The following is a 51,363-nucleotide window of genomic DNA, read 5'->3' as shown; positions in this document are numbered from 1 at the left end:
TGTTCCAGTTGTGGCGTGAGTCGAACGGCCAGCGGGGTCTTCAGCCGACGGACACGAAGGTCGGCGATCCTTGCACGACGGGTGTGGACGGTACGTGTTCCACGGCCGGGCTGGCGCTGGGTACGTACTACTGGGAGGAGACGGCTGCTCCTGCCGGGTACCGGTTGCCGTCTCCGGCGGTGTTTGGGCCGTTGGAGCTGACTGCGGAGAACGCCGAGCGGGGTGTGTCGGTCGATGCCGACAACGAGCCGATCCTCGGCCGGGTCTCGGTGGTGAAGCGCATCGCGGGCACGGAGCGGGTGCTGTCCGGTGCGGTGTTCCAGTTGTGGCGTGAGTCGAACGGCCAGCGGGGTCTTCAGCCGACGGACACGAAGGTCGGCGATCCTTGCACGACGGGTGTGGACGGTACGTGTGCCACGGCCGGGCTGGCGCTGGGTACGTACTACTGGGAGGAGACGGCTGCTCCTGCCGGGTACCGGTTGCCGTCTCCGGCGGTGTTCGGGCCGTTGGAGCTGACTGCGGAGAACGCCGAGCGGGGTGTGGGGGTCGTGGCGGAGAACGAGCCGGTCCTCGGACGGGTCTCGGTGGTGAAGCGGATTGCGGGCACGGAGCGCCCGCTGTCCGGGGCGGTGTTCCAGTTGTGGCGTGAGTCGAATGGTCAGCGGGGTCTTCAGCCGACGGACACGAAGGTCGGCGATCCTTGCACGACGGGTGTGGACGGCACGTGTGCCACGGCCGATCTGGCGCTGGGTACGTACTACTGGGAGGAGACGGCTGCTCCGCCCGGGTACCGGTTGCCGTCTCCGGCGGTGTTCGGGCCGCTTGAGCTGACTGCGGAGAACGCCGAGCGGGGTGTGTCGGTCGATGCCGACAACGAGCCGATCCTCGGACGGGTGTCCGTCGTGAAGCACGACGCGGAGACCGGCAGGGCTCTTGCCGGGGCGGTCTTCCAGTTGTGGCGTGAGAGCAACGGGCAGCCGGGGCTTCAGCCGACGGACACCAAGGTCGGGGCTGCCTGCACGACCGGCGTGGACGGTACGTGCTCCACGGCCGGGCTGGCCCTGGGTACGTACTACTGGGAGGAGACGGCCGCGCCGGACGGGTACCGGCTGCCGGCGCCCGCCGTGTTCGGGCCGCTGGAGCTGACCGCCGAGAACGCCGATCGCGGGGTGAGCGTCACCGTGGACAACCACGTGGTCCTGGGAGGTGTGGACGTGGTCAAGCACGACTCCGCCACCGGCAGGCCGCTCGCCGGTGCGGTGTTCCAGCTGTGGCGGGAGAGCAACGGGCAGCCTGGGCTCCAGGCGGACGACACCAAGGTCGGCGAGCCGTGCACGACGGCCGGTGACGGGGTCTGCCGCACCGGCCGGCTGCCGCTCGGCTCCTACTACTGGCAGGAGACCAAGGCGCCCGGCGGCTACAAGCTGCCCGCCCCCGGGGTCTTCGGCCCGCTGGTGCTGACCGCCGAGAACGCCGACCGCGGTGTGAGCATCACGATCGACAACGACCCCGTGCTCGGGGAGATCTCGCTCCACAAGCGGGACGGGCACAGCCTGCGTCCGCTGCGCGGGGCGGTGTTCGAGCTCTGGCGGGAGACCAACGGGCAGCCGGGCCTCCAGGTGTCCGGCGGCACCCCGGACACCCGGCAGGGAGCCGCCTGCGCCACCGGGGCCGACGGCTGGTGCGTGTTCGACGGGCTGCCGCTCGGCTCGTACTACCTGCGCGAGGTCGCCGTGCCCGAGGGCTACCGGCTCCCGCGGCAGCCGGTCACCGGTCCGTACACCGTGACCGAGGAGAACGCGGCGGGTGACGGCATCGTCATCGTCCTCGACAACGAGCGCGGAGAGTCCGGCAAGGGCAAGGGAGACAAGGGAGACAAGGGAGACAAGGGCAAGGGCGGCAAGGGGAAGGGGGGTGGGCGGAAGTCGTAGGGGTGGGGGAGGGCCCCGGTCCGCGGCTGTCCGCGGGCCGGGGGCCCCCCCCCCCCCGCCCCCCCCCCCCCCCCCCCCCCCCCCCCCCCCCCCCCCCCGCGTCCGGGCCCCCGCGTCCGGGCCCCCGCGTCCGGGCCCCCGCGTCCGGGCCCCCGCGTCCGGGCCCCCGCGTCCGGGCCCCGCGTCCGGGGGTGCGCGCGTCGGCTCAGAGGGGGGCCGTGCCCGCCGCGACCGGGGCGGGCGGGACGAGGAACACCCCTGAGGCGGTGTGCTCGGCGAAGGCGTTGAGGGCGTCGTACGCGGACAGCCGCCGCTGGACGCGCGTGAACAGCCCCGGATCGTTCATGAAGGCGAGGAAGAGGAGGCCCCGCTCCTCGCCCCCGTTGTCGTACGAGTATCCGCGGCGCAGCATCCGGGCGCCCCCGTCGAAGCGGGAGTGGGCCAGGCGGGCATGGGCGTCGGCCGGGAGCACGTACCGCCCTTCGGGGGTCTTCGCGAAGAGGTCCACGTCCGTGTGCTCGGTGCCGCCGTGCAGGGGGACCCCGTCCGTCCGGCGGCGGCCGATGATCCGCTCCTGGCGGACGGGGGGGAGGGCCGCGAAGGCGGCCGTCCGCAGCCGGATCCGCCGGAACACCAGGTACGTGCCCCCCGCGTGCGGGCCGGACCCGAGCCACACCCAGCGCTCGGCGTCCGCCGGGCCGGGGTTGGCGGTGCCGTCCTTGAACCCGAGCAGGTTCCGCGGGGTCTCCCCGGCCGGGCCCGCGGGCAGGAAGCCCGCCTGCCGCCAGCGCGGCCGCAGGACGGGGCGGGCGGCCCGGTCGAGCAGGGCGCCGAGCCGGGCGCAGGCACCCGGTCCGGGGCCGCAGATCTGCACGAGCACGTCCCCGCCCCCCGCCCCGGGATCCAGCCGCTCGCCGGGGAAGGCGGGCGGCTCGCGCAGCCGGGCGGGCGGGGCCGTGCCGAGGCGCGCCGGGAGGCCGGTGCCGAAGCCGACGGTGGTGGTGGCGACGGTGGCGCTGGCGGTCCGGGACTGCTGCGGGCCCCCGCCGGGCCCCGGCGGTGACACCGCGTGCCAGCGGGCCAGGACACCGGAGAGCGCCTCCCGGGCCGCGGCGCCCGAGGGCCCGGGGGAGAGGTCGTACGCGAGGAGCAGGACGTGACGGGGCTGCGGGTCGGCGATCCCGCGCTGGCGGAGGGCGGTGGCGGCGGTCCCCGTCGCGTCGGCCGGGGAGGCGGACCCCGCGGAACCGGCGGGATTGGCGGAACCGGCGGGATCGGCGGCCGGTGCGGAACCCGCCGGGTCCGCCGATCCGGCTCCGCGTGCGGATCGGGCCGCCTCGCCCGCCGGCCGCCCGGCGCCGCCGGGACCCCGGTCGCGGGCGGCTCCGGCGAGGGCGGCGATCCCCGCGGCTCCGGCGGCGGCCCCCGCGGCCACGGCCGCCGCGGAGACGAAGGCACGGCGGCTCGGCACGGACACGAGGACACCGCCTCCCCTTGGTCGTATGAGTCGCGTACGTTGCTGTTCGCGCCGTATTGGCGTTTTCGGCAGTCGGGACGATACACCTGGCCGCATGCGCATTCCCCGATGCCCCGCGCTCCGTGCCGCGGTCCTCCTCCTGCTCTCCTCCTGCCTCCTGCTCTCCTCCTGCGCTGCCCCGGCGGACGAGGCGGACGACGCTTCCGGCCCGCACACCCCCCGCGTCCTGCGCGTCCCGGAGCAGTTCCCCGCCATCCAGCGGGCCGTGGACCGGGCGCGTCCCGGCGACCTGGTCCTGGTCGGCCCGGGGGTCTACCGGGAGAGCGTCACCATGTCCACCGCCCGGGTCGTCCTGCGCGGCACGGACCGCAACCGCACGGTCGTCGACGGGGAGTTCCGGCGGGCGAACGGCATCACCGTCACCGGCGCCGGATCCGCGGTGGAGAACCTGACTGTCCGCCATCACCTTGCCAACGGGCTGCTGTTCACCGGCGTCACGGACCCCGGCCGGCAGTCCGGCGCCGGCGGCGGCACGCAGTACGACCGGCTCGACACCCGCCGGCACCCGCCGCTGCGAGGCTTCCGCGCCTCGTACGTGACCGCCCACAACAACGCCCTGTACGGCATCTACGCCTTCGACGCGCGGGACGGCCTGATCGAGCACTCCCATGCCTCCGGCCACGCGGACTCCGGGATCTACGTGGGCCAGTGCCGGCCCTGCCGGACCGTCGTACGGGAGAACACCGTCGAGCACAACGCCGTCGGGCTCGAAGTCACCAACGCCTCCGAGCAGTTGTACTTCCTGGGCAACCGCGCCCGCCGCAACCGGGTCGGCGCCGCCGTCAACTCGGACGACCTGGAGGCCCTGGCCCCGCAGCACCGAGCCGTCTTCGCCGGCAACGCCGTCACCGACAACAACGACCCGGACAGCCCCGAGCAGGCGGACGGCGGGTTCGGGATCGGGATCGGCATCGGCGGGGGCCGGGACAACGTGCTGGAGCGCAACCTCGTCCGGGGCAACCGGCGGGCCGGGATGCTGCTCACCGACGTGCTCGGCTACCCCGTCTCCGGCAACCGGGTCCGCGGCAACCGGGTGACCGGCAACGGCACCGACCTGGTGCTGGCCGCCGCCGGCGGCGGAACCGCGGGCAACTGCTTCGAGGGCAACGGCGAGCGCAGCGCCCGCCCCGCAGGCCTCTCCGCGGTCGGGCGCTGCGGGCCGCGGGCGGCGGCACCGGTGGGGGCCGTGCCCGCGGCCCCGCCCGTACCGGCCCCCGCACCCCTGGTGGTGCCGCCCGGCCGCTCGTTCCGGCTGGTCACCGCCCCGCCCCCGCAGCCGGGGATGCCCGGCGGGGCCGGGGCGCCGGTCCGGCCCGCGCGCACCATGCCCCGCCCCGACCAGGACCGCTACCGGCTGCCGCCGGGCTGAGACCCGGGCTGAGCCCCGGCCTGCGGCCCGGCCTGAACTCCGGCCCGGGGCCCGGCCGCCCGGCCCAGCAGGTCCACGGTCACCGGCTCCGCCCCCGGCCCGATCCTGGCCTCCACCCGGCGCAGCCCGCCCGCGGGGTCCACCCAGTACGAGACCGGCGATCCGGCCCCGGCAGCGGCATCCGGCCGGACCCCGGCACCCGGCCCGGCATCCGTCCCGACCGCCCCCGCCCCCGTCCCCGTACCGGCGGCCCCGCCCGCCCCCGCCCGCCGCGGTGCGCGGGGGCCGCCGAAGACCGTGTACGCCCTCCCGTCCAGGCGCCGTTCGCCCAGCCGGGTGGCACCGTTGCGGACGAGGAGCTGGGCGTTCTCGGGCCGGTCGTGGCCGAGCCCGAGGGCGAGCAGGAGCGCCCGGTCCAGCGGGGCGCGGGTGGGGGCCCGGCGGGACCAGCGGGCGCCGCCGCCGTCCGGGTCCACGGACACCGACCGGTCGTCCCAGGCCAGGGCCCCGGACGCGGCCGGTCTCCCGGGGGCGCCGGACACCCGGTAGGTGCCGGAGGCCCGGCGGGTGCGGAAGTCGAGCACGGCGTCCACGGTGGTGGCCGGGCCCGGCCCCGGGACCCTGATCCGCAGGCTCACCGGGCTCTTCTCGTACGTGGTCAGCCGCACCAGTGCGAGCTGCTGGGCCTCGTCCGGGGTGACCGGCCGCGGCCCGTCGCGCTGCCCGCATCCGGCGAGCAGCCCGGCCGCCACCGCCGACAGCGCAGCCACCGCCGTCATCTGCAAGAACCGTCCGTACGTCCGCACCAGGGCAGCACACCACCCCGCGCCCGAATGGCCGCCCACTTCGGCGCGCAACACGGCCCGCCGTGCTCGAATGCCAGACAAAGGGCGAGGACGCACCAGGGCCCGAGGCCGACGGAAAGGACGGACCGGATGGCGCACCGCCACGTGTTCCCGCGCCTGCGCAGGGCACTGCCCGCGGCCGCGGCCGCAGCAGCCGCCGTACTCCTCGCGGGCGGGACCGCGGCCGCGACCGCGAGCAGTACGACCGGCGCGCTCACGGCGGCCCCGCCTGCACCGGCCGCCCCGCCCTGCACCGCGGACACGGGCCCGTACCAGTGGGAGCTGGAGGAGTACCTGGAGCTGCCGCCGGACGGCCGCCAGTCCGAGGCCGACTGCGCGGCCATCCGCGCCTTCCAGGAACGTACGGGCATCAGCCCGGCCGACGGCCGCGCGAGCCTGGTCACCTACCGCACCGCCCTCGTCGTGGAGGAGCGCGCCCACCCCAACCGGGCCGGCAAGTGCCCGGTGTCCGCCGGCCGCACGGTCTGCGTGGACCTGACCCGGCAGCTGCTGTGGGTGCAGCGCGAGGGCAAGCCGGTCTACCAGGCGGTGCCCGTGCGCACGGGGCGCTGGGGGCAGGAGACCCGGGAGGGCCGGCACGAGATCACCGAGCGGATCATCGACGAGACCTCGCAGCTGTACGACGACGCGCCGATGCCGTTCGCCCAGTACTTCTCGGGCGGGCAGGCCTTCCACGGGGTGTACGGGGACCTGTTCGACGGCGGCGGCTCGGCCGGGTGCATCAACATGCGGCTGGCCGACGCCGAACGGCTGTGGAACACCACCGCCCTCGGCGATCCGGTCGTGGTGTGGGGCCGGAAGCCGGGCACCTGAGACAGGCGCGGCCTCCGGCCCCGGACACGGCGAGGGGTCGGGCCGCCGGGCCGTAGGGGCCGTCGGGCGGCCCCGGGCCGCCGGCCCGTCAGCCCGCCGGCCCGCCGGCCCGCCGGCCCGTCAGGCCGTCAGGCCGGCAGTACGGCCTCGATGGCTGCGATGACCTCGGCGGCCTCCGGCTCGGTCCGCGGGCGGAAGCGGGCCACGACCTCGCCCTCGGGGGAGATCAGGAACTTCTCGAAGTTCCACTGGATGTCCCCGGCCTTGCCCTCGGCGTCGGGGTGCTTGACCAGCTCGGCGAAGAGCGGGTGCCGGTTCTCGCCGTTCACGTCGCTCTTCTCCAGCATCGGGAAGGTCACCCCGAAGCCGGCCGCGCAGAAGGTGGCGATGTCCTCGGCGGTGCCGGGCTCCTGCCCGCCGAACTGGTTGCAGGGCACGCCGATGACGGTGAAGCCCTTGGACTCGTACGCGAACTGGAGCCGGGCCAGACCGGAGTACTGCGGGGTCAGCCCGCACTGCGAGGCCGTGTTGACCAGCAGGATCGCCTTGCCCTTGAACGGCGCCAGGCTGGTCGGCTCGTCGGACAGGGTGGTCAGCGGGATGTCGTAGAGGCTCACGGCGTCTCTCCTCGGCAGGCGGGGCGGTGCGGGCGAAAAACAGGCGTCAGCCTAAAGCCCCCGTCCGGACCAGATGTTCCGCCGGGTCGTTCACCGGCTGCGGAACGCCGGTGAGGTCCATCACGAACAGCGGCAGGCCCAGGCCGTCCGCCCGGGCCCGGGCCTCTTCGGTGTAGCCGGCCAGGGCGAAGTACACCCCGGCCGCCGAGTTGGTCATCCCGGTCAGCCAGACGCACTCCACCGCCCGCAGCCCGGCCGGCGCCGTCGTGGGGTCCACCTGGGCCACCAGCCCGGGCGCCCGCAGGTCCACGGGGTGCGCGGGCATGGGCCGCACCTCCGGCTGCCGTACGTCGCGGAAGCCGAGCCAGCGCAGGTAGAGCGCGGCCGTGGTCACCGCGTCCCGGGCGGTGCGGATGGTCACCGGGCGGAAGACGGGCCGGGCAGCAGGTCCGTCCGCGGCCGGGTCCTGCGCGGGGGCGCCCGCACCGGCCGCCGGATCCTCCGTACCCGACGCGGGGGCGCGCGGAGCCGCCGCCGGGCCTCCCGTACCGGCCCCCGGGCGGCCCGCACACGCCCCCGGGGCCGTCCGTACCGGGGAGTCGGCCGGGTGCACCGGGACCCGGGCCACCGTCCCGCAGCTGCAGCCCACCTCCGGGTGCGGCCACTCGTCCCGGCGCCCGCACGCCGTGCAGCGCACGGCCACCCAGCTGTCGGACCAGTTCCGGTGGGTCAGCGGCACCGGCTCCGCCCCCGGGTCCAGCGGCGGGCTGACCGGCGCCCCGCAGGCGCACGGGAAGGCGGTCGGAACGTACGGGTTCTGCAGTCCGCACGCCGGACAGCGCACCGGAAAGGTCTCGGCCATCGTCAGCCCCCCATCGCCCCGCCGCGGCCCCCTCGGCCCGGCGCTCGCTCTGCGTGCTCCATCGTCCACCAGCTGCGACATCCGCGGGCCGCGGACGCCCGGATTCGTGCAACCGACGGGCGCGGACGCGGCATTTGGTGGGTTCCGGGGTGCCGGAGCGCCTTGACGTACGGGGAGATCGCCTCTTAGGTTGTTTCGTATAGCAGAACAAAACTTCCGGATTACGGAAACAGCCTGACCGCAGGAGTACCGATGCCTCGTATGACCGCCGCCGCCGCGGCAGTGGAGATCCTCAAGCTCGAAGGAGTCGACCAGGCGTTCGGCGTGCCCGGCGCTGCGATCAACCCCTTCTACCGAGAGCTCAAGAACGTCGGCGGCATCAGCCACACGCTGGCCCGCCACGTCGAGGGCGCCTCGCACATGGCCGAGGGGTACACCCGTGCCAAGGCCGGCAACATCGGTGTCTGCATCGGTACCTCGGGTCCCGCGGGCACCGACATGATCACCGGCCTGTACTCCGCCATCGCGGACTCGATCCCGATCCTGTGCATCACCGGTCAGGCCCCGGTCTCGAAGCTCCACAAGGAGGACTTCCAGGCCGTCGACATCGCCGCGATCGCCAAGCCGGTCACCAAGGCCGCGACCACGGTCCTGGAGGCCGCGCAGGTCCCCGGCGTCTTCCAGCAGGCCTTCCACCTGATGCGCTCCGGCCGCCCCGGCCCGGTCCTCATCGACCTGCCGATCGACGTCCAGCTGACCGAGATCGAGTTCGACCCGGCCACGTACCAGCCGCTGCCGGTCTACAAGCCGCAGGCCAGCCGCGCCCAGGCCGAGAAGGCCCTCCAGTTCCTGCTGGAGTCGGAGCGCCCGCTGATCGTCGCCGGCGGCGGCATCATCAACGCCGACGCCTCCGACCTGCTCGTCGAGTTCGCCGAGCTGACCGGCGTCCCGGTCATCTCCACCCTCATGGGCTGGGGCACCATCCCGGACGACCACGAGCTGGCGGCCGGCATGGTCGGCGTCCAGACCTCGCACCGCTACGGCAACGCGACCTTCCTGGAGTCGGACTTCGTCTTCGGCATCGGCAACCGCTGGGCCAACCGCCACACGGGCTACAACCTGGAGGCGTACACCAAGGGCCGCAAGTTCGTCCACGTCGACATCGAGCCCACCCAGCTCGGCAAGATCTTCGCCCCGGACTTCGGTATCGCCTCCGACGCCAAGGCCGCTCTGGAGCTCTTCATCGAGGTCGCCAAGGAGCTCAAGGCCGAGGGCAGGCTGCCGGACTTCAGCGCCTGGGCCGCCTCGGCGCAGGAGCGCAAGGCGACCCTGCAGCGCCGTACGCACTTCGAGAACATCCCCATGAAGCCGCAGCGCGTCTACGAGGAGATGAACAGGGCGTTCGGCCCGGAGACCCGGTACGTCACCACCATCGGCCTCTCCCAGATCGCGGCCGCGCAGTTCCTGCACGTCTACAAGCCGCGCCACTGGATCAACTGCGGCCAGGCCGGTCCGCTCGGCTGGACCATCCCGGCCGCGATCGGTGCCGCCACCGCGGACCCGGAGACGCCGATCGTCGCGCTCTCCGGCGACTACGACTTCCAGTTCATGATCGAGGAGCTGGCGGTCGCTGCCCAGCACAAGGTCCCGTACGTCCACGTCCTCGTGAACAACGCGTACCTGGGCCTGATCCGTCAGGCGCAGGGCGGCCTGGGGATCAACTTCGAGGTCAACCTCGAGTTCGAGAACATCAACACCCCGGAGATCGGCGTCTACGGCGTCGACCACGTCAAGGTCGCCGAGGGCCTGGGCGTCAAGGCCATCCGCGTGACCGACCCCGACAAGCTCGGCGAGGCCTTCGAGCAGGCCAAGAAGCTGGCCCAGGAGTTCCAGGTCCCGGTCGTCGTCGAGGCGATCCTGGAGCGGGTCACGAACATCGCGATGAGCAAGACGGTGGACATGAGCGACGTCACCGAGTTCGAGGAGCTCGCGACGGAGCCGGGGCATGCGCCGACCGCGATCAAGGCCCTGCAGGCCTGATCGGGGGCCGACCCCGCACGACGAAGGCCCCCGCCCCTCCCTCCGGAGGGGCGGGGGCCTTCCGCATGCCCGGCCCTGCACGCGGCACTTCCCCCAGCCCCCGGGGCTCCGCCCCGGACCCCGCGCCTCAAGCGCCGGCGGGGCTGGAGTGTGCGCGCCTCAAGCGCCGGCGGGGCTGGAGTGTGCGCGCCTCGAACGCGGGCGAGGCTGGTGCGCATGCGGAGTGGGACTGTGTCGGCGGCGCCGGACCGTGCTGCGAGGCCGGACTGTGCTCGCCGAGCGGGCTGTGCCGGTGGGGTTGGCAAGGGTGCGGGCGGGGCGGGGCGGGGTGGACAGGAGCGTGGAGGCGCCTCGGTGGGGCCCAACGGATCGGGGCTCCGCCCCGGACCCCGCGCCTCAAACGCCGGCGGGGCTGGAGTGCGCGCGCCTCAAGCGCCGGCGGGGCTGGAGTGCGCGCGCCTCAAGCGCCGGCGGGGCTGGAGCGTGCTGGCAGGGCCGGGGTGCGCATGTCGCCGAGCCGACCTCTTGTGCAGGCGAAGCGGACGGCTGCCCTGCCGAGGCGGCCCCCCGGTCCCGCAGGTCCGTGTCCCGGCCTGTGGAGACGGGGTTCCCGCCCCGCCGCGCATCCGGCCCTGCCGCCCGGGCATCCCAAGCGACCCCGTACATCCCAGCCCCGGCCGGCGCAATCCGGCTCCGGCAGCACCATCCAGCCCCGCCGGCGGTTGAGGCGCGGGATCCGGGGCGGAGCCCCGATCCTTTGGCCCCCACGGAGGCGCCTCCCACACTCCCGGTCGGGCGGCACCATCCAGCCCCGCCGGCGCTTGAGGCGCGGGATCCGGGGCGGAGCCCCGGGTTTGAGCCTGGTGGGTGTGTTCCCGGTCCTCGGAAGGCACCGGCCCGCCCCGCGGGCGTTCGAGGCGCCGGGTCCGGGGCGGAGGTCCGGGGACGACAAAGCGCCGGGTTGCGGGACCGTCCGCAACCCGGCGCTTTGGCCTGGGAAGTGTTACCGCCCGACGGGGCGAGGCTGGCGCGACAGGACGTTCGCACCCGCCGGGCGGGGATCGTGCTCCCCTCCTTGTACACAGGGGCTTCTGTGCGCGGCCCCTGTGCACAAGGAGAAGGGAGTGGGGAATGGCTGGGACCGCGGTGGTGCCGACAGACCCTCCGGCTTCGCCCCCCTCAGGTCAAGGGGCGGGCCTCGGAGCCTTTACCACCGCACTGGCTCGACACCACCGCGGTCCTCGTCCTGCCCATCACCGTGAACCACCCCTCATCCGGGTCCGCGGCGGCGGGCTGGCACCCGGGGCCCGACCTCCCGTCAGGCCCCCGGCGCGTTCTGTGGGCTCAGTCCTCGCGCAGGGCGCGGACGGCCTCCTCGACGCGCTTGCCGTAGTCGGCGTCGGCGGCGTGGAAGTGAGCCAGGTTCTTCTCGATGACGTCCTCGCGGGAGACCTGGGACAGGCCGCCGGCGATGTTCGCCACCAGACGCTGCTTCTCGTCCTCGGACATCAGGCGGTAGAGCTCACCGGCCTGGAAGAAGTCGTCGTCCTTCGTGTGGGCCGGGGCGGCGTGGGTGCCGGTGTAGCCGGAGACCGCCTTCGAGGCGCCGAGCGCCACGCCGGTCTCGGCCGGGCCCTGGTACGAGTTGGGCTCGTAGTTCTTGTCGTGGCGCGAGCCGTTGCGCAGCGCCATGGCGCCGTCGCGGCCGTAGTTCTGCGCCGTGGTCGCCTTGGGGGCGTTGACCGGCAGCAGGGTGTGGTTCACGCCGAGGCGGTAGCGCTGGGCGTCCGCGTAGGCGAACAGGCGGCCCTGGAGCATCTTGTCCGGCGAGGCGGTGATGCCCGGGACGAAGTTGTTCGGGGAGAACGCGGACTGCTCGACCTCGGCGAAGACGTTCTCCGGGTTGCGGTCGAGGACCAGGCGGCCCACGCGCTGCAGCGGGTAGTCGCTGTGCGGCCACACCTTGGTGAGGTCGAACGGGTTGAAGCGGTAGTCCGCGGCCTCGGCGGCGGGCATGATCTGGACGTAGAGGGTCCAGCTCGGGTTCACACCGCGCTCGATCGCCTGGAGCAGGTCGGTCTGGTGCGAGTTGGGGTCCTTGCCGGCGAGCTCCGCGGCCTGCTCGGAGGACAGGCAGCGGATGCCCTGGTTCGTCTTGAAGTGGTACTTGACGAAGAAGGCCTCGCCCTCGGCGTTGGTCCACTGGTAGGTGTGGGAGCCGTAGCCGTTCATGTGGCGGTAGGAGGCCGGGATGCCGCGGTCGCCCATGAGCCAGGTGATCTGGTGCGTCGCCTCGGGGGCGTGCGCCCAGAAGTCCCAGACGTTGTCCGCCTCCTGCTTGCCCGTGAAGGGGTCGCGCTTCTGGGAGTGGATGAAGTCGGGGAACTTGATCGGGTCCTTGATGAAGAACACCGGGGTGTTGTTGCCGACGAGGTCGTAGTTGCCCTCTTCGGTGTAGAACTTCAGCGCGAAGCCGCGCGGGTCGCGGACGGCGTCCGCGCCACCGAGGGAGTCGGCCACCGTGGAGAAGCGCAGGAACGTTTCGGTCTTCTTGCCGACCTGGTTCAGGAACGCGGCGCTCGTGTACGCGGTGACGTCGTCGGTCACCTCGAAGTAGCCGTACGCGGCCGAGCCGCGGGCGTGCACGACGCGCTCCGGGATGCGCTCGCGGTTGAACCGGGCCAGCTTCTCGAGGAGCTGCTGGTCCTGGATCAGGAGCGGGCCACCGACGCCGGCGGTGGCGGAGTTCTGGTTGTCGGCGACCGGAGCGCCGGACTCGGTCGTAAGCACGCGCTTCGACATGGTGGACCTTCCGTACGGGTAACTGCTGACGGAAAGCGTCTTCCGTCATGCGGATGACCCTAATTTCGGGCCGATCGCAGCGTCAACAGTTTGTTGAAGAAAGATGGAGAGAGGTGCTCCGGACGGCACCGGCGCTTGGGCGCGACAGGACAGGTGTCAGCACCGGTGCCATCCGGAAACTCAGGTCCCCCGGAGGGGAGGCAGGTCTCAGACCTGGGCGCCGGAGAGGCGCTCGACGGCGCGGAGCAGGGCCGAGTGGTCCAGCCCGCCGTCACCCTGGGCGCGCAGCGAGGCGACCAGCTGGGCGACGACCGCGCCGACCGGGAGGGCCGCACCGACGTTGCGGGCGGCGTCGGTGACGATGCCCATGTCCTTGTGGTGCAGGTCGATCCGGAAGCCGGGCTTGAAGTCGCGGTTCAGGAAGTTGCCCTTCTTGCGGGTCAGGACCGTGGAGCCGGCCAGACCGCCGTTGAGGACGTCCAGGGCGGCCTGGAGGTTCACGCCGGACTTCTCCAGGAAGACGACGGCCTCGGCGCAGGCCTGGATGTTGACCGCGACGATGAGCTGGTTGGCGGCCTTCACCGTCTGGCCGGAGCCGTGCGGACCGCACAGGACGATGACCTTGCCGAGGGCCTCGAGGATCGGGAGGGCCTCGTCGAAGTCCGCCTGCTCGCCACCCACCATGATCGACAGTACGGCCTCGATGGCGCCGGCCTCGCCGCCGGACACCGGGGCGTCGATGACGCGGATGCCCTTCTCGGCGGCGTTCTTCGCCAGGTCGACCGAGGTCTGCGGGGTGATCGACGACATGTCGATGACCAGGGCGCCGGACTTGGCGTTCTCCAGGATGCCCTCGGGGCCGTAGGAGATGGCCTCGACCTGCGGGGAGGCGGGCACCATCGTGATGATGACGTCGGCGTCCTTGACGGCCTCGGCGATGGAGCCCGCCGCGGTGCCGCCGGCGGCGGCCAGGCGGTCGAGCTTGTCCTGCTCCAGGGTGAAGCCGGTGACCGAGTAGCCGGCCTTCAGGAGGTTCTCGGACATGGGGGAGCCCATGATGCCGAGACCGATCCACGCGATCTTGGGGAGAGTGCTCATGACGAGGGTCCTTCTCTGAAGCTTCGTACGAAAAGTGCGAGTGGTGTCTGGGCCTTCGCCCGGACTTACTTGGCCGTGCGGGCCTCGGCGGGCAGCCAGTCGAAGGACGCGGCCGCGTCGGCGGCCTTGTACTCCAGGCCGACAAAGCCCTGGTAGCCGGCCTTGCGGAGCTGGTCGAGGAGGTCCTCGAGGGGCAGCTCGCCGGTGCCGGGGGCACCCCGTCCCGGCTTGTCCGCGATCTGGACGTGGCCGGTCTTGGCGGCGTACTTTTCGATGACCTCGGAGAGGTCCTCGTCGTTCATCGCCAGGTGGTACAGGTCGAGCAGGAACTTGGCGTTCCCGAGACCGGTCGCCTCGTTCACCTTGTCCACGATCTCGATCGCGGACGGGGCGCTCACCAGCGGGTAGAGCGGCGACTCGGGCTTGTTCAGCGTCTCGATCAGGAGGATCGCGCCGACGCGGTCCGCGGCGCGGGCCGCGAGCACCAGGTTCTCCAGGGCGAGTTCGTCCTGCACGGCCGGGTCCACGCCTTCGACGCGGTTGCCGTACAGGGCGTTGAGCGCCTTGCAGCCCACCGACGCCGCGAAGTCCGCGGCCACGTCGATGTTCGCGCGGAAGCGCTCCGACTCCTCGCCGGGTACGGAGACCGCACCGCGGTCCGGTCCCGGCAGCTGTCCGGCGTAGAAGTTCAGGCCCACCAGCTGGGTGCCGGCGTCCTCAAGAGCCTTCTTGAGGGCGTCCAGCTCTTCCTGAGCGGGGGTGGGGGTCTCGATCCAGGGCCACCACAGCTCGACCGCGGTGAAGCCCGCCGCGGCGGCGGCCGCGGGGCGCTCCAGGAGCGGGAGTTCCGTGAAGAGGATCGACAGGTTCACATCGAAGCGCTGGTCCGTGTATCCCATGAGGGGTGTGCGCTCCTTCCGTATTGCGGAAGTTGTTTTCTGCTTGATGGAAGGTTGCAAGCACATCGGCGCCCTTGTCAAGTGGGGGCTGCCGGAATTTGTCTACCTCGGGGTAGCTTGACCGGGTGCGATTGAGAGTGGAGTTCACGACCGAGCCCTTCGACCTCGAAGAGGCCCCCGCCCATGCCGTGGCCGCCCGCGAGGTCATCCAGAAGGCCCAGCTGGACGCGGTGGACGTCGGCCCGTTCGGCAACACCGCCGAGGGTGGCGCCGACGAGGTCCTGGCCGCGGTGTCCGCGCTGCTGCGCGATGCGCTGGGGGCCGGTGCCACCCGGGTTTCGCTCCAGGTCAACGTGATCCCGGAGGAGGGCAGATGACCGAGCCCCGCGACCACCCGTTCGTCGCCGCGGTCAAACCGCTGGTGGACGCGATGGGCGGCGAGCTCATGGATCCGGCCCAGGCCGGCGCCGACGACGTGGTCCTGGCCTGGGAGGGTCAGGACCTGCTGGCGGTGCGGCTGCCGCAGCTCTCCGACTCGCTGGACCACATCCTGGCCGCGCTGGAGCGCCGCCACGGCGTGCCGCTGGCCCAGCTGGACCGCAAGGCCAAGCAGGACGTGGTGCGCATACTGGAAGCCCGGGGCGCCTTCGCCGTACGCCACGGCGTGGAGACCGTCGCCGGGGCCCTGGGCGTGAGCCGCTTCACGGTCTACAACTACCTGAACAGGGAAAATCCCAACAAGAACAGCCAAGGGTGACGCCGGAGTCACCCGCCGTCACGAGCCGCCGCCCGAATCGACCGGGCGGCGGCTTTTGTGTACGGGAAGTTTCAACAAAGTGTTGACGCGGTGTTGTGGAGGGCGTTAGCTACTCCCAGCCCGTCCAAGCAACAAGGCCACGGAGGCTTCCCGTGACTTCGAGTCCGACACCGGGCCTCGCCCGGTTCAACACCCTGGTGGATGCCGAGGCCGAGGCCGAGCTCCACGAGGTGTGTGCCAGTTCGGCCTGGGGGAGCAAGCTCCTCGCCCAGCGGCCGTTCGCCACCGTCGACGCCCTGTTCGCCGCCAGCGACGCCGCCATGGCCGAGCTCACCGCCGCGGACCTGGAAGAGGCCATGGCAGGCCACCCGCCGATCGGCCGGCCGAAGCCGGGAGACCCGACCTCCGCGCGCGAGCAGCGCGGCATGGCCGGGGCCTCCGAGGAGCTCAAGGCGGAACTGCTCGAACTGAACCTGGCCTACCAGGACAAGTTCGGCCACGTCTTCCTGATCTGCGCCACCGGTGCGACCGGTGAGCAGATGCGGGACGCGGTCAAGGTCCGGATCGAGAACACTGCCGAGGTCGAGCGGGAGATCGCCCGCGGAGAGCTCGTCAAGATCAACCGGATCCGACTGACCCGACTCGCAGAAGGAGAGTGACCATGAGCACCGCGACCACTGCGTCGGTGTCCACGCACATCCTGGACACCAGCATCGGCCGCCCCGCCGAGGGCGTCGCCATCACCCTGTCGGCCCGCTCCGGCTTCGACGCCGAGTGGACCGCCCTGGGCGGCAGCGCCACCGACGCGGACGGCCGCTGCAAGGACCTCCCGGCACTGCCGGAGGGCACCACCCACGTACGCCTCGACTTCGAGACCGAGGCGTACTTCGCCAAGAAGCAAGCCGCCGAGGCGCAGCAGGACGCCCCCCGCGTAAGGGACAGCGGTGCGTTTTTCCCCGAGGTCACCCTCACGTTTTCGGTGAACCCGGGCGAGCACTACCACGTACCGCTGCTGCTCAACCCGTTCGGCTACTCCGTTTACCGAGGGAGCTAGCAGACCATGCCCACGATTCTCGGCCAGAACCAGTACGGCAAAGCAGAGAACCGCGTCGTCAAGATCACGCGGGACGGCGACACCCACCACATCAAGGACCTGAACGTCTCGGTCGCCCTCTCCGGCGACATGGACGACGTCCACTACTCCGGCTCGAACGCGAACGTCCTCCCGACGGACACCACCAAGAACACGGTGTACGCGTTCGCCAAGGAGTACGGCATCGAGTCCGCCGAGCAGTTCGGCATCCACCTGGCGCGCTGGTTCGTAGGCAGCCAGGAGCCGATCCACCGGGCGCGCATCCGCATCGAGGAGTACGCCTGGGAGCGGATCCAGACCTCGGACGCCAACTCCAAGTTCATCGGCGCCGACGAGGTCAAGCACTCCTTCGTCCGCAAGGGCCAGGAGACCCGCGTCACCCAGATCACGTACGACGGCCGGAACTGGGAGGTCATCTCCGGCCTCAAGGACCTGATCGTCATGAACTCCACCAACTCGGAGTTCTGGGGCTACGTGAAGGACAAGTACACGACCCTGCAGGAGGCGTACGACCGCATCCTGGCCACCCAGGTGTCGGGCCGCTGGCGGTTCAACTGGACCGACGACGAGCAGCGGATGCCCAACTGGGAGAAGTCCTACGAGGCCACCCGCAAGCACATGCTGGAAGCCTTCGCCGAGACCTACTCCCTCTCGCTCCAGCAGACCCTGTACCAGATGGGTTCGCGGATCATCAACCACCGTTCGGAGATCGACGAGGTCCGCTTCTCGCTCCCGAACAAGCACCACTTCCTCGTCGACCTGGAGCCCTTCGGGCTCAAGAACGACAACGAGGTCTACTTCGCCGCGGACCGCCCGTACGGCCTGATCGAGGCGACGATCCTCCGCGACGGCGCCGACGCCCGCATCCCGGTGGACATGACCAACCTCTGAGTGAGGCCTCCGCGTCCCGGGGCACCGCAGTGGCCCCGGGGCGCGTCCCCCGCAGCAACACCATCGAACTTCCCGAACTCGGCACCCGGAGCATCACACGGGGCGGCAGTACTGTCAGCTGTCAGGCCCCCGGTTTCGGCACTCAAATCCCCTGGGTCCTGCCGTGCCCGCACCGCCACTGAAAGCACGAGGAAGCCCCATGGCAGCCACTGACAGCGCGGTCGAGCGCATCGTCATCGAGAACTGTGCGATCGCGACCGTCGACGCGGACGACACCGAGTACGCCTCGGGTCACATCGTCATCGCCGGCAACAGGATCGAGGCCATCGGCGCGGGCAGGGCCCCCGAGAACCTCGAGAACGTCGTACGTCGCATCGACGGCACCGGCCACCTCGTGACGCCCGGCCTGGTCAACACGCACCACCACTTCTACCAGTGGATCACCCGCGGCCTGGCGACCGACCACAACCTCTTCAACTGGCTCGTGGCGCTCTACCCGACCTGGGCGCGCATCGACGAGCAGATGGCGTACTCGGCCGCGCAGGGCTCCCTCGCCGCCATGGCCCGCGGCGGTGTCACCACCGCGATGGACCACCACTACGTGTTCCCGAAGGGGGCCGGCGACCTCTCCGGCGCGATCATCCGCGCCGCCTCCGAGATGGGCGTCCGCTTCACCCTGGCCCGCGGCTCCATGGACCGCAGCGAGAAGGACGGCGGCCTGCCGCCGGACCACGCCGTCGAGACCCTCGAAGGCGCGCTGGCCGACACCGAGGCGACCGTCAAGAAGTTCCACGACGCCTCCTTCGACTCCATGACCCAGGTCGCCGTCGCCCCCTGCTCCCCCTTCTCCGTCTCCACCGAGCTGCTCAAGCAGGGCGCCGAGCTGGCCCGCCGCCTGGGCGTGCGCATGCACACCCACGGCAGCGAGACGGTCGAGGAGGAGAAGTTCTGCCACGAGCTCTTCGGCATGGGCCCGACCGACTACTTCGAGTCGACCGGCTGGCTCGGCGAGGACGTGTGGATGGCGCACAGCGTCCACATGAACGACTCCGACATCGCCGCGTTCGCCCGGACCAAGACCGGTGTGGCGCACTGCCCCTCGTCCAACGCCCGTCTGGCCGCCGGCATCGCCCGGGTACCGGACATGCTGGCCGCCGGCGTCCCGGTCGGCCTCGGCGTGGACGGCACCGCCTCCAACGAGTCCGGTGAACTGCACACCGAGCTCCGCAACGCCCTCCTGATCAACCGCCTGAACCCGGTGCACCGCGAGGCCGCGCTCAACGCCCGCCAGTCGCTGCGCCTCGGCACGTACGGCGGCGCCCAGGTCCTCGGCCGCGCCGACAACATCGGTTCGCTGGAGGTCGGCAAGCTCGCCGACCTGGTGCTCTGGAACCTCTCCACCTTCCTGCACTCCTCGATCGCCGACCCGGTGACCGCCCTGGTCTTCGGTGCGGCCGCCCCGGTGACGGCCTCGTTCGTCAACGGCAAGCAGATCGTGGAGAACAACCGCCTGCTGACCGCGGACGAGGACGCCATCGCCGTGTCCACGCGGGAAGAGGCGCAGCGCCTCGCGCGGATCGCCGCGCAGGGCTGATCCCCCACGGAATCCGGCCGGGGGGGACGGCCTCCGGCCGGTGGCCGCGGACCCGAGCGGGGTCCGCGGCGGCCGGGCCGGGGGGTGCCGCACTCGTGACGGCACCCCCCGGCCTCGGCATGCCCCGATCCGGGCGCGCCGGCGCCCCGTACGGCCGTACGCACGCACCGCCGTACGCACCGCCGTACGCGCACATCGCCGTACGCACGCACCGCTGTACGTGCGAGTCGCCGTAAGACCGCATCGCCGTACGCACGTTCCACCGCACGACCGCATCACCGCACGACCGCTTCACGTATCGACGCGCCGCACCGCACCTGCACCACCTCCCTGACACCCACGTCCCTGCCGACGTGTTAACCGACCGGAGGAAGCCGTGGCCGCAATGCCCAGGTTTCGCAAAGACGCAGTCGCTGTACCAGGGGAGACGCACCCGGTCGACGAGACCCTGCCTCCGCTGAAGATGTTCACCAGCGGTCTCCAGCACGTGGCCGCGATGTACGCGGGCGTGGTGGCCCCGCCCATGATCGTCGGACCGGCCGTCGGCCTCTCCGCCACCGAGACCGCCTTCCTCATGGGCGCCTCGCTCTTCACCGCCGGTCTCGCCACCCTGCTCCAGACCCTCGGCTTCTGGAAGGTCGGCGCCCGGCTGCCCTTCGTCAACGGGGTCTCGTTCGCCGGGGTGACCCCCATGATCGCCATAGGCAAGGGGCAGGGCGCCGACGCCATCCCCGTCATCTTCGGCGCGATCATCGTCGCCGGACTCCTCGGCTTCCTCCTCGCCCCCTACTTCGGCCGGCTGGTCCGCTTCTTCCCGCCCGTGGTCACCGGGACCGTCATCACCCTCATCGGCGTCTCCCTGCTGCCCGTGGCCTTCAACTGGTCCCAGGGCGGCAACCGGACGGCCGCCGACTACGGCTCCCTCGGCAACATCGGACTGGCCGCCGCCACCCTGCTCATCGTCCTGGCCCTGCGCCGCCTGCTGCGCGGGTTCCTCCAGCAGATCGCCATCCTGCTCGGCCTGGTGGCCGGCACCCTGCTCGCGCTGCCCTTCGGCATGACACGTCTCGACGGGCTGGGCGAGGCCGACCTCGTGGGCTTCCCGACCCCCTTCCACTTCGGGGCCCCGCAGTTCCAGGTCGCCGCGATCGTCTCCATGTGCATCGTGATGCTCGTCTGCATGACCGAGTCCACCGCCGACATCCTGGCCCTCGGGAAGATCGTGGGCCGGCCCGCCGACGAGCAGACCATCGCGGGCGGCCTGCGCGCCGACACCCTCGGCAGCGCCCTCAGCCCGCTCTTCAACGGCTTCATGTGCAGCGCGTTCGCCCAGAACATCGGCCTGGTCGCCATGACCAAGGTGCGCAGCCGGTTCGTCGTCGCGGCCGGCGGCGGCATCCTGATCCTGCTGGGCCTGTGCCCGGCCGCCGCCTCGGTCATCGCCCTGGTCCCGCTGCCGGTGCTCGGCGGTGCGGGGATCGTCCTGTTCGGCTCGGTCGCCGCCAGCGGCATCCAGACCCTCGCCGGCGCGGCCATGGAGAAGGGCGAGAACGCCCTGATCGTCGCCGCCTCGGTCGGTGTCGGCCTGATCCCGATCGCCGCCCCGGACTTCTACCACGCCTTCCCCGAGGACCTGCTCGTCGTGCTCGACTCGGGCATCAGCACGGGCTGCCTGGTGGCGATCGGGCTCAACCTGGCCTTCAACCACCTCGGTGCGCGCCGTACCGCCGGGACTCCGGAGCCGGCCCCGGTCCTGCACTGAACGGGCCGGTCCTGCACTGGACGGGCGGTCGTGCACGGACGGGCGGTCGTGAACGGAACGGGCGGTCCTGCACGGAGCCGGCCGGTCCGCGCGACCGGCCGCCGGTCGCCCGCCTCAGGCCGCCCAGCTGCGTAACGGACCCGGCTCCGCCTCGCCGTCGCCGGCGCCGGGAGCCGGGTCCGCCCAGATGTCCGGGGTCACGCACCGCACCCGGCGGCCCGCCTGGTCCAGCACCTGGGCCTCGGACTTGCGGGTGCGCAGGGCCACCGCGGTGTCCGTGATCCGCAGGCCGGGGAGCCGGCGCAGCAGCTCGGCGGTGTACCGGGACAGCTCCTCGACGGCCCGCAGCCGGGCGCTGATCATGAAGTTCCACGGTCCGCTGACGGACATGCACATGCGGGTCTCGCGGATGCCCGCGGCCGCCGCCGCGCAGTCGGCCACCTCGTACTCGGCCACCTCGGCCCACACGGTCGCCGAGACCGGCCAGCCCGACAGCCGGGCGGCCAGCGCACAGCTGAACCGCAGGCCGTGCCCGGCCTCCAGGCGGGCCAGCCGCCGCCGTACGGTCGACTCGCTCATCCCGGACTCCCGGGCCAGCGAGGCCACGCTGCGCCGGGCGTCCGAGGCCAGCGCCAGCACCAGGGCCCGGTCCTCTTCGGTGAGGAGCACCGACCCGGTCCCGGCGGGGGCCTGCGGCCGCAGCGGCCGGCCGGTCAGCCGGGCCACCTGGGCCGGGTTCAGCTGGTCCAGCCGCCACCGGTCGGGTGCGTGGTGCACGGTCGTCACCATCGAGGTCCGGGTGGTGACGACCCCCGGTATCCGCTGCACGCGCAGCGACAGGTAGCGGTAGAGGGCGTGCAGGTCCGGTACGGCGACGAAGGCCAGCAGGTCCCGGGAGCCGGTGACGTGCTCCAGGCCCAGCGTGTGCGGGTCGTCCGTCAGGGCCCGCCCCACCGCCGGCGCGCTGCCGGGGGTGCAGCCGAGCTCGACCCACGCCATGCAGGGCTGGTGGTGCCCCGTACGCAGCCCCAGGCCCGAGATCCACGCGTCGCCGGAGGCGGTCAGCCGCTCCCAGCGGCGCGCGAGGGTGTCGGGACGGGCCCCGAGCACCGGTGCCAGCCGCTCCCAGCTGGCCCGGGGCGCGAGCTGGAGTGCATGGACCAGCGCCCGGTCCATGTCGTCCATGGCGGAATTGGCTGAGTGCATACCCTTCCCTGGTGGTTCTCCCGGCCGCAGGCGAGGGGACCGGTGTGACAGCCGATGATCTCTCTTTGGTGCATTCGACGCGGCACGGGGGTTGTTGCGTGCATCTTCGTGAGCAGCGGGAGGAAGTGTGGGCGAGTCCCCAGGGGGCGTGCGCGCCTCCGTACCCGCGGAGCCGTCCAGTTTCGTGGGCCGAGAGCACGAGCTGGCCGCCACGGCCGCACTGCTCGCCGCCGGCCGCCTGGTCACTCTCACAGGCCCCGCAGGTATCGGCAAGACCCGGCTCGCGGTCCGGGCGGTCCGGGCCGGCCACGGGGCGGCGGAGACCGTGTGGGCCGACCTCGCCGGGCTGCCCGAGGACCGCTGGGCCGCACTGGAGGACGAACTCGTCGAACGCCTGGCCGGATCCCCGGCGCAGCGGCCCGCCGACCGGTCCGTGCTCCTCGTCCTCGACGGATGCGAGCAACTGGGCGGGACCTGCGCGGGACTGGTGGCCGGACTGCTGGACCGGCACCCGCGGCTGCGGATCCTCGCCACCTCGCAGTGGCCGCTCGGCATCGAACCCGAGGTCTGCCTGCCCGTCCCCCCGCTCGCCGTGCCCCCCGCCGAGGGTGAGGGCGAGGCCGTGGATCCCGCCGCGTACCCCGCCGTACGGCTGTTCGCCGAGCGGGCCCGGGGCGCGGACCCCTACTTCGAGCTGAACCGCCGCAACGCGGCGCCGGTGGCCCGGCTCTGCCGCGCCCTCGACGGCATACCCGGCGCGCTCGAACTGGCCGCCGGGCGCCTGCGCCAGTACGCACCCGAGCAGGCCCTGCGCCGGGTGGAGGCCGATCCGCTGCGGTTCCTCGCGGGCGGCGCGGGCCGCGGGGCGCGGGGGGACGCCGAACGTACGCACCGGCTGTGCTCGCCCGCCGAGCGGCTGCTCTGGGAGCGGCTGTCGGTGTTCGCCGGGTCCTTCGACCAGGCGGCGGTGGAGACCGTCTGCGGGTTCGGGGCCCTCAGCCGGGAGGAGGCGGGGGCGGCGCTGCGGCGGCTGGCCCCCGGGCTGCTGCTCGACGCCGGGGGCGGCCGGCACCGGCTGCCGCTGTCCGTACGGGCGCACGCCGCCCGGCTGCTGCTCGTACGGGGGGACCACGCGGAGCTCGCGCGGCGGCACCACGACTGGTTCCGGCTGACGGCCGAGCGGTCCGCGCAGCTGTGGCGGGCCGGGCTCCAGCGCGACGCGCGCGAACTGGCCCTGCGGGAACTGCCGGACCTGCGGGTGGCGATGAACCCGCTGGGCGGGGCCGGCCCGGCGGCGGCCCTGGAGATCGCCGTGGCGCTCTGGTTCCTCTGGGCGGCCTGCGGCCTGCTCGTGGAGGGCCGCCGGCACCTGGAGCGGGCGCTGGCCCTGCATCCGGCGCCGCGCCCGGCCCGGGCGCTGTGGCTGGCGGGCTGGCTCCTGGGCCTGCTGGGGGAGTCGGACGGGGTGGACCCGCTGCTCATCGAGGGCTGGTCGGCCGCGGTGCAGGAGGGGGAGGACACGTGCGTGGCCTTCCTGGCGCACACCCGCGGCACGGTGGCGCTGTGGGACTCGCGCTGCGCCGACGCGGCGGCGGAGTTCCGCGAGGCGCTGGAGCTGCTGCCGGCGGAGCCCGAGTTCGGGCCCGGGCGGGCGGTGCTGGCCGCTTCGTACACGATGGCGCTGGCCCTGGCCGACCCGGCGGCGGTGCCGGTGGAGGACGGGCCGCCGGTGGGTCCCGCGGACCCGTGGGCCAGTGCCTGGGAGAGCTACGCGTACGCCCAGGTGCTGCGCCGGGAGGCGCAGTGGGACGCGGCCCGGACCGAACTGCTGCGGGCGCTGGGCATCCAGCTGCTCCTCGGCGACCTGCTGGGGCAGGCCGCCGGGGCCGAGCTGCTGGCCGCGCTGGAGACGGACCTCGGCCGGCACCGGGAGGGCGCCCGGCTGCTGGGGGCCGTCGACCGGATCCGCGCGGTGCTGCTGCGCGATCCGCGGGCGGCGGCCCTGTGGTGCCGGGGGCGGGCGCCCGCGGAATCGGTCCTCCGCGCCCGGCTGACGGAGGACGGGTACACCCGCGCGTACGCGGAGGGCGCCCGCGCGGGTCTGCGGGCCCTGCTGCAGGAGGGGTGACGGGCGCGGGGCCGCCGCGCCCGTCGGTCCTGCCGGCGCGGCGGTGCCGCGCGCGTCCGCGCCGGTCCGTCCGCGCCCCCGCGTCCGCCGGTACGGCTACGGGGTGGCCGCCAGGTACATGCCGGTGTGGTCGGCCCCGGCCGTGTTCTTGCAGGACCGGCTGCCGGAGGCGTCGGCCGCGAACAGGGTCAGGCAGCGGCCCAGGGCCAGCTGGCCGTAGTGGTTGGGGTGCATGGACTCCTGCACCAGGCCCTGCGTGGAGTTGTTGTCGATCCACCGCGCCCATTCGCTCGTCTTGGCGGACGGCGGCACCGTGGCGGTCACCTGCTTGCTGGCCTTGGCGCAGACCTCGCGGCCCTGGAGCATGTCGCGCAGGTCCAGGAACTGGATCCCCTTGGCGGTGGCCACGCCCTTGAGCCGGTTCGCGATCTGCGGCACGAGGGAGTCGCGGGCCCAGTCGGAGTCCTTGTTCCAGAACGGGCAGCCGCCGGTGTTGTAGCGGCTCCAGTCGCTCTGCGTGTAGCGGTTCTCCAGGCCCCGCGGGATGGGGGAGGGGTAGGACTGGAGCACGATCCGGTAGTCCCCGGCCGCGTATCCGGCGCCGGACATCACGGCACGGATCTCGTCGACGGACTTGCCGACCTTGGCCATGACCCCGTCGATCTTCGCGTCGACCTGCTCCTGCTGGTCGTCGTAGCAGTACGAGCCCCACAGGACGAAGTCGTAGGCGCACTCCGAGATGATGTCGGCGAAGCCCAGGTCGTTGCCGCCGATCGACAGCGTGATCATCTTGACGTTGTGCGAGGCGGCCACGGCGGCCAGCCGGTCGGCCTGCGGGGCCTCGCCCTTGAAGGCCGTCCCGCCGTTCGAGGACCGGAAGACGTTGTCGGTGACGGCTCCGGAGCAGGCGAGGTTGACGGCCGTGTCGGCGATCCCGGCGGCGCTGTTGACCTCGGCGGAGTCGGAGCGGTGGCAGCCGTTGGCGGCCGTGGTGCCGTACACGCGGCCGGGGTCGTACGTGCTGCCGGTGACCCAGGCCCGGTCGGTGCCGTTGCGGCTGCCGCTGTTGGTGAGGCTGTTGCCCTTCCAGCGGCCGGCCTCGCCGGAGATGTAGCTGTCGCCCATGGAGACGACGGCGGTCGGCCCGGTCCCGGGACTGGCGGCGGCCGTCCCGGCCGCGGTGCCGACCAGGGCGGTCGCGGCGAGCGGCAGGACGAGCGCGGCACAGGCGGCGAGCCGGGCGGTGCGCGGGGAGGTTCGGGCGGTGCGGGAGGTGCGGTTTCCGATCACAGCGGAACTCCTGCGGTCGGCCAGTACCCGAAAAAACGGTCAACTCGGGCACATGGCTGGGGAAGTGGGGGAACCGCCGGCCGGTGGCAACGGAAAGGTGCCACGCCCGTGTTTGTTACCGCTAGGTAGCCGCAGGTTACTTTTGGGTAACGTCCGACCGTTCGTTCGGGCCCCCTCCCCGATCCGCCACCCACCCGACGCAGCGTCAGGAGCACTGCTAGTTTCGACCGTGATCGACAAGGAACTGGTGGGGGGCATCCGCCAGGCGTGAAAGGCGGGCTTATGCAGATCTCGCAGGTGCTGGACAAGGTCGAGTCGGGGGACATCGCCCTCCCGGAGTTCCAGCGCGGCTACGTGTGGACGCGCGAGCAGGTCAGGGGGTTCTTCGCCTCGCTCTACCGCGACTATCCGATCGGCGGTCTGCTGACCTGGCACACCAAGGCGGAGACCGCGGACACCCGCGGAGGGGCGCCCGGCAAGGACGGCACCATCCAGCTGCTGCTCGACGGCCAGCAGCGCGTCTCCACCCTGTACGGCGTGACCCGGGGGAAGCCGCCGCGCTTCTTCGAGGGGAACCCGGACGTGCTCAAGGGGCTGCATTTCCACCTCGACGCCGAGGTGTTCGAGTTCTACGCCCCGACCAAGATGAAGGACAACCCGCTCTGGGTGGACGTGACCCGGCTGTTCTGCGAGGGGACGGCCCGGCTGTTCGACATCGTCCAGGCGACGGGTGCCGGGCCCGAACAGCAGTCGGCCCACTTCTCCCGGCTCAGCCGGATCCTCCAGATCAAGGACCGCATCGTCCACATCGACGAGGTCACCGGGGCCGACAAGACCGTGGACGTGGTGGTCGAGATCTTCAACCGGGTGAACTCCGGCGGCACCAAGCTGTCCAAGGGCGACCTGGCCCTCGCGGCCATCTGCGCCGCCTGGCCGGACGCGCGGCCGACCATGAAGACGGCCCTGGCGGACTGGGCGCAGGCCGGCTTCGACTTCAAGCTCGACTGGCTGCTGCGCAACGTGAACGCCGTAGCCACCGGGGAGGCGCAGTTCTCCAAGCTGGCGGACGTGAGCGTCGAGGACTTCCGGAGCAGCCTGGTGCACAGCATCGAGGCGGTCTCCCAGCTGCTGGAGGCGCTCGGCGGCCGCCTCGGCCTCGACCACGGCCGGGTGCTGAGCGGGCGGTACGCGTTCCCGGTGATGGTCCGTCTGATGCGGGCCAACGGGGGGACGTTCCCCGATGCCATGACGCGGGACCGGCTCTTCTTCTGGTACGTCCACAGCTTCCTGTGGGGCCGTCACACCGGCGCCACCGAGACGGCCCTCAACCAGGACCTGAGGGCCCTGGACGCGGGCGGCGTGGACCAGCTGATCGGTGTGCTGCGGCGGAGCCGGGGCGATCTCGACGTGCGTCCGGACGACTTCACCGGATCGAGCATGGGCGCCCGCTTCTATCCGATGCTGTACATGCTGACGCGGGTGCACGGGGCCCAGGACTTCCTGAGCGGGGTGCCGCTCCGCGACAACATGCTGGGCCGGCTCAGCTCGCTCCAGGTCCACCACATCTTCCCCAAGGCCCGGCTGTACAAGTACGGCTACGCGCGCGACCAGGTCAACGCGGTGGCGAACTTCTGCTTCCTGACCCAGGGGACGAACCTGAAGATCGGCGCGGCGAACGCGGCGGAGTACCTGGAGGAGATCGAGGCGAGGATGCCGGGCGTGCTCGCCTCCCAGTGGATCCCCACCGACCCCGGGCTGTGGAAGGTGGAGAACTACCCCGCCTTCCTGGAGGCCCGCAGGGTGCTGCTGGCGGACGCCGCCAACCGGTTCCTGGACGCCCTGCACGACGGTCCGTCCCCGCTGGCCCTGGGGCCCCGTACCGGTGCGCCGGCGGTCGGCGCCGCTCCCGGCGGTGCGGTGGCGGTGATGGCGGACGGGGACGTGGAGGACGAGGTCCCCGGACTGGCCCGGCTGCTGGCCGTGGCCGCCGGGGGCGGGCTGGCCGAGCCGGAGCTCGACGCGGAGGTGACCGATCCGCGGACCGGTGCGGCCATCACCGTGGCGGCGGCGCTGTGGCCGCAGGGCCTTCAAGGGGAGGTGGGGACGCCGGTGGCACTGGTCCCGGCGCCGACGGGTCAGGTGCAGGCGGCCCTGGAGTCCCACGGGTTCCGGGTGTTCCACACCGCCGACGCGCTGCGGGGGTTCATCGAGAACACCCTGCTGGAGTGGGCCGCGTAGCGCCCGGGAGCGGGCCCGGACATGCCGGTGCCCCCGTCGTCGGGGACGGCGGGGGCGCCGGGGTTCGGCTGCTGTGCGTGTCAGCCGACGGGTGGGTCAGCCGGTGAGCTGGTCGTACGCGGGGAGGGTGAGGAAGTCCGCGTAGTCGGCGTCCAGGGAGACCTGGAGGAGGAGGTCGTGGGCCTGCTGCCACTTGCCGGCCGCGAAGGCCTCCTCGCCGATCTCGGCGCGGATCGCGGCGAGTTCCGCGGCGGCCACCTCGCGGGCGAGGTCGGCGGTGGCGAGCCGGCCGTCCTCGAAGACGACTCCGGCGTTGATCCACTGCCAGATCTGCGAGCGCGAGATCTCGGCGGTGGCCGCGTCCTCCATCAGGTTGAAGATGGCGACGGCGCCCAGCCCGCGCAGCCAGGCCTCGATGTAGCGGATGCCGACCTGGACCGCGTTGCGCAGGCCCTCGAAGGTGGGCTTCGCGTCGAGCGAGTCGATCGCGATCAGGTCCCCGGGGGCGACGGAGACGTCCTCGCGCAGCCGGTCCTTCTGGTTCGGCTTGTCGCCGAGCACCGCGTCGAAGGAGGCCATGGCGATCGGCACCAGGTCCGGGTGGGCCACCCACGAGCCGTCGAAGCCGTCGCCCGCCTCGCGGTCCTTGTCGGCCTTGACCTTCTCGAACGCGACCTTGTTCACCTCGGCGTCCTTGCGGGACGGGATGAAGGCCGCCATGCCGCCGATGGCGTGCGCGCCGCGCTTGTGGCAGGTGCGGACGAGGAGTTCGGTGTACGCCCGCATGAACGGGGCGGTCATCGTCACCGCGTTGCGGTCCGGCAGCACGAACTTCTCGCCGCCGTCGCGGAAGTTCTTGACGATGGAGAAGAGGTAGTCCCAGCGGCCGGCGTTCAGGCCCGCGGCGTGGTCGCGCAGCTCGTAGAGGATCTCCTCCATCTCGTACGCGGCGGTGATGGTCTCGATCAGGACGGTCGCGCGGACGGTGCCCTGCGGGATGCCCACGTAGTCCTGGGCGAAGACGAAGATCTCGTTCCAGAGGCGGGCCTCCAGGTGCGACTCGGTCTTCGGCAGGTAGAAGAACGGGCCCTTGCCGAGGTCGATCAGGCGCTGCGCGTTGTGGAAGAAGTAGAGGCCGAAGTCCACGAGGGCGCCCGGGACGGAGCGGCCGTCGATCTGCAGGTGGCGCTCCTCCAGGTGCCAGCCGCGGGGGCGCATCACGACGGTCGCGAGCTCCTCGGCGGGCTTGAGGGCGTACGACTTGCCCGACTTCGGGTCGGTGAAGTCGATGCGGCGCTCGTAGGCGTCGATCAGGTTGAGCTGGCCGAGGACGACGTTCTCCCAGGTGGGAGCGGAGGCGTCCTCGAAGTCGGCGAGCCAGACCTTCGCGCCCGAGTTGAGGGCGTTGATGGTCATCTTGCGGTCGGTGGGACCGGTGATCTCCACGCGGCGGTCGTTCAGCGCGGCCGGGGCCGGCGCCACCTTCCAGTCGCCCTCGCGGATCTGTGCGGTCTCCGGGAGGAAGTCGAGGTGGGAGGTGCGGGCGATCTCGGCGCGGCGCTCGGCGCGGCGGGCGAGGAGCACGTCGCGGCGGGGGGTGAACCGCCGGTGCAGCTCGGCCACGAAGGCGAGTGCCGCTTCGGTGAGGACCTCGTCCTGCCGGGGCAGGGGCTCGGCATCGGCGATGGCCAGCGGGGACGGCGCTGGTGCTGACATATCTGTCACTCCTTCAGCGGCGGTGCCTGGCGGCCGCGGGAATGCTCGCGCACGGCACGCAGTGCCGCAGGGTGTGGAGAGTTCCGGGATACGGTCGCGGGCGCCGTCTGGGGTTCAGGGCGCTTCTGACCAGTGGATAGTAATTTCCACGTCGTGGAAGTTCAATGGTTTGTTGATGTCGAGATTCTCTGGCTCGACAGATTCCGGTTCTCGTATGGCTCTCAGTGCCACTGCGGTCACGCCCCGCTCAGGCCAGCCGGGCCAGATCCGGCGGGGTGTCGATGTCGTAGTCCTCCGCGATGTCGCCGCACTCCACCAGGATGAGGTCCGCGGCGTGATTCCTCAGGTGGACGCGCGCACCGCGGTCACCCGTGGCGGTGGCGGCGATGTCCGGCCAGCGGTCCGAGCCGAAGAGCACCGGGTGACCGCGCTCCCCGCCGTACGCGGCCGCCGCCAGCGTGCCGGGGGAGCGGTACGCCGCGCGCACCCGGGCCACCGCCTCCGGTCCGATCCCCGGCTGGTCGACGAGGGAGACCAGGGCCGCCTCGGCGCCGCTGCCGGCCAGGGAGGCCAGCCCCACCCGCAGGGAGGAGCCCATGCCCTCGGACCAGTCCGGATTGTCGACGAGTACGCAGCCGGCCAGGTCGGCCCGCTCCCGGACCTCCGCCGCGGCGGCGCCGAGCACCACGTGCACCGGCTCGCAGCCGGCCGCCCGCAGGACCCGGACCGCGTTCTCCACCAGGGGCCGCCCGCGGTAGTCGAGCAGGGCCTTCGGGCGGCCGCCGAGCCGCCGGCCGCCCCCGGCGGCCAGCAGCAGGCCGGCGATGCGGGGCGCGCTGATCTGGGTGTGTGCCATGGGTCCTGGATACCACCCGGCCGTGGTTGACTGGCCCGCGTGCGCGAGCGCGTGGGGAAGGGAGACGGGGACCCGAGGGTGGCTGCGCTGCGCCTCGCGGTGTCCCGGCTGCGCCGTGAACTCGCCGCACATCCGCGGGAGTTCGCCGAACGCGGCATCGCCGAGGACGAGCTCGCCGCGCTGGGCGCGATGGCCGCGGGCGGCACCGCGGAACCGGCCCGGCTGCTGCGCTCCCTCCTGGCCGTGGCCGGCGCCCTCGGCTCGGTGAGCGCCCTGGCGGCCCCGCTGACCGCCCTCCGCGAGGCGGTCCGCGCCTTCACGGAACCGCGCGGGGACTGAGCACCCGGCCGCACGGGAACCCCCGGGCCCGGCCTCGGGCCCCCGGCCCCTGGCCTCGGGCCCCCGGCCCCTGGCCTCGGGCCCCCGGCCCCTGGCCTCGGGCCCCCGGCCTCGGGCCCCGGCCTCGGGCCCGAGCCCCGGCCTCGCGGCCGCCGCGCGGTGGACCGGCCCCCGCTCCCGGCCTTGTCTGCACCGGCCCGGCCCCGCCCCTACGTCCGCACCGGCCGTTCCCCGGCGCGGGCGAGCCCGGCGGCGGGCCGGGTCCGCGGCCGGCCGGCGGTCAGGGCGCGGAGCGCGTGCCGGGCCGTGCGCAGGAGCGGGCCCAGGCGCAGCGGCGCGGCCGTGCGGGACTCGTGGGCGTACTGGAGCGCCCGCTCCCCGCGGTCGGTCAGGAGGAAACCGGACTCGTGGGTGGAGCTCTGACCGTGCGCGTTCATCGGATCTCCCTTGCCAATCAAAGGCCAATAAGGCGATTCTGGGGGCCGATTGGCCTGGACGGCAGAGCCAATCAGGGGAGGTTGGCATGGCAGACGCAAGAGTGGTCCATACGGCGGACAGAACCCTCGGCAGCCGCCGCCTCGCGGCCCTGCTCCCCCCGGAGGTCCTGGCCCGCCCCGGCTACCGGGCCCTGGCCGAGGCGATCCGCAGCCTGATCCTCGACGGCCGGGTCCCCCTGCACGTGCGGCTCCCCGCCGAGCGCGAGCTCGCCGAGGCGGTCGGGGCCAGCCGGGCCACCGTCACCGCCGCCTACGACCTCCTGCGCGAGAGCGGCTACGTACGCAGCCGCCGCGGCTCCGGCACCTTCACGGAACTGCCCGAGGGCCACGCCCCCGTCGGGGTCCACGCCCTGGTCCCGGACGACTCCGGCATCGACCTGGCCATCGCCGCCATGGGCGCACCCGAAGGGGCCCTCCCCGAGGCCCTGGCCTGGGCCGCACCCCGCCTGGCCGAGCTGTCGCGCACCCCCGGCTACCGCCCGTACGGCCTGCCGGAGCTGCGGGCCGCCATCGCCGGCCGCTACACCCGGTACGGCCTGCCCACCCGCCCCGACCAGATCCTCGTCACCGCCGGCGCCCAGCAGGCCCTCGTGCTGTCGCTCGGCCTGCTCTGCCGGGTCGGCGACCGGGTCATGACCGAGAACCCGGCCTACGCGAACGCACTGGACGCCGTACGCCACGCCCGCCTGCGGGCCGCGCCCGTCGCCGTGTCCGACCGCGGCTGGGACCTGGAGATGGCCGAGTCCACCCTGCGCCAGACCGAACCGCGCGTGGCCTACGTGGTGCCCGACTTCCACAACCCGACCGGCCTGCTGATGCCCGAGGAGGACCGGCTGCGGCTGCTGGCCGCCACCCGGCGGGCCGGCAGCTGGCTCGTCGTGGACGAGACCATCGCCGACATCGCCCTCGACGTGCCCCGGCCCGCCCCGCTCGCCTCCCTCGGCGCCCGCGGCTCCGCGGACCACGTCCTCACCATCGGCTCCCTGAGCAAGACCCACTGGGGCGGCCTGCGGGTCGGCTGGATCCGCGCCGGAACCCAGCTGATCACCGAGCTGACGGCGGTCCGCGCGGCCGCCGACATGACCGGCTCGATGCTCGACCAGCTGGTCGCCGTACGGCTGCTGGAGACCCTCGACCGCGGCCTGCCCGCGCGGCTGGAGCAGCTGCGCGAGCGGCGCTCGGCGCTGGTCGCGGCCCTCCAGCGGCACACCCCCGAATGGCGCTGGCAGCTGCCGCCCGGCGGGCTCTCCCTGTGGGTGGACCTCGGCGAGCCGGTCAGCTCGGCGCTCGCCGACCGGGCCCGCGAAGCCGGGGTCCACATCAGCCGCGGCGCCCGCTTCGGCGCCGACCCCGGCACCTTCGAACACCGGCTGCGGATCCCGTACACCCTGCCCCCCGAGTACCTGGAAGAAGCCGTGCGCCGGCTGGCCGCCGCCTTCCACGAGGGGGTGCCGCTGGCCCCCGCCGTGGACCGCCCGCACTGGGTGGCCTGAACCCGGCGGAGGCCTCGGGGCCCGGCCGACCGCCCTACGGGGTACGGATCAGCCGGCGCGCCCCCGCCTGGGCCACGGCCGCCGTGCGCGAGTCCACGCCGAGCTTGGCGTAGATGTGCACCAGGTGGGACTTCACCGTGGCCTGGCTGAGGAACAGCTGCTTGCTGATCTGCTGGTTGGACAGGCCGTCCGCGACCAGCTGGAGCACCTCCAGCTCCCGCTTGGTCAGCGACTCGGCCGGGGTCCGCATCCGGTCCATCAGCCGCAGGGCCACCGCGGGGGCCAGCGCCGACTGGCCCGCCGCCGCCGTGCGCACCGCCGCCGCCAGTTCCTCGGGCGGGGCGTCCTTCAGCAGGTAGCCGGAGGCCCCGGCCTCGACCGCCGCCAGGATGTCGGCGTCCGTGTCGTACGTGGTCAGCACCAGCACCCGGGGCGCGCCGGGCCGGGCGGTGATGGCCGCGGTGGCCTCCGAGCCGTGCATCCCGGCACCGAACTGGAGGTCCATCAGGACCACGTCCACCTCTTCGGCGGCGGCGAGTTCCACCGCGCGCTCGGCGGTGGCGGCCTCGGCGACCACCGCGAAGTCCGGTTCGGTGTCGAGGACCGCACGCAGCCCCGCCCGTACCACCGGGTGGTCGTCGGCGAGCAGCAGGCGGATGGTCATGGTTGCTCCACGGGCAGCGGCAGGGTGACGGCCAGGGCGGTGCCCTGGCCGGGGGCGGACTCCACGGTGAAGGTGCCGCCCAGGGACTCGGCCCGCGAGCGGATCGCCGGAAGCCCGAAGCCGCCCTCCCCGGGCGGTCCCGAACCGCCCGTTCCGGAGGGCGCGGACAGCACGGCGGCAGCCTCGAAGCCCCGGCCGTCGTCCACGACGTCCAGGGTCACCGAGGAGTCCATGAAGGTCAGGGTGATCTCCGCGCGCTCCGCCGCCGCGTGCCGCACCACGTTGGCCAGCGCCGACTGGGCGATCCGCAGCAGGGCCACCTCGTACGGGGTGGGCAGCTCGGCGGGGGTGCCGCTGAGCGAGAACCGCACCCGGGGGCCCGGCGCGGCGCCGCACAACCGTTCCAGGGCGGCCGCGAGCGAACCGTGCTCCAGGTCGGGCGGGGTGAGCGCGCGGACGAACCGGCGGGCCTCGGCCAGGTTGTCCTGGGCGGCCTGCCGGGCCTGCGCGATGTGCGCGGCGGCCGGGGCGCCGGCGGGCAGGGCGCGCTCGGCCGCCCGCAGCAGCAGCTGGATCGAGGACAGGCCCTGGGCCAGGGTGTCGTGGATCTCCCGGGCCAGCCGCTCCCGCTCCGCCATGGTCCCGGCGGTCCGCTCGGCGGCCGCCAGCTCCGCCCGGGTGGCGATCAGCTCCTCGATCAGCTCCCGCCGCCGCTCGCTCTCCCGGTACAGCGCCTGGTAGCCCAGGGCCGTGGCCACGGCCACCGCCGCACCCAGCACCGGGCCGAGGAAGGCGCCCGCGTTCACGGCCGGGCTGTGCGCGATGAACCCGGCGATCGCCCCGGCCGCGGTCACGGCCACCGCCGGCAGCGCCCACCGCAGCGGCAGCAGGTGCAGCAGGAGGAAGTACAGCGGGAAGGCGATCCACACGCCGACCGGGGACACCGCCAGCAGCCCGGCCCAGGCCGCGAGCAGCACCGCCAGCCACAGCGCCCGCGCCCGCAGCGAGCGCTGCACGGCCGGGGCCCGTACCCCCGCGGCGTACACGGCGGCCGTCAGGGCGGCGGCCCCGAGGGCCCGGCCGGGGTGCGGTTCGCCGTCGGCCGCCGCCCGTACGGCGGCCAGCACCAGCAGGCCCAGCAGCAGCGCGTGCAGGCACAGGCGAAGGATGCGGGAGACCGGGGTCAGGGGGCGGGCGGGACGGGCGGGGCTGGATTCCATGTCCCGACCAGCCTAAGCGGGCGGGCCCCGGCGGCGGTCAACCGAAAGTTCGATGTCCGGGTGCACCCTTTGACCCGAGGATGCCTCCCGTGGCGCGATGCCCGGCGCCCGCCCGCACGGCCAAGGTGGGGGACATGTTCGTCGCATGGAGAGATCTGCGGTTCGCCAAGGGCCGCTTCGCCCTGATGGGCGCCGTCGTGGTGCTGATCACCCTGTTGGTGGGGCTGCTGTCCGGGCTCACGTCCGGACTGGCCCGTGAGAACACCTCGGCGGTGACCGGACTGCCCGCCGACCACCTGGCCTTCGCCGCCCCCGCAGGGGACCGGAAGGTGTCCTTCACCAACTCCTCGGTACCCGAGAGCGCCTGGCGCAGCTGGGCCGGCCGGCCCGGGGTGGACGCGGCCGAGCCGCTCGGGATCCGCACCCTCAACGCGGCCGCGGGCGAGCGGGCCGCCGCCGTCTCGGCCTTCGGCGTGGCACCGGACTCCGGGCTGGCCCCGCGGGTGCCGGACGCCCCGCTCGGGCCGGGCAGGGCGATCCTGTCGGAGAAGGCGGCCGAGGAGCTCGGCGTGGGCGCCGGGGACACCGTGAGGATCGGCGGGGTGACGGAGACCGTGGCGGCCGTGGCCGGCACGGCGGCCTTCAGCCACACGCCGGTGGTCTGGGTGGCCCTCGACGACTGGCAGCGGATCGGCGGCGCAGGCAGCCCTCCGCAGCCGCAGGCCACCGTGGTCGCGCTGCGCACCACCGGGTCCGCGGACCTCGCGGCGGGCGACGCGGCCGCCGGTACGAAGACCCTGACGCGGGACGAGGCGCTGACCGCCATCGGCTCGTACACCGCCGAGAACGGATCGCTCCAGCTGATGCGCGGCTTCCTCTTCGCCATCTCCGCCCTGGTCATAGGGGCCTTCTTCACGGTGTGGACCATCCAGCGCAGCGGGGACATCGCCGTCCTCAAGGCGCTCGGCGCCGCCACGCCGTACCTGCTGAAGGACGCGCTCGGCCAGGCCGTCGCCATGCTGGTCGCCGGCACCGGGCTCGGCTCGCTGCTCGCGGCCGGCATCGGGGCGCTGATCGGCGGCGGGGACGTGCCCTTCGTGCTCGACCTTCCGACCGTGCTGGTCCCCGCCCTGGTCATGACCGGCCTGGGAGTGCTCGGCGCGGCGCTGTCCATCCGGCGGATCACCGCCGTAGACCCCCTGACCGCACTCGGGAGCGCCCGATGACCCTCCTCGTCCACGACGTCACGCTCACCTACCCCGACGGCGACGGCCGGCTCACCGCCCTGGACGCGGTGCACCTGGACGTGCCGGCGGGCACCCTGGCGGCGGTGGTCGGCCCCTCGGGGTCGGGCAAGTCCAGCCTGCTCGCGGTGGCGGCCACCCTGGTGACCCCCGACTCCGGGCGGGTGGTGGTGGCGGGCCGGGACACCGGGAGCCTGTCGGCGGCCGGACGGTCCGCGCTGCGGCGCGAGCACATCGGGATCGTGTTCCAGCAGCCCAACCTGCTGCCCTCGCTGACCTGCGCCGAGCAGCTCCAGGTGATGGCCCACATCTCCGGGCGCCCGTCGCGGCGGCTGCGCCGGCGGGCGCTGGAGCTGCTGGACGCGGTGGGCCTGGCGGAGAAGGCCGACCGGCGGCCGCACGAGCTGTCCGGGGGGCAGCGGCAGCGGGCGAACATTGCGCGGGCGCTGATGAACGAGCCCTCGGTGCTGCTCGTGGACGAGCCGACGAGTGCGCTGGACCACGAGCGGGGGGAGGCGGTGCTCGACCTGCTGGTGGACCTGACGCGGGAGCGGGGGACGGCGACGGTGCTGGTCACGCACGACCGTACGCACCTGTCCCGGGTGGACCGCACCCTCACCATGACCGACGGCCGCCTCACCCCCACGCCCGTCCCCGCCTGACGCCCGAGGGGGCAACCCCCAGCCTCGCCGGCGATTGAGGCGCGGGTCCGGGCGGAGCCCGGTGCCCGGCGCCAGCCGGGTTGCTCTTGGGGCTCCGCCCCGAACCCCGCTCCTCAAGCGCCGGAGGGGCTGGGTGTTGCCCTCGCGCCTCGTGCGTGCGCGGAGCGGGAAGGGTTGCCAGGCCCGGTGGCCAGCCGACCGCCGTCGTGTCGGGGCTCCGCCCCGAACCCCGCTCCTCAAGCGCCGGAGGGGCTGGGTGTTGCCCTCGCGCCTCGTGCGTCCGCGGAGCGGGGAGGGTTGCCACGCCTGGCGGGCGGCCGGCCGCCGTCGTGTCGGGGCTCCGGCCCCGAACTCCGCTCCTCAAGCGCCGGAGGGGCTGGGTGTTGCCCTCGCGCCTCGTGCGCCCGCGGAGCGGGAAGGGTTCCCCCGGTGGGCACCGGAGCCCGCTTCGTCGGCGGTCGGCCCAGGACGGCCGGGTTCCGGGCGCGGCCCGGTCAGGTCCGGGCAGGCCCGGCTACGCCGGGTTCTGGTTGGCGAGGGCCACCGAGAGTTCCGCGGCCACGTTCTGGAGGATGGGGACGATCGTCTCGGTCGCGGCCTCCGTGACGCGGCCGGCCGGGCCGGAGATGGAGATGGCCGCGGCGGTCGGCGAGTTCGGCACCGACACGGCGAGGCAGCGGACTCCTATTTCCTGCTCGTTGTCGTCCACCGCGTAGCCCGCCTTGCGGACCTGCTCCAGCGCCTCGAGGAAGCCCTCCGGGGTGGTGATGGTCTTCTCGGTCGCGGCCGGCATGCCCGTACGGGCGAGCAGCGCGCGCACCTCCTCGGCAGGGGTGTACGCCAGCAGCGCCTTGCCGACGCCCGTGGAGTGCGGCAGCACCCGGCGGCCCACCTCGGTGAACATGCGCATGGAGTGCTTGGACGGCACCTGGGCGACGTAGACGATCTCGTCCCCGTCGAGCAGGGCCATGTTGGCCGTCTCGCCGGTCTCCTCGACCAGGCGGGCCAGGTACGGCCGGGCCCACGTGCCCAGCAGCCGCGAGGCGGACTCGCCGAGCCGGATCAGGCGGGGGCCGAGGGAGTAGCGCCGGTTGGTCTGCTGGCGGACGTATCCGCAGGCGACCAGGGTGCGCATGAGGCGGTGGATGGTGGGCAGGGGCAGTCCGCTGGCGGCGGAGAGCTCGCTCAGGCCGACCTCGCCCCCGGCGTCGGCCATCCGTTCGAGCAGATCGAAGGCGCGCTCGAGGGACTGGACGCCACCGCTTGCGGCGGTCTTGGCGGAAGCGTCGGTGGTGCTGGCGCTGGACGTCGGCACGGCGCGATCCTTTCGGTGCTGGCAGGCAAGGAAGCAGCCTACCGGGCGCGGGTCGGCCGCCCTAGTGCGAGGGGCCGGACCGTACCCGCCGGTCAGAGGGGGTTTGTCCCGGGTGGGCCGGGCCTCGGTGTGGCGACCGGTGTGCTCTCCGTGGTGATAGCTACGTTCTGTAGAGCGAAATCTTAATTCCATTCTGTGGAAACATCCAATTGCGGCGCGTACCGCTCGGGTGACCGTCCGGGCACTCTTGACGGGCCCCCGAGTTGGCGTGAAGACTCCGTCAACAGAACGTTGAATTTCGCTCTGTGGAAGTAGATACGGGAGGTTCCGGGTGTCCGACGTGGCGGTGGAACTGGTACTGCGCTCGACGCGCGTCATCACCCCGGAGGGGACGCGCCCGGCCTCGGTCGCCGTCGCCGCCGGGAAGATCGCGGCCGTGCTGCCGTACGAGGCCGAGGTCCCCGCGCAGGCCCGGCTGGAGGACTTCGGGGACGACGTGCTGCTCCCCGGCCTGGTCGACACCCACGTCCACGTGAACGACCCCGGCCGCACCGAGTGGGAGGGCTTCTGGACCGCCACCCGCGCCGCCGCGGCCGGCGGCATCACCACGATCCTCGACATGCCGCTCAACTCCCTGCCGCCCACCACCACCGTGGACCACCTGCGCATCAAGCAGGAGGTCGCCCGCGCCAAGGCGCACGTGGACGTCGGCTTCTGGGGCGGCGCCCTGCCCGACAACGTCAAGGACCTCGCCCCGCTGCACGAGGCCGGCGTCTTCGGCTTCAAGTGCTTCCTCTCCCCGTCCGGCGTGGACGAGTTCCCGGAGCTCGACCAGGAGCAGCTGGCGACCTCCCTCGCCGAGATCACCGGCTTCGGCGGCCTGATGATCGTGCACGCCGAGGACCCGCACCACCTGGGCAGCGCGCCCGTCGTGCCCGGTCCCAAGTACGCGGACTTCCTCGCCTCCCGGCCGCGCGACGCCGAGAACACCGCGATCGAGAACCTGATCGCCCAGGCCAAGCGGCTCGGCGCCCGCGTGCACGTCCTGCACCTGTCCTCCAGCGACGCGCTGCCGCTGATCGCCGCCGCCAAGGCCGAGGGCGTACGGATCACCGTCGAGTCCTGCCCGCACTACCTCACCCTGACGGCCGAAGAGGTCCCGGACGGCGCCAGCGAGTTCAAGTGCTGCCCGCCCATCCGCGAGGCCGCCAACCAGGACCTGCTCTGGGACGCGCTCGCCGACGGCACGATCGACTGCATCGTCTCCGACCACTCGCCCTCCACTGCCGACCTCAAGACGGCCGACTTCGCCACCGCCTGGGGCGGCATCTCCTCCCTCCAGCTGGGCCTGCCGGCCGTCTGGACCGAGGCGAAGAAGCGCGGCCGCACCCTGGAGGACGTCGTCCGCTGGATGTCCGAGGCCCCCGCGCGGCTGGCCGGGCTGAGCCAGAAGGGCGCCATCGAGGCCGGCCGCGACGCCGACTTCGCCGTCCTCGCCCCCGAAGAGACCTTCACCGTGGACCCGGCCGAGCTCCACCACCGCAACCAGGTCACGGCGTACGCGGGCAGGACCCTGCACGGCGTCGTGAAGTCCACCTGGCTGCGCGGTGCGCAGATCGCCGCCCACGGCACCCCGTCCGAGCCCACCGGCCGACTCCTCGAAAGGCAGAACTGACTGTGACGGCGATTCCTTCCTACACCGGCAACGCGAACCCGTACGGAGGCGGCGACCCGTACGCCGACTACCGCACGGCCGAGTTCCCGTTCACCCAGTACGCGAACCTCGCCGACCGGCAGCTCGGCGCGGGCGTCATCGCCGCCAACGACGAGTTCTTCGCCCAGCGCGAGAACCTGCTGATCTCCGAGGCCGCGCACTTCGACCCCGAGGACTTCGGCCACAAGGGCAAGGTCATGGACGGCTGGGAGACCCGCCGCCGCCGCGGCGTCTCCGCCGAGCAGCCCTGGCCCACCCCCGAGGACCACGACTGGGCGCTCGTACGCCTCGGCGCCCCCGGCGTGATCCGCGGCATCGTCGTCGACACCGCCCACTTCCGCGGCAACATGCCGCAGGCCGTCTCCATCGAGGGCACCAACTGGGAGGGCGCCCTCGCGCCCACTCCGGAGGAGCTCCAGGGCGAGGACGTGAAGTGGACGACCATCGTCCCGCGCACCCCGGTCGGCGGCCACGCGGCCAACGGCTTCGAGGTGACCGCCGAGCAGCGCTTCACGCACCTGCGCGTCAACCAGCACCCGGACGGCGGCATCGCCCGCCTGCGCGTCTACGGCGAGGTCCTCCCCGACCCGCAGTGGCTGGCCGCCCTCGGCTCCTTCGACGTGGTGGCCCTGGAGAACGGCGGCGCCGTCCAGGACGCGTCCAACCGCTTCTACTCCCCGCCGACCAACACCATCAACCCGGGCCGCTCCCGCAAGATGGACGACGGCTGGGAGACCGCCCGCCGCCGCGACAACGGCAACGACTGGATCCGCTACCAGCTCGTCGCCGAGTCCGAGATCCGCGCGGTCGAGATCGACACCGCCTACCTCAAGGGCAACTCGGCCGGCTGGGCCTCCCTCTCGGTGAAGACCGGCGAGGAGGGCGAGTGGACGGAGTTCCTGCCCCGCACCCGCCTGCAGCCCGACACCAACCACCGGTTCGTGCTCGACACCCCGGCGGTCGGCACCCACGTCCGGATCGACATCTTCCCGGACGGCGGCTTCTCCCGCCTGCGCCTGTACGGCTCGCTGACCGAGCAGGGCACGGCGGCGCTCACCGCCCGCCACCAGGAGCTGAACGGCTGACCCGCAGCCGCATGAGACCCGGGCGAAGCGACACCCGCCCGTGACCGGGCACGTGCCGGAAGACAGCGCCTGCACGTGCCCGGACCCGTGGGGCGTACCGGAAGACAGCGCCGGTACGCCCCACAAGCATGCCCGCGCCCGGTCCCGGGCGCCCCGCCCTCCCCGGCCTGCACCCCCGCGCGCGGCCGGAGAAAGGTGTAGCAGTCACCCGTTTCCCCCGGTACGGTGATCACCCCCGTGCGAGCCGCCGAAGCCTCCACCCGCACCCAGCCGTTGGAGAGAAACCGGTGACCTCCGCCAGCGCCGCCGCCGCGCCCGCCCTCGCCCCCCGCCGCCCCTGGGCCGCAGACCTGCCGGTCCTGCTCGTCGCGGCCGTCTGGGGCGGCAGCTACCTCGCCGCCAAGGGCATCACCCTGGCGCACACCGTGGTGGCCGTCCTCGTCCTGCGCTTCGCCCTCGTCCTGCCCGTGCTCGTCCTCGCCGGCCGCCGCGGGCTGCGGGCGCTGACCCCCGCCCAGTGGCGCGGGGCCGGCCTGCTCGGCCTGGTGCTCAGCGGGATCTTCCTGCTGGAGACGTACGGGGTGGTGCACACGTCTGCCACGAATGCCGGATTGATCATCAGCCTGACCATGATCTTCACGCCACTCGCCGAGGCCGCGGTGCGCCGGGTCCGGCCCCCGGCTGCCTTCCTCGCCGCGGCCGGGGTCTCGGTGGCGGGCGTGGTCCTGCTGACCCAGGGGGCCGGGTTCACCGCCCCCTCCGGCGGCGACCTGCTGATGCTGCTCGCGGCCCTCGCCCGTACCGCCCACGTGCTGTTCATGTCCCGGCTGAAGGCGGTCCAGGGGGCCGACGCGCTCTCGCTCACCACCGTCCAGCTCGGCGCCGCGGTGCTCGTGTTCGCCCTGCTCGCAGCCCTGCCGGGCAGCGGGAGCACGCCCTGGGAGGCGGCGGCCGGCTTCGGCGCGGCCCAGTGGGCCGGGCTGCTGTTCCTGTCGGTGTTCTGCACCCTCTTCGCCTTCTTCGTGCAGATGTGGGCGGTGCGCCGCAGCTCGCCCTCCCGGGTCAGCCTCCTGCTCGGCACCGAACCCCTGTGGGCCGCCGCCGCGGGCATCGCCCTGGGCGGCGAACACCTCGGCGCCGCGGGCCTGGCGGGCGCCGCCCTGGTGCTGGCCGGCACCGCCTGGGGCCGCCGTGCCGCGGCCCCGGAACCGGCCTGAACGGATGTCCGAAAACCGCCCCTGCCGGCTGTGCTACTCGTAGGCTGAGCTGATCAAATCTACGGGGGAGGGGTGGCCGACATGCCACTGATGGACATCACCAACTACGCCGAGGACTTCAACGCGAATCCGTACCCGCACTACGAGGAGATGCGCAAGACGGGCCCGGTCCACCGGGTCAAGGACGCCGAGGGCAACTACATCTGGCTGGTCATCGGCTACGAGGAGGGCAGACAGGCCCTCGCCAACCCGGCCCTGCACAAGGACTGGCGCACCCACGAGCAGTACGCCGAGCAGACCCGCGCGACCGAGGTCAACCGGAACATGCTGGAGGCGGACCCGCCGCACCACACCCGGCTGCGCAAGCTCGTCGCCCGCGAGTTCACCGGCCGCCGCATCGAGGCCCTGCGCCCGCGGATCCAGGAGGTCACCGACGCGCTCCTCGACGCCATGGCCGCCGACCCGGGCCGGCAGGGCGACCTCATCGAGTCCCTGGCCTTCCCGCTGCCGATGACCGTCATCTGCGAGCTGCTCGGCGTCCCCGACCTCGACCGGGAGCCCTTCCGGCTGATGTCCAACGAGATCCTGGCGCCCGAGAGCCCGGAGACCGAGCTCAAGGCCCTCCAGGACATGGCCGCCTACCTCGCCGGACTCATCGAGCGCAAGCGGGCCGCCGGCGGCGAGGACCTGATCAGCGCCCTCATCCGCACCCAGGACGAGGACGGGGACCAGCTCGACGGGGAAGAGCTCATCGGCATGGCCTTCCTGCTGCTGGTGGCCGGCCACGAGACCACCGTCAACCTGATCGCCAACGGGGTGCGCGCCCTGCTCGACCACCCCGAGCAGCTCGCCGCACTCCGCGCCGACCTCGACGGGCTCCTCGACGGGGCCATCGAGGAGATGCTCCGCTACGACGGGCCCGTCGAAAACGCGACGTTCCGCTTCGCCCGCGAGGACATGGAGATCGCCGGGGTCGCCATCGCCAAGGGCGACCCGGTGCTCGTCTCCATCGCCGCCAGCGGCCGCGACGAGGAGCGCTTCCCCGACGCCGCCAGGTTCGACATCCGCCGCGCCCCCCAGGGCCACCTGGCCTTCGGGCACGGCATCCACTTCTGCATCGGCGCCCCGCTCGCCCGGATGGAGGCGAAGATCGCACTCCGCGGCCTGCTGGAGCGCTTCCCGGACCTCTCCGCGGTGCCGGACGCCGAGCCGTACGAGTGGATCACCGCCTCGCTGATCCGGGGCGTCAAGCGGATGCCGGTGCGCTGGTAGCCGCCGTGTCGTGCCCCTCGGCGCCGGCCCGCAGCCGCACCGCGGTCCGCAGGCCCGGCCCCTCAGCGGACCGGAAGGCCGGCCGGCACCTCCGACAGGAGGACCGGCCGGTGCTCCCGGCGCGACAGCTCGCACGCCTCCGCGATCCGCAGGGCGTGCAGTCCCTCCTGCCCGGAGCACGGGTTCTCGCCCTCCCCGCGCACCAGCCGCACGAACGCGTCGAGCTCCGCCTCGTACGCGGGGGCGAACCGCTCCAGGAAGCCGGTCCACGGCTTGCTCGCGGGCGGCGGGCCCTGCGGCTCGGTCGAGGCGATCGGGGTGCGGTCGTCCAGCCCGGCCGAGACCTGGTCCAGCTCCCCGGCCAGCTCCATCCGCACGTCGTAGCCCGCGCCGTTGCACCGGGTGCCGGTGCTGGTCACCAGGGCCCCGCCGGTGAGCCTGAGGACCGCGGCGGCCGTGTCCACGTCCCCCGCCTCCCGGAACATCGCGGGCCCCGCGTCCGAGCCGGCGGCGAAGACCTCCACCACCTCCTGGCCGGTCACCCAGCGGACCATGTCGAAATCGTGCACCAGGCAGTCCCGGAACAACCCGCCCGAGCCCGGCAGGTACCCCGCGGGCGGCGGGGCCGGATCCGCGGTCATCGTCCGTACGGTGTGCAGCCTGCCCAGGGCCCCGGTGCGGACCAGCTCCCGGGCGGTCCGGTAGCCCGCGTCGAAGCGGCGCATGAACCCCAGCTGGAGCGTGCCGCCCACCGCGGCCACCTCGGCCAGGGCGGCCAGGGTCCCCGCCAGGTCGGGGGCGACCGGCTTCTCGCAGAAGACCGGGAGCCCGGCACGGGCCGCCCGGGTGATGAACCCGGGGTGGGCGGCGGTGGCGCACGTGATCACCACGGCGTCCACGCCCCAGGTGAAGACGGCGTCCACGGTGGGCGCGGCCGTGGCACCCAGCCGGTCGGCGAGCGCCAGCGCCCGCGCCGGAACGGCGTCGGCCAGCAGCAGGGAGCCGGCGTCGGGATGCCTGCTGAGCGCCGCGGCGTGGAACGATCCGATCCGGCCCGTCCCGATGAGCCCGATACGCATGGATTCAACGTGGCCCCGCGACGGGCACCTGTCAATCATTTCGGCGTTTGCCGCGTTTCCACCGGGTTCGGCGTTCCGGTCCGGGTGGCGGATACTTGGGCGGCTGGAATCGGTATGGCCGTATTTACTCGATGCATGGGAAGGGCGCGGCGACGTGGCTAGGGTTCGGACAGGGGCGGCACGCGCCGTGGGCGTGCTGCTCGCGGCGGTGCTGGGAGCCTCCCTCGCGGGATGCAGCAGTACGGGCGGCAAGCGCGCCGAGGAGCGGGCCCGCGCGGCAGCCGAGCAGGGCCGCCCGGCCGTGTCCACGCCCCGCTGGACCTTCGCCATGGTCACGCACGCGGGCGACGGGGACACCTTCTGGGACATCGTCCAGAAGGGCGCCAAGGAGGCCGCGGCCAAGGACAACATCAACTTCGTCTACTCGCACGACGACCAGGCGCAGCAGCAGGCCCAGTTCGTGCAGAACGCCATCGACCAGAAGGTCCAGGGCATCATCGTCAGCCTCGCCAAGCCCGAGGCGCTCAAGGACGTCATCGGCAAGGCCGTCAAGGCCGGCATCCCCGTGATCACTGTGAACTCGGGCTCCGCCCAGTCCAAGGAGTACGGCGCCCTCACCCACATCGGCCAGGACGAGGTCATCGCGGGCGAGGCCGTCGGCTCCGAGCTGACCCGCCGGGGGCGGAAGAAGGCCGTCTGCGTCCTGCACGAGCAGGGCAACGTGGGCCACGAGCAGCGCTGCGCCGGGGCGAAGAAGACCTTCGGCGGCACCCTGGAGAACCTGTACGTCGAAGGCACCAACATGCCGTCCGTGCAGGCGGCGATCCAGGCGAAGCTCCAGTCCGACCCCTCCGTCGACGCCGTCGTCACCCTGGGCGCGCCCTTCGCACCCACCGCCGTGAAGGCCAAGGACGCGGCCGGCAGCAAGGCCGAGATCGACACCTTCGACCTCAACGAGTCCGTCGCCCGTGACCTCAAGTCCGGGGCCCTCGGCTTCGCCGTGGACCAGCAGCCCTACCTCCAGGGGTACGAGGCCGTGGACCTGCTGTGGCTCTACCGCTACAACGCCGACGTGCTCGGCGGCGGCCGCCCGGTGCTGACCGGCCCCCAGATCGTCACCGCGGACCAGGCCGCCGCGCTGGAGTCGTACATCAAGCGGGGCAGCCGGTGACCGCCTCCGCCCCCGCGGCCGGGGACGAGCGGCTCGCACCGGTCTCCGCCGTGAAGCGGCTGCTGGCCCGGCCCGAGCTCGGCGCGGTCGTCGGCGCCGCCGCCGTGTTCGTGTTCTTCTCCTTCGCCGCGGACAGCTTCCTGCGCGCGAGCAGCCTCAGCACCGTCCTGTACTCGGCGTCCACCATCGGGATCATGGCCGTGCCGGTGGCCCTGCTGATGATCGGCGGGGAGTTCGACCTGTCCGCCGGTGTCATGGTGACCAGCTCGGCGCTGGTCTCCTCGATGTTCAGCTACCAGATGACGGCCAACGTCTGGGTGGGCGTCGGCGTCTCGCTGCTGGTCACCCTGGCCTTCGGGTTCTTCAACGGGTTCATGCTCACCCGCACGAAGCTGCCCAGCTTCATCATCACCCTCGGCACCTTCCTGATGCTGACCGGCCTGAACCTCGGCTTCACCAAGCTGATCAGCGGAACGGTCTCCACCAAGGCCATCGGGGACATGGAGGGCTTCCCCTCCGCCCGGGCCCTGTTCGCCTCCCAGTGGACCATCGGCCCCGTCACCCTCAAGGTGACCATCCTGTGGTGGTTTGCCCTGGTGGCCCTGGCCACCTGGATCCTGCTGCGCACCCGCGCCGGCAACTGGATCTTCGCGGTCGGCGGCGGGGCGGACGCCGCCCGCGCGGTCGGCGTGCCCGTCGTGAAGACCCGCATCGGGCTCTACATGGGCGTGGCCCTCTGCGCCTGGATCTCCGGCCAGCACATCCTGTTCTCGTACGACGTGGTGCAGTCGGGCGAGGGCGTGGGCAACGAGTTCCTCTACATCATCGCGGCCGTCATCGGCGGCTGCCTGATGACCGGCGGCTACGGCTCCGCCGTCGGCTCGGCGGTCGGCGCGTTCATCTTCGGCATGGCGAGCAACGGCATCGTCTACGCCCAGTGGAACCCCGACTGGTTCAAGTTCTTCCTCGGAGCGATGCTCCTTCTGGCCACCCTGCTCAACGCCTGGGTGCGCAAGCGCGCGGAGGCGACCGCATGACCGCCCTGATCGAGCTGGACGGCGTCAGCAAGCACTACGGCCACATCAAGGCCCTCGAAGGGGTGTCGCTGGAGGTCTCCGCGGGGGAGATCACCTGCGTGCTCGGCGACAACGGCGCCGGCAAGTCCACCCTCATCAAGATCATCGCCGGACTGCACCGGCACGACTCCGGCACCTTCCGCATCGAGGGCGAGGAGACCGTGCTGGCCAACCCGCGGGCAGCCCTGGACCTGGGGATCGCCACCGTCCACCAGGACCTCGCCGTGGTCCCGCTGATGCCGGTGTGGCGCAACTTCTTCCTCGGCTCCGAGCCCACCCGCGGCCGCGGCCCATTCCGCCGCCTCGACGTGGCCCGCATGCGCGCGACCACCCGCAGCGAACTGCTGCGCATGGGCATCGACCTGCGCGACGTGGACCAGCCCATCGGCACCCTGTCCGGCGGCGAGCGGCAGTGCGTGGCCATCGCCCGCGCCGTGTACTTCGGGGCGAAGGTGCTGGTCCTCGACGAGCCCACCGCGGCCCTCGGGGTCAAGCAGTCCGGAGTGGTCCTGAAGTACGTGGCGGCCGCCCGGGACGCGGGCCTCGGCGTGGTCCTCATCACCCACAACCCGCACCACGCCCACCTGGTCGGCGACCGGTTCGTCCTGCTCAAGCGCGGTGCGATGGCCGGCAGCCACACCCGGGACTCCATCACCCTGGACGAGCTGACCCGCCAGATGGCGGGCGGCTCCGAGCTGGAGGAGCTGAGCCACGAACTGGCACGGGTGGCAGAATCGGATGAACGGCCCGACCGGGACCGCGACGGACACTGAGGGACACCAGCACTCGATGAGCACGTACCGGGAGTTCACGCTCGCCCACCGGGGCTCGGCGCGAGGCACCGTCCTGCGGACCGTAGGCACCCGCGAGCGGCGCTCCCACCTGACCGCCCCGCGGGTCCCCACCGTCGGCATCGACATCGGCGGCACCAAGGTGATGGCCGGGGTCGTCGACGCCGACGGCGTGATCCTGGAGAAGCTGCGGACCGAGACCCCCGACAAGTCCAAGAGCCCGAAGGTGGTCGAGGACACCATCGTCGAGCTGGTCCTCGACCTCTCCGACCGGCACGACGTGCACGCGGTGGGCATCGGCGCGGCCGGCTGGGTGGACGCCAACCGCTCCCGCGTGCTCTTCGCCCCCCACCTGGCCTGGCGCGACGAACCGCTGCGCGACGCCCTCCAGTCCCGGCTGGCGGTCCCGGTCATGGTGGACAACGACGCGAACACCGCCGCCTGGGCCGAGTGGCGCTTCGGCGCCGGCCGCGGCGAGGACCACCTCGTCATGATCACCCTGGGCACCGGCATCGGCGGGGCCATCCTGGAGGACGGCCAGGTCAAGCGGGGGAAGTTCGGAGTGGCCGGCGAGTTCGGCCACATGCAGGTGGTCCCCGGCGGCCACCGCTGCCCCTGCGGCAACCGCGGCTGCTGGGAGCAGTACAGCTCCGGCAACGCCCTGGTCCGCGAGGCCCGCGAGCTGGCCGCCGCCGACTCCCCGGTCGCGTACAACATCATCGAGCGGGTCAAGGGCAACGTCCCCGAGATCACCGGACCGCTCATCACCGAGCTGGCCCGCGAGGGCGACGCCATGTGCGTCGAGCTGCTCCAGGACATCGGCCAGTGGCTCGGCGTGGGCATCGCCAACCTCGCCGCCGCCCTCGACCCGTCCTGCTTCGTCATCGGCGGCGGGGTCAGCGCCGCGGACGACCTGCTCATCGGGCCCGCCCGGGACGCCTTCCGCCGGCACCTGACCGGCCGCGGCTACCGCCCCGAGGCCCGGATCGCCAAGGCCCAGCTGGGCCCCGAGGCCGGCATGGTCGGCGCCGCCGACCTGGCCCGGCTGGTGGCCCGCCGCTTCCGGCGCGCCAACCGTCGCCGGGTCGAGCGCTACGAGCGCTACGCCCAGGCCGGCCGCCTGTGGACCGGCTTCACCGCCGGGGACGGCCGCAAGGCCGCGGACGGCGCTGCCGCGGGGGACAGCAGCACGACGAAGGACCAGCCGTGAACCCCACCCTGCCCCGCCAGGCCCACGCCCCCGACGAGGGCGGCGCCCGGCCGCCCGAGGACCGCCGGCACGTGGTGCGCCGCCGCTGGCTGACCGCGGTCATCATCGTGCTCCTCATCGGCATCCCCGCGGGCTACCTGGCGATCTCCGCCGAGCAGAGCCGCGACAGCGGCCGGGACAAGGCCGCCAAGGTGGGCGCCACCCAGGTCCGGGCCGGCTGGCCCTCCCGGGTGCAGCGGGGCATCTACCAGGTGCCCGTCCCCGACTGGTCCACGAACGTGGGCTACTACGAGACGAACAACTGGCGGACCAGCCGGCTGTACGTCCAGTTCACGACCAACCCCGTGGACCTCGGGATCTTCCTCAAGGCGGTGGGCGCCTCCACGGAGGCCCTGAAGCCGGGCGTCTGCATCGGCGAACGGGACTCCGGGGTGGCCGGCTGGAGCTGGCCCGAGGACCGCACCTGGGTCTGCACCACGCACGAGCAGCCCGACCCGCACCCCACCCGGGACGTCACCGTGGACATGACCGACCCGGAGCAGCCGCGCGTCTACGTGGTCTCGACCGTCACCCCCTGACGCCCCGCGTCCCAGGCCATAGCCTGGGATCATGAAGCTCACCAAGATGCTGCACTCGTGCGTCCGGCTGGAGAAGGACGGGCAGACGCTCGTCATCGACCCCGGCGCCTTCAGCGAGCCGGACGCCGGGCTCGGCGCGGACGCCCTGCTCGTCACCCACGAGCACCCCGACCACTTCGACGAGGGCCGGCTGCGCGCCGCCCTCGACACCAACCCGGCGGCCCGGCTGTGGACCCTGCGCAGCGTGGCGGAGAAGCTCGCCCCGGCCTACCCGGGCCGCGTGCACACGGTGGGCAACGGGGACACCTTCACCGCCGCGGGTTTCGACGTACAGGTCCACGGCGAGCTGCACGCGCTCATCCACCCCGACATGCCGCGCGTCACCAACGTCGGCTACCTGGTGGGCGGGTCCCTCTTCCACCCCGGCGACGCGCTCACCGTGCCCGGGGTCCCGGTGGAGACCCTGATGCTGCCCGTCCACGCCCCGTGGAACAAGGTCGGCGAGGTGATCGACTACGTCCGCGAGGTCAAGCCGCAGCGGGCGATCGACATCCACGACGCCTACCTCTCGGACATCGCCCGGCCGATCTACGACTTCGCGCTGGAGTCCCTCGGCGGGGCCCCGCACGCGCGACTCGCAGCAGGTGACGCGACCGACCTGTGACTGTCGGTGCCGGGCGGTAGGTTGGAAGGCATGCGCATCGCCACGTACAACGTCAACTCGATCACCGCCCGGCTGCCGCGGCTGCTGGCCTGGCTGGAGAGCAGCGGCACCGACGTGCTCTGCATCCAGGAGACCAAGTGCACCGCCGAGCAGTTCCCCCACGAGGAGCTGCGCGAGCTGGGCTACGAGTCCGCGGTCAACGCCACCGGCAGGTGGAACGGGGTGGCCCTGCTGTCGAAGGTCGGCATGGAGGACGTGGTGACCGGGCTGCCGGGCGGACCGGACTACGAGGGGGTCCAGGAGCCCCGGGCCATCTCCGCGACGTGCGGCGGGGTGCGGGTCTGGTCGGTGTACGTGCCCAACGGCCGCGAGGTCGAGCACGACCACTACGGCTACAAGCTGGACTGGTTCCGCGCGCTGGCCGCCGCCGTCGCCGAAGACGCGGCGGGGGAGCGCCCGTTCGCGGTCCTCGGGGACTTCAACGTGGCGCCGACCGACGAGGACGTGTACGACCCGGCCGTGTTCGCGGGCGCCACCCACGTGACCCCCGCCGAGCGGGAGGCCCTGGTGGCCCTGCAGGCCGCCGGGCTGTCCGACGTGTTCCCGCGCGCGCTCAAGTACGACCGTCCGTACACCTTCTGGGACTACCGGATGCTCGCCTTCCCGAAGAACAAGGGCATGCGGATCGACCTGGTGTACGGCAACGCGGCCTTCTCCAAGGCGGTCAAGGACGCGTACGTGGACCGCGAGGAGCGCAAGGGCAAGGGGGCCTCGGACCACGCCCCCGTCGTCATCGACCTGGACGTCTGAGGGCAGGGACCCCGGTGGGCCCAGGCGCGCCTGGGACCACCGGGCCGATACGGATGCGAGGCTGGTGCCATGAACATCCCCTTCCTGGGCAACTGGCTCAAACGGCACGAAGCGGGGCAGGGCCACGGGCTGGCCGCCGCCCTGGCCGACGACCCCGCAGGGGTGGCCGAACTCCTGTCGGAGTGCGAGATGCTCCGGGTCCAGGCGGGGGCGGCGGGACTCGAACTCGACGAGACCCCCGGATCGTTGGAGGCCCTCGACCAGCTCATGCCGCGCTGGCGGCGGGACCCGGAGGCGGCGCCCTGGCTGGGCAACGACGCGGGCCTCTACCTGGGCACGGTGATCATCAGGAGCGTGCCGGGAGCCGGCTGGATCGTCTGGCCGAACGGGCAGCCGGTGATCCGCCTGGCCTCGGGGCGCGAGCTGAACGTGGTCGAGTCCGGCCTCTCCTGGGCGCTGACCGGGTCCCCCGAACTCTTCCAGGTCTACGCCGAGGCCTCCGAGCTCTGACCGGCAGGCGGGGCCCGCGTCCCACCTCCGTAGGGTTTATGCCCCTTTTATGCGTGTCGAGGTGAAGTCCCCTTCCGGGCTGGATAGTTTGCGCTGACCCGGCACAGCGAGAGTGGGTAGGGCAGCGCATGGCCGTCGATCCGTTGATCGAGCTGCGGAACGTCAACAAGCACTTCGGGCAGTTGCACGTACTCCAGGACATCACCCTCGGCGTCGGCCGCGGGGAGGTGGTCGTGGTCATCGGCCCCTCCGGCTCCGGGAAGTCCACCCTCTGCCGGACGATCAACCGGCTGGAGACCATCGAGTCCGGCACCATCACCCTCGACGGGCGTCCGCTGCCCGCCGAGGGCAAGGAGCTGGCCGCCCTGCGGGCCGACGTGGGCATGG

Annotated in this window: 46 protein-coding genes (1 of these 46 cut by a window edge); 30 read left to right on the top strand and 16 right to left on the bottom strand. The window is 72.9% G+C overall.

What is annotated here, in order from left to right; all coding sequences use genetic code 11:
* Window positions 1–191 precede the first annotated feature (191 nt).
* Window positions 192–1,931 carry a SpaA isopeptide-forming pilin-related protein gene (locus tag ACZ407_RS22705; protein ID WP_468131109.1) on the top strand — a complete coding sequence of 580 codons (1,740 nt, stop codon included), beginning with the start codon at window positions 192–194 and terminating at the stop codon, window positions 1,929–1,931.
* Between the two features lie 205 nt (window positions 1,932–2,136).
* Here ACZ407_RS22705 and ACZ407_RS22700 read toward each other — a convergent pair whose 3' ends face one another.
* Window positions 2,137–3,402 (bottom strand): Dyp-type peroxidase, encoded by a 1,266-nt coding sequence (locus ACZ407_RS22700; protein ID WP_468130972.1) that lies wholly within the window; start codon window positions 3,400–3,402, stop codon window positions 2,137–2,139.
* Between the two features lie 100 nt (window positions 3,403–3,502).
* On the opposite strand from ACZ407_RS22700, the gene ACZ407_RS22695 reads away from it, so the two are divergent.
* Window positions 3,503–4,837, top strand: a complete 1,335-nt coding sequence (locus ACZ407_RS22695; protein WP_468130970.1) for a right-handed parallel beta-helix repeat-containing protein — start codon at window positions 3,503–3,505, stop codon at window positions 4,835–4,837.
* Here ACZ407_RS22695 and ACZ407_RS22690 read toward each other — a convergent pair.
* Window positions 4,816–5,622, bottom strand: coding sequence for a hypothetical protein (locus ACZ407_RS22690; RefSeq protein WP_468130968.1), 807 nt, complete (start codon window positions 5,620–5,622; stop codon window positions 4,816–4,818). The two genes, ACZ407_RS22695 and ACZ407_RS22690, sit on opposite strands and share 22 nt — an antisense overlap.
* Before the next feature lie 150 nt (window positions 5,623–5,772).
* Here ACZ407_RS22690 and ACZ407_RS22685 point away from each other — a divergent pair, with 150 nt between their 5' ends.
* Complete coding sequence (locus ACZ407_RS22685; RefSeq protein WP_468130966.1) at window positions 5,773–6,516, top strand: L,D-transpeptidase; 744 nt, start codon at window positions 5,773–5,775, stop codon at window positions 6,514–6,516.
* 128 nt (window positions 6,517–6,644) lie between these two features.
* Here the strand turns inward: ACZ407_RS22685 and ACZ407_RS22680 are convergent, their stop codons facing one another.
* Window positions 6,645–7,133: a glutathione peroxidase gene (locus tag ACZ407_RS22680; RefSeq protein WP_468130964.1), complete on the bottom strand. Its 489-nt coding sequence runs from the start codon at window positions 7,131–7,133 to the stop codon at window positions 6,645–6,647.
* A gap of 46 nt (window positions 7,134–7,179) precedes the next feature.
* Window positions 7,180–7,995, bottom strand: coding sequence for a hypothetical protein (locus ACZ407_RS22675; protein WP_468130962.1), 816 nt, complete (start codon window positions 7,993–7,995; stop codon window positions 7,180–7,182).
* A gap of 252 nt (window positions 7,996–8,247) precedes the next feature.
* Between ACZ407_RS22675 and gcl the strand changes: the two genes are divergently transcribed.
* The gene (gcl, locus tag ACZ407_RS22670) at window positions 8,248–10,035 is read left to right on the top strand and encodes a glyoxylate carboligase (RefSeq protein WP_468130960.1); all 1,788 of its coding nucleotides are present in this window, start codon (window positions 8,248–8,250) and stop codon (window positions 10,033–10,035) included.
* Between the two features lie 1,344 nt (window positions 10,036–11,379).
* Here the strand turns inward: gcl and ACZ407_RS22665 are convergent.
* From ACZ407_RS22665 to ACZ407_RS22655, 3 genes are all read right to left on the bottom strand, one after another.
* Entirely contained in the window at window positions 11,380–12,837 is a 1,458-nt protein-coding gene (locus ACZ407_RS22665; protein WP_468130958.1) for a catalase, read from the bottom strand.
* 207 nt (window positions 12,838–13,044) lie between these two features.
* Complete coding sequence (locus tag ACZ407_RS22660) at window positions 13,045–13,935, bottom strand: 2-hydroxy-3-oxopropionate reductase (protein ID WP_468130956.1); 891 nt, start codon at window positions 13,933–13,935, stop codon at window positions 13,045–13,047.
* Window positions 13,936–14,000: 65 nt separating this feature from the next.
* The gene (locus tag ACZ407_RS22655) at window positions 14,001–14,834 is read right to left on the bottom strand and encodes a TIM barrel protein (RefSeq protein WP_468130954.1); all 834 of its coding nucleotides are present in this window, start codon (window positions 14,832–14,834) and stop codon (window positions 14,001–14,003) included.
* Window positions 14,835–14,959: 125 nt separating this feature from the next.
* On the opposite strand from ACZ407_RS22655, the gene ACZ407_RS22650 reads away from it, so the two are divergent.
* The 7 genes from ACZ407_RS22650 to ACZ407_RS22620 all read left to right on the top strand — a co-directional run bounded on the left by ACZ407_RS22650 (window position 14,960) and on the right by ACZ407_RS22620 (window position 20,931).
* The gene (locus tag ACZ407_RS22650) at window positions 14,960–15,211 is read left to right on the top strand and encodes a YkoF family thiamine-binding protein (protein ID WP_468130952.1); all 252 of its coding nucleotides are present in this window, start codon (window positions 14,960–14,962) and stop codon (window positions 15,209–15,211) included.
* A complete protein-coding gene (locus tag ACZ407_RS22645; RefSeq protein ID WP_468130950.1) occupies window positions 15,208–15,591 on the top strand; it encodes a helix-turn-helix domain-containing protein in 384 nt (127 codons plus the stop codon). The genes ACZ407_RS22650 and ACZ407_RS22645 overlap by 4 nt, the downstream gene beginning before the upstream one ends.
* A gap of 152 nt (window positions 15,592–15,743) precedes the next feature.
* Entirely contained in the window at window positions 15,744–16,250 is a 507-nt protein-coding gene (uraD, locus tag ACZ407_RS22640; RefSeq protein ID WP_468130948.1) for a 2-oxo-4-hydroxy-4-carboxy-5-ureidoimidazoline decarboxylase, read from the top strand.
* A 2-nt stretch (window positions 16,251–16,252) separates the two neighbouring features.
* Entirely contained in the window at window positions 16,253–16,645 is a 393-nt protein-coding gene (gene uraH, locus ACZ407_RS22635; protein ID WP_226739300.1) for a hydroxyisourate hydrolase, read from the top strand.
* A 6-nt stretch (window positions 16,646–16,651) separates the two neighbouring features.
* Window positions 16,652–17,575, top strand: a complete 924-nt coding sequence (gene pucL, locus ACZ407_RS22630; RefSeq protein WP_468130946.1) for a factor-independent urate hydroxylase — start codon at window positions 16,652–16,654, stop codon at window positions 17,573–17,575.
* A gap of 199 nt (window positions 17,576–17,774) precedes the next feature.
* Complete coding sequence (locus ACZ407_RS22625) at window positions 17,775–19,169, top strand: 8-oxoguanine deaminase (RefSeq protein WP_468130944.1); 1,395 nt, start codon at window positions 17,775–17,777, stop codon at window positions 19,167–19,169.
* Between the two features lie 376 nt (window positions 19,170–19,545).
* Window positions 19,546–20,931 (top strand): nucleobase:cation symporter-2 family protein, encoded by a 1,386-nt coding sequence (locus ACZ407_RS22620; protein WP_468130942.1) that lies wholly within the window; start codon window positions 19,546–19,548, stop codon window positions 20,929–20,931.
* A 114-nt stretch (window positions 20,932–21,045) separates the two neighbouring features.
* On the opposite strand, the gene ACZ407_RS22615 is transcribed toward ACZ407_RS22620, so the two are convergent.
* A complete protein-coding gene (locus tag ACZ407_RS22615) occupies window positions 21,046–22,137 on the bottom strand; it encodes an Lrp/AsnC family transcriptional regulator (RefSeq protein ID WP_468130940.1) in 1,092 nt (363 codons plus the stop codon).
* A 127-nt stretch (window positions 22,138–22,264) separates the two neighbouring features.
* Between ACZ407_RS22615 and ACZ407_RS22610 the strand changes: the two genes are divergently transcribed.
* The gene (locus ACZ407_RS22610) at window positions 22,265–24,265 is read left to right on the top strand and encodes an ATP-binding protein (protein WP_468130938.1); all 2,001 of its coding nucleotides are present in this window, start codon (window positions 22,265–22,267) and stop codon (window positions 24,263–24,265) included.
* Window positions 24,266–24,361: 96 nt separating this feature from the next.
* Here ACZ407_RS22610 and ACZ407_RS22605 read toward each other — a convergent pair whose 3' ends face one another.
* On the bottom strand, window positions 24,362–25,555 hold the full coding sequence (locus tag ACZ407_RS22605) for a GDSL-type esterase/lipase family protein (protein WP_468130936.1): 1,194 nt from the start codon (window positions 25,553–25,555) through the stop codon (window positions 24,362–24,364).
* A gap of 282 nt (window positions 25,556–25,837) precedes the next feature.
* On the opposite strand from ACZ407_RS22605, the gene ACZ407_RS22600 reads away from it, so the two are divergent.
* Entirely contained in the window at window positions 25,838–27,793 is a 1,956-nt protein-coding gene (locus tag ACZ407_RS22600) for a GmrSD restriction endonuclease domain-containing protein (RefSeq protein WP_468130934.1), read from the top strand.
* A 96-nt stretch (window positions 27,794–27,889) separates the two neighbouring features.
* On the opposite strand, the gene aceB is transcribed toward ACZ407_RS22600, so the two are convergent.
* Together aceB and ACZ407_RS22590 are read right to left on the bottom strand one after the other, a co-directional pair.
* Window positions 27,890–29,509 carry a malate synthase A gene (gene aceB / locus ACZ407_RS22595; RefSeq protein ID WP_468130932.1) on the bottom strand — a complete coding sequence of 540 codons (1,620 nt, stop codon included), beginning with the start codon at window positions 29,507–29,509 and terminating at the stop codon, window positions 27,890–27,892.
* 247 nt (window positions 29,510–29,756) lie between these two features.
* Window positions 29,757–30,365, bottom strand: coding sequence for a nucleotidyltransferase family protein (locus ACZ407_RS22590; RefSeq protein ID WP_468130930.1), 609 nt, complete (start codon window positions 30,363–30,365; stop codon window positions 29,757–29,759).
* 51 nt (window positions 30,366–30,416) lie between these two features.
* Between ACZ407_RS22590 and ACZ407_RS22585 the strand changes: the two genes are divergently transcribed.
* Window positions 30,417–30,704, top strand: a complete 288-nt coding sequence (locus ACZ407_RS22585) for a DUF5955 family protein (RefSeq protein ID WP_468131107.1) — start codon at window positions 30,417–30,419, stop codon at window positions 30,702–30,704.
* A 209-nt stretch (window positions 30,705–30,913) separates the two neighbouring features.
* Here the strand turns inward: ACZ407_RS22585 and ACZ407_RS22580 are convergent, their stop codons facing one another.
* Window positions 30,914–31,141, bottom strand: a complete 228-nt coding sequence (locus ACZ407_RS22580) for a hypothetical protein (RefSeq protein WP_468130928.1) — start codon at window positions 31,139–31,141, stop codon at window positions 30,914–30,916.
* A gap of 86 nt (window positions 31,142–31,227) precedes the next feature.
* Between ACZ407_RS22580 and yczR the strand changes: the two genes are divergently transcribed.
* A complete protein-coding gene (gene yczR, locus ACZ407_RS22575; RefSeq protein WP_468130926.1) occupies window positions 31,228–32,694 on the top strand; it encodes a MocR-like transcription factor YczR in 1,467 nt (488 codons plus the stop codon).
* Window positions 32,695–32,728: 34 nt separating this feature from the next.
* On the opposite strand, the gene ACZ407_RS22570 is transcribed toward yczR, so the two are convergent.
* Window positions 32,729–33,358, bottom strand: a complete 630-nt coding sequence (locus tag ACZ407_RS22570) for a response regulator (protein ID WP_468130924.1) — start codon at window positions 33,356–33,358, stop codon at window positions 32,729–32,731.
* Window positions 33,355–34,578 carry a sensor histidine kinase gene (locus ACZ407_RS22565; protein WP_468130922.1) on the bottom strand — a complete coding sequence of 408 codons (1,224 nt, stop codon included), beginning with the start codon at window positions 34,576–34,578 and terminating at the stop codon, window positions 33,355–33,357. The genes ACZ407_RS22570 and ACZ407_RS22565 overlap by 4 nt, the downstream gene beginning before the upstream one ends.
* A gap of 134 nt (window positions 34,579–34,712) precedes the next feature.
* Between ACZ407_RS22565 and ACZ407_RS22560 the strand changes: the two genes are divergently transcribed.
* Together ACZ407_RS22560 and ACZ407_RS22555 are read left to right on the top strand one after the other, a co-directional pair.
* On the top strand, window positions 34,713–35,804 hold the full coding sequence (locus tag ACZ407_RS22560) for an ABC transporter permease (RefSeq protein WP_468130920.1): 1,092 nt from the start codon (window positions 34,713–34,715) through the stop codon (window positions 35,802–35,804).
* Complete coding sequence (locus ACZ407_RS22555) at window positions 35,801–36,484, top strand: ABC transporter ATP-binding protein (protein ID WP_468130918.1); 684 nt, start codon at window positions 35,801–35,803, stop codon at window positions 36,482–36,484. The genes ACZ407_RS22560 and ACZ407_RS22555 overlap by 4 nt, the downstream gene beginning before the upstream one ends.
* Before the next feature lie 514 nt (window positions 36,485–36,998).
* On the opposite strand, the gene ACZ407_RS22550 is transcribed toward ACZ407_RS22555, so the two are convergent.
* Entirely contained in the window at window positions 36,999–37,799 is an 801-nt protein-coding gene (locus tag ACZ407_RS22550) for an IclR family transcriptional regulator (RefSeq protein ID WP_468130916.1), read from the bottom strand.
* A 340-nt stretch (window positions 37,800–38,139) separates the two neighbouring features.
* Between ACZ407_RS22550 and allB the strand changes: the two genes are divergently transcribed.
* The 4 genes from allB to ACZ407_RS22530 all read left to right on the top strand — a co-directional run bounded on the left by allB (window position 38,140) and on the right by ACZ407_RS22530 (window position 43,087).
* Window positions 38,140–39,474: an allantoinase AllB gene (gene allB, locus ACZ407_RS22545; protein WP_468131105.1), complete on the top strand. Its 1,335-nt coding sequence runs from the start codon at window positions 38,140–38,142 to the stop codon at window positions 39,472–39,474.
* Window positions 39,475–39,476: 2 nt separating this feature from the next.
* On the top strand, window positions 39,477–40,598 hold the full coding sequence (gene alc / locus ACZ407_RS22540; RefSeq protein WP_468130914.1) for an allantoicase: 1,122 nt from the start codon (window positions 39,477–39,479) through the stop codon (window positions 40,596–40,598).
* Between the two features lie 287 nt (window positions 40,599–40,885).
* Window positions 40,886–41,815: a DMT family transporter gene (locus tag ACZ407_RS22535; RefSeq protein ID WP_468130912.1), complete on the top strand. Its 930-nt coding sequence runs from the start codon at window positions 40,886–40,888 to the stop codon at window positions 41,813–41,815.
* An 81-nt stretch (window positions 41,816–41,896) separates the two neighbouring features.
* The gene (locus ACZ407_RS22530; protein WP_468130910.1) at window positions 41,897–43,087 is read left to right on the top strand and encodes a cytochrome P450 family protein; all 1,191 of its coding nucleotides are present in this window, start codon (window positions 41,897–41,899) and stop codon (window positions 43,085–43,087) included.
* 62 nt (window positions 43,088–43,149) lie between these two features.
* Here the strand turns inward: ACZ407_RS22530 and ACZ407_RS22525 are convergent, their stop codons facing one another.
* Entirely contained in the window at window positions 43,150–44,166 is a 1,017-nt protein-coding gene (locus ACZ407_RS22525; RefSeq protein ID WP_468130908.1) for a Gfo/Idh/MocA family protein, read from the bottom strand.
* A 154-nt stretch (window positions 44,167–44,320) separates the two neighbouring features.
* Between ACZ407_RS22525 and ACZ407_RS22520 the strand changes: the two genes are divergently transcribed.
* From ACZ407_RS22520 to ACZ407_RS22480, 9 genes are all read left to right on the top strand, one after another.
* A complete protein-coding gene (locus ACZ407_RS22520; protein WP_468130906.1) occupies window positions 44,321–45,337 on the top strand; it encodes a sugar ABC transporter substrate-binding protein in 1,017 nt (338 codons plus the stop codon).
* Entirely contained in the window at window positions 45,334–46,374 is a 1,041-nt protein-coding gene (locus ACZ407_RS22515; RefSeq protein WP_468130904.1) for an ABC transporter permease, read from the top strand. Before ACZ407_RS22520 ends, ACZ407_RS22515 begins: the two co-directional genes overlap by 4 nt.
* Window positions 46,371–47,186: an ATP-binding cassette domain-containing protein gene (locus tag ACZ407_RS22510; protein ID WP_468130902.1), complete on the top strand. Its 816-nt coding sequence runs from the start codon at window positions 46,371–46,373 to the stop codon at window positions 47,184–47,186. Before ACZ407_RS22515 ends, ACZ407_RS22510 begins: the two co-directional genes overlap by 4 nt.
* 16 nt (window positions 47,187–47,202) lie before the next feature.
* Window positions 47,203–48,414: an ROK family glucokinase gene (locus ACZ407_RS22505; RefSeq protein WP_468130900.1), complete on the top strand. Its 1,212-nt coding sequence runs from the start codon at window positions 47,203–47,205 to the stop codon at window positions 48,412–48,414.
* Complete coding sequence (locus ACZ407_RS22500) at window positions 48,411–48,992, top strand: hypothetical protein (RefSeq protein ID WP_468130898.1); 582 nt, start codon at window positions 48,411–48,413, stop codon at window positions 48,990–48,992. Before ACZ407_RS22505 ends, ACZ407_RS22500 begins: the two co-directional genes overlap by 4 nt.
* A 31-nt stretch (window positions 48,993–49,023) precedes the next feature.
* Window positions 49,024–49,656, top strand: a complete 633-nt coding sequence (locus ACZ407_RS22495; RefSeq protein WP_468130896.1) for an MBL fold metallo-hydrolase — start codon at window positions 49,024–49,026, stop codon at window positions 49,654–49,656.
* Between the two features lie 30 nt (window positions 49,657–49,686).
* A complete protein-coding gene (locus ACZ407_RS22490; protein WP_468130894.1) occupies window positions 49,687–50,466 on the top strand; it encodes an exodeoxyribonuclease III in 780 nt (259 codons plus the stop codon).
* A 69-nt stretch (window positions 50,467–50,535) separates the two neighbouring features.
* Window positions 50,536–50,976 (top strand): DUF6278 family protein, encoded by a 441-nt coding sequence (locus ACZ407_RS22485; RefSeq protein ID WP_468130892.1) that lies wholly within the window; start codon window positions 50,536–50,538, stop codon window positions 50,974–50,976.
* Window positions 50,977–51,104: 128 nt separating this feature from the next.
* Window positions 51,105–51,363, top strand: partial view of an amino acid ABC transporter ATP-binding protein gene (locus ACZ407_RS22480; RefSeq protein WP_468130890.1) — the start only. Its footprint extends 485 nt past the window's final position; 259 of the gene's 744 nt are visible here — the first part of the coding sequence; the start codon lies at window positions 51,105–51,107; its stop codon lies off the right edge, out of view.

The organism is Streptomyces sp. NPDC030809 (assembly GCF_055572195.1).
The sequence above is the reverse complement of the archived record's forward strand: the minus strand, read 5'-3'. Positions and strand labels throughout refer to the sequence as shown.

What these genes read in the sequence shown, in the direction of transcription:
- ACZ407_RS22510 (WP_468130902.1), top strand. Translation starts at nt 46,371, where the DNA reads ATGACCGCCCTGATCGAGCTGGACGGCGTCAGCAAGCACTACGGCCAC.
- ACZ407_RS22665 (WP_468130958.1), bottom strand. Translation starts at nt 12,837, where the DNA reads ATGTCGAAGCGCGTGCTTACGACCGAGTCCGGCGCTCCGGTCGCCGAC.
- ACZ407_RS22660 (WP_468130956.1), bottom strand. Translation starts at nt 13,935, where the DNA reads ATGAGCACTCTCCCCAAGATCGCGTGGATCGGTCTCGGCATCATGGGC.
- ACZ407_RS22645 (WP_468130950.1), top strand. Translation starts at nt 15,208, where the DNA reads ATGACCGAGCCCCGCGACCACCCGTTCGTCGCCGCGGTCAAACCGCTG.
- ACZ407_RS22485 (WP_468130892.1), top strand. Translation starts at nt 50,536, where the DNA reads ATGAACATCCCCTTCCTGGGCAACTGGCTCAAACGGCACGAAGCGGGG.
- yczR (WP_468130926.1), top strand. Translation starts at nt 31,228, where the DNA reads ATGGCAGACGCAAGAGTGGTCCATACGGCGGACAGAACCCTCGGCAGC.
- ACZ407_RS22695 (WP_468130970.1), top strand. Translation starts at nt 3,503, where the DNA reads ATGCGCATTCCCCGATGCCCCGCGCTCCGTGCCGCGGTCCTCCTCCTG.
- ACZ407_RS22615 (WP_468130940.1), bottom strand. Translation starts at nt 22,137, where the DNA reads ATGCACTCAGCCAATTCCGCCATGGACGACATGGACCGGGCGCTGGTC.
- ACZ407_RS22505 (WP_468130900.1), top strand. Translation starts at nt 47,203, where the DNA reads ATGAGCACGTACCGGGAGTTCACGCTCGCCCACCGGGGCTCGGCGCGA.
- ACZ407_RS22570 (WP_468130924.1), bottom strand. Translation starts at nt 33,358, where the DNA reads ATGACCATCCGCCTGCTGCTCGCCGACGACCACCCGGTGGTACGGGCG.
- aceB (WP_468130932.1), bottom strand. Translation starts at nt 29,509, where the DNA reads ATGTCAGCACCAGCGCCGTCCCCGCTGGCCATCGCCGATGCCGAGCCC.
- ACZ407_RS22655 (WP_468130954.1), bottom strand. Translation starts at nt 14,834, where the DNA reads ATGGGATACACGGACCAGCGCTTCGATGTGAACCTGTCGATCCTCTTC.
- ACZ407_RS22565 (WP_468130922.1), bottom strand. Translation starts at nt 34,578, where the DNA reads ATGGAATCCAGCCCCGCCCGTCCCGCCCGCCCCCTGACCCCGGTCTCC.
- ACZ407_RS22580 (WP_468130928.1), bottom strand. Translation starts at nt 31,141, where the DNA reads ATGAACGCGCACGGTCAGAGCTCCACCCACGAGTCCGGTTTCCTCCTG.
- gcl (WP_468130960.1), top strand. Translation starts at nt 8,248, where the DNA reads ATGCCTCGTATGACCGCCGCCGCCGCGGCAGTGGAGATCCTCAAGCTC.
- uraH (WP_226739300.1), top strand. Translation starts at nt 16,253, where the DNA reads ATGAGCACCGCGACCACTGCGTCGGTGTCCACGCACATCCTGGACACC.
- pucL (WP_468130946.1), top strand. Translation starts at nt 16,652, where the DNA reads ATGCCCACGATTCTCGGCCAGAACCAGTACGGCAAAGCAGAGAACCGC.
- ACZ407_RS22590 (WP_468130930.1), bottom strand. Translation starts at nt 30,365, where the DNA reads ATGGCACACACCCAGATCAGCGCGCCCCGCATCGCCGGCCTGCTGCTG.
- ACZ407_RS22555 (WP_468130918.1), top strand. Translation starts at nt 35,801, where the DNA reads ATGACCCTCCTCGTCCACGACGTCACGCTCACCTACCCCGACGGCGAC.
- ACZ407_RS22560 (WP_468130920.1), top strand. Translation starts at nt 34,713, where the DNA reads ATGTTCGTCGCATGGAGAGATCTGCGGTTCGCCAAGGGCCGCTTCGCC.
- ACZ407_RS22495 (WP_468130896.1), top strand. Translation starts at nt 49,024, where the DNA reads ATGAAGCTCACCAAGATGCTGCACTCGTGCGTCCGGCTGGAGAAGGAC.
- ACZ407_RS22530 (WP_468130910.1), top strand. Translation starts at nt 41,897, where the DNA reads ATGCCACTGATGGACATCACCAACTACGCCGAGGACTTCAACGCGAAT.
- ACZ407_RS22675 (WP_468130962.1), bottom strand. Translation starts at nt 7,995, where the DNA reads ATGGCCGAGACCTTTCCGGTGCGCTGTCCGGCGTGCGGACTGCAGAAC.
- ACZ407_RS22600 (WP_468130934.1), top strand. Translation starts at nt 25,838, where the DNA reads ATGCAGATCTCGCAGGTGCTGGACAAGGTCGAGTCGGGGGACATCGCC.
- ACZ407_RS22625 (WP_468130944.1), top strand. Translation starts at nt 17,775, where the DNA reads ATGGCAGCCACTGACAGCGCGGTCGAGCGCATCGTCATCGAGAACTGT.
- ACZ407_RS22525 (WP_468130908.1), bottom strand. Translation starts at nt 44,166, where the DNA reads ATGCGTATCGGGCTCATCGGGACGGGCCGGATCGGATCGTTCCACGCC.
- ACZ407_RS22490 (WP_468130894.1), top strand. Translation starts at nt 49,687, where the DNA reads ATGCGCATCGCCACGTACAACGTCAACTCGATCACCGCCCGGCTGCCG.
- ACZ407_RS22685 (WP_468130966.1), top strand. Translation starts at nt 5,773, where the DNA reads ATGGCGCACCGCCACGTGTTCCCGCGCCTGCGCAGGGCACTGCCCGCG.